The 56,262-nt window shown below is 62.0% G+C and carries 51 protein-coding genes, 4 tRNA genes and 2 pseudogenes (1 of these 57 running past the window's edge); 17 read left to right on the forward strand and 40 right to left on the reverse strand.

The annotated features are described in order from the left end of the window. Positions 1-609, forward strand: the 3' portion of a protein-coding gene (locus QY76_RS07100) for a ParB N-terminal domain-containing protein (protein WP_034164133.1). Its footprint begins 21 nt before the window's first position; 609 of the gene's 630 nt are visible here — the last part of the coding sequence; its start codon lies off the left edge, out of view; it ends in the stop codon at positions 607-609. 75 nt (positions 610-684) lie between these two features. Here QY76_RS07100 and QY76_RS07105 read toward each other — a convergent pair whose 3' ends face one another. Both QY76_RS07105 and QY76_RS07110 read right to left on the reverse strand, forming a co-directional pair. Further along, on the reverse strand, positions 685-1,071 hold the full coding sequence (locus tag QY76_RS07105) for a DUF302 domain-containing protein (protein WP_235439461.1): 387 nt from the start codon (positions 1,069-1,071) through the stop codon (positions 685-687). 277 nt (positions 1,072-1,348) lie between these two features. Further along, entirely contained in the window at positions 1,349-1,798 is a 450-nt protein-coding gene (locus QY76_RS07110) for a hypothetical protein (protein WP_045425798.1), read from the reverse strand. 414 nt (positions 1,799-2,212) lie between these two features. On the opposite strand from QY76_RS07110, the gene QY76_RS07115 reads away from it, so the two are divergent. Continuing rightward, positions 2,213-2,785, forward strand: a complete 573-nt coding sequence (locus QY76_RS07115) for an Ail/Lom family outer membrane beta-barrel protein (protein WP_034164137.1) — start codon at positions 2,213-2,215, stop codon at positions 2,783-2,785. Positions 2,786-2,821: 36 nt separating this feature from the next. On the opposite strand, the gene modD is transcribed toward QY76_RS07115, so the two are convergent. The 3 genes from modD to caiF form a co-directional block, all read right to left on the reverse strand. Then, a complete protein-coding gene (modD, locus tag QY76_RS07120; protein ID WP_045425800.1) occupies positions 2,822-3,670 on the reverse strand; it encodes a ModD protein in 849 nt (282 codons plus the stop codon). Then, positions 3,667-4,488 (reverse strand): class I SAM-dependent methyltransferase, encoded by an 822-nt coding sequence (locus QY76_RS07125; RefSeq protein ID WP_034164139.1) that lies wholly within the window; start codon positions 4,486-4,488, stop codon positions 3,667-3,669. The genes modD and QY76_RS07125 overlap by 4 nt, the downstream gene beginning before the upstream one ends. A 525-nt stretch (positions 4,489-5,013) precedes the next feature. Beyond that, on the reverse strand, positions 5,014-5,439 hold the full coding sequence (caiF, locus tag QY76_RS07130; RefSeq protein WP_034164140.1) for a carnitine metabolism transcriptional regulator CaiF: 426 nt from the start codon (positions 5,437-5,439) through the stop codon (positions 5,014-5,016). Positions 5,440-5,919: 480 nt separating this feature from the next. Between caiF and aes the strand changes: the two genes are divergently transcribed. Next, on the forward strand, positions 5,920-6,891 hold the full coding sequence (aes, locus tag QY76_RS07135; protein WP_045425803.1) for an acetyl esterase: 972 nt from the start codon (positions 5,920-5,922) through the stop codon (positions 6,889-6,891). Between the two features lie 59 nt (positions 6,892-6,950). On the opposite strand, the gene QY76_RS07140 is transcribed toward aes, so the two are convergent. The 5 genes from QY76_RS07140 to QY76_RS07160 form a co-directional block, all read right to left on the reverse strand. Beyond that, the gene (locus tag QY76_RS07140) at positions 6,951-8,267 is read right to left on the reverse strand and encodes an MFS transporter (RefSeq protein WP_034164142.1); all 1,317 of its coding nucleotides are present in this window, start codon (positions 8,265-8,267) and stop codon (positions 6,951-6,953) included. Between the two features lie 110 nt (positions 8,268-8,377). Further along, the gene (gene fixX, locus QY76_RS07145) at positions 8,378-8,665 is read right to left on the reverse strand and encodes a ferredoxin-like protein FixX (protein ID WP_034164143.1); all 288 of its coding nucleotides are present in this window, start codon (positions 8,663-8,665) and stop codon (positions 8,378-8,380) included. Beyond that, positions 8,662-9,954 carry an FAD-dependent oxidoreductase FixC gene (gene fixC, locus QY76_RS07150; RefSeq protein ID WP_045425806.1) on the reverse strand — a complete coding sequence of 431 codons (1,293 nt, stop codon included), beginning with the start codon at positions 9,952-9,954 and terminating at the stop codon, positions 8,662-8,664. The genes fixX and fixC overlap by 4 nt, the downstream gene beginning before the upstream one ends. A 58-nt stretch (positions 9,955-10,012) precedes the next feature. Next, positions 10,013-10,954: an FAD-binding protein gene (locus QY76_RS07155; RefSeq protein ID WP_045425886.1), complete on the reverse strand. Its 942-nt coding sequence runs from the start codon at positions 10,952-10,954 to the stop codon at positions 10,013-10,015. A gap of 11 nt (positions 10,955-10,965) precedes the next feature. Next, on the reverse strand, positions 10,966-11,739 hold the full coding sequence (locus QY76_RS07160) for an electron transfer flavoprotein FixA (RefSeq protein ID WP_045425809.1): 774 nt from the start codon (positions 11,737-11,739) through the stop codon (positions 10,966-10,968). Positions 11,740-12,407: 668 nt separating this feature from the next. Here QY76_RS07160 and caiT point away from each other — a divergent pair. The 7 genes from caiT to QY76_RS07195 all read left to right on the forward strand — a co-directional run bounded on the left by caiT (position 12,408) and on the right by QY76_RS07195 (position 21,389). After that, positions 12,408-13,931, forward strand: a complete 1,524-nt coding sequence (caiT, locus tag QY76_RS07165; protein ID WP_034164147.1) for an L-carnitine/gamma-butyrobetaine antiporter — start codon at positions 12,408-12,410, stop codon at positions 13,929-13,931. Between the two features lie 32 nt (positions 13,932-13,963). Beyond that, on the forward strand, positions 13,964-15,106 hold the full coding sequence (gene caiA, locus QY76_RS07170; RefSeq protein WP_045425812.1) for a crotonobetainyl-CoA dehydrogenase: 1,143 nt from the start codon (positions 13,964-13,966) through the stop codon (positions 15,104-15,106). Between the two features lie 101 nt (positions 15,107-15,207). Beyond that, positions 15,208-16,428: an L-carnitine CoA-transferase gene (caiB, locus tag QY76_RS07175; RefSeq protein ID WP_034164148.1), complete on the forward strand. Its 1,221-nt coding sequence runs from the start codon at positions 15,208-15,210 to the stop codon at positions 16,426-16,428. Between the two features lie 63 nt (positions 16,429-16,491). Next, positions 16,492-18,054 carry a crotonobetaine/carnitine-CoA ligase gene (gene caiC / locus QY76_RS07180; RefSeq protein ID WP_034164149.1) on the forward strand — a complete coding sequence of 521 codons (1,563 nt, stop codon included), beginning with the start codon at positions 16,492-16,494 and terminating at the stop codon, positions 18,052-18,054. 88 nt (positions 18,055-18,142) lie between these two features. Beyond that, positions 18,143-18,928, forward strand: a complete 786-nt coding sequence (caiD, locus tag QY76_RS07185; protein WP_045425816.1) for a crotonobetainyl-CoA hydratase — start codon at positions 18,143-18,145, stop codon at positions 18,926-18,928. Between the two features lie 659 nt (positions 18,929-19,587). Continuing rightward, on the forward strand, positions 19,588-21,162 hold the full coding sequence (gene caiC, locus QY76_RS07190) for a crotonobetaine/carnitine-CoA ligase (protein WP_045425822.1): 1,575 nt from the start codon (positions 19,588-19,590) through the stop codon (positions 21,160-21,162). An 11-nt stretch (positions 21,163-21,173) separates the two neighbouring features. Continuing rightward, positions 21,174-21,389: a hypothetical protein gene (locus QY76_RS07195; RefSeq protein WP_034164152.1), complete on the forward strand. Its 216-nt coding sequence runs from the start codon at positions 21,174-21,176 to the stop codon at positions 21,387-21,389. A gap of 5 nt (positions 21,390-21,394) precedes the next feature. Here the strand turns inward: QY76_RS07195 and QY76_RS07200 are convergent, their stop codons facing one another. Continuing rightward, complete coding sequence (locus tag QY76_RS07200) at positions 21,395-22,006, reverse strand: transglycosylase SLT domain-containing protein (protein WP_034164153.1); 612 nt, start codon at positions 22,004-22,006, stop codon at positions 21,395-21,397. A gap of 251 nt (positions 22,007-22,257) precedes the next feature. After that, positions 22,258-23,286 carry a HoxN/HupN/NixA family nickel/cobalt transporter gene (locus QY76_RS07205; RefSeq protein WP_034164154.1) on the reverse strand — a complete coding sequence of 343 codons (1,029 nt, stop codon included), beginning with the start codon at positions 23,284-23,286 and terminating at the stop codon, positions 22,258-22,260. Between the two features lie 268 nt (positions 23,287-23,554). Here QY76_RS07205 and QY76_RS07210 point away from each other — a divergent pair, with 268 nt between their 5' ends. From QY76_RS07210 to tatE, 3 genes are all read left to right on the forward strand, one after another. Next, positions 23,555-24,472 (forward strand): aldo/keto reductase family oxidoreductase, encoded by a 918-nt coding sequence (locus tag QY76_RS07210; protein WP_034164155.1) that lies wholly within the window; start codon positions 23,555-23,557, stop codon positions 24,470-24,472. 241 nt (positions 24,473-24,713) lie between these two features. After that, positions 24,714-25,043, forward strand: coding sequence for a hypothetical protein (locus tag QY76_RS07215; RefSeq protein ID WP_034164156.1), 330 nt, complete (start codon positions 24,714-24,716; stop codon positions 25,041-25,043). A 227-nt stretch (positions 25,044-25,270) separates the two neighbouring features. Continuing rightward, positions 25,271-25,471, forward strand: a complete 201-nt coding sequence (gene tatE / locus QY76_RS07220; RefSeq protein ID WP_012849478.1) for a twin-arginine translocase subunit TatE — start codon at positions 25,271-25,273, stop codon at positions 25,469-25,471. A 139-nt stretch (positions 25,472-25,610) separates the two neighbouring features. Here tatE and lipA read toward each other — a convergent pair whose 3' ends face one another. From lipA to leuS, 13 genes are all read right to left on the reverse strand, one after another. Then, on the reverse strand, positions 25,611-26,576 hold the full coding sequence (gene lipA, locus QY76_RS07225; protein ID WP_034164157.1) for a lipoyl synthase: 966 nt from the start codon (positions 26,574-26,576) through the stop codon (positions 25,611-25,613). Beyond that, the gene (lipB, locus tag QY76_RS07230; protein WP_034164158.1) at positions 26,569-27,237 is read right to left on the reverse strand and encodes a lipoyl(octanoyl) transferase LipB; all 669 of its coding nucleotides are present in this window, start codon (positions 27,235-27,237) and stop codon (positions 26,569-26,571) included. The genes lipA and lipB overlap by 8 nt, the downstream gene beginning before the upstream one ends. 144 nt (positions 27,238-27,381) lie before the next feature. Beyond that, entirely contained in the window at positions 27,382-27,645 is a 264-nt protein-coding gene (gene ybeD, locus QY76_RS07235; protein WP_012849475.1) for a DUF493 family protein YbeD, read from the reverse strand. Between the two features lie 112 nt (positions 27,646-27,757). After that, a complete protein-coding gene (gene dacA, locus QY76_RS07240) occupies positions 27,758-28,969 on the reverse strand; it encodes a D-alanyl-D-alanine carboxypeptidase DacA (protein WP_034164159.1) in 1,212 nt (403 codons plus the stop codon). 155 nt (positions 28,970-29,124) lie between these two features. Then, on the reverse strand, positions 29,125-30,249 hold the full coding sequence (rlpA, locus tag QY76_RS07245) for an endolytic peptidoglycan transglycosylase RlpA (protein ID WP_045425826.1): 1,125 nt from the start codon (positions 30,247-30,249) through the stop codon (positions 29,125-29,127). A gap of 8 nt (positions 30,250-30,257) precedes the next feature. Beyond that, complete coding sequence (gene mrdB, locus QY76_RS07250) at positions 30,258-31,370, reverse strand: peptidoglycan glycosyltransferase MrdB (protein WP_012849472.1); 1,113 nt, start codon at positions 31,368-31,370, stop codon at positions 30,258-30,260. Between the two features lie 18 nt (positions 31,371-31,388). Continuing rightward, on the reverse strand, positions 31,389-33,284 hold the full coding sequence (gene mrdA, locus QY76_RS07255) for a peptidoglycan DD-transpeptidase MrdA (protein WP_034164161.1): 1,896 nt from the start codon (positions 33,282-33,284) through the stop codon (positions 31,389-31,391). 65 nt (positions 33,285-33,349) lie between these two features. Continuing rightward, entirely contained in the window at positions 33,350-33,820 is a 471-nt protein-coding gene (rlmH, locus tag QY76_RS07260; RefSeq protein WP_045425829.1) for a 23S rRNA (pseudouridine(1915)-N(3))-methyltransferase RlmH, read from the reverse strand. Between the two features lie 4 nt (positions 33,821-33,824). Then, positions 33,825-34,142 (reverse strand): ribosome silencing factor, encoded by a 318-nt coding sequence (rsfS, locus tag QY76_RS07265; protein WP_034164162.1) that lies wholly within the window; start codon positions 34,140-34,142, stop codon positions 33,825-33,827. A gap of 179 nt (positions 34,143-34,321) precedes the next feature. Beyond that, a complete protein-coding gene (gene nadD / locus QY76_RS07270) occupies positions 34,322-34,987 on the reverse strand; it encodes a nicotinate-nucleotide adenylyltransferase (RefSeq protein WP_034164163.1) in 666 nt (221 codons plus the stop codon). Next, complete coding sequence (holA, locus tag QY76_RS07275; protein ID WP_034164164.1) at positions 34,977-36,011, reverse strand: DNA polymerase III subunit delta; 1,035 nt, start codon at positions 36,009-36,011, stop codon at positions 34,977-34,979. Before holA ends, nadD begins: the two co-directional genes overlap by 11 nt. Further along, positions 36,008-36,682: an LPS assembly lipoprotein LptE gene (lptE, locus tag QY76_RS07280; protein ID WP_034164165.1), complete on the reverse strand. Its 675-nt coding sequence runs from the start codon at positions 36,680-36,682 to the stop codon at positions 36,008-36,010. The genes holA and lptE overlap by 4 nt, the downstream gene beginning before the upstream one ends. A gap of 14 nt (positions 36,683-36,696) precedes the next feature. Further along, positions 36,697-39,279, reverse strand: a complete 2,583-nt coding sequence (gene leuS / locus QY76_RS07285; RefSeq protein WP_034164166.1) for a leucine--tRNA ligase — start codon at positions 39,277-39,279, stop codon at positions 36,697-36,699. A gap of 345 nt (positions 39,280-39,624) precedes the next feature. Between leuS and QY76_RS07290 the strand changes: the two genes are divergently transcribed. Beyond that, a complete protein-coding gene (locus tag QY76_RS07290; protein WP_045425832.1) occupies positions 39,625-40,107 on the forward strand; it encodes a zinc ribbon-containing protein in 483 nt (160 codons plus the stop codon). A gap of 31 nt (positions 40,108-40,138) precedes the next feature. On the opposite strand, the gene rihA (QY76_RS07295) is transcribed toward QY76_RS07290, so the two are convergent. From rihA (QY76_RS07295) to lnt, 7 genes and pseudogenes are all read right to left on the reverse strand, one after another. Beyond that, positions 40,139-41,077 carry a pyrimidine-specific ribonucleoside hydrolase RihA gene (gene rihA, locus QY76_RS07295; protein WP_034164168.1) on the reverse strand — a complete coding sequence of 313 codons (939 nt, stop codon included), beginning with the start codon at positions 41,075-41,077 and terminating at the stop codon, positions 40,139-40,141. After that, the gene (rihA, locus tag QY76_RS07300) at positions 41,074-42,033 is read right to left on the reverse strand and encodes a pyrimidine-specific ribonucleoside hydrolase RihA (RefSeq protein ID WP_045425835.1); all 960 of its coding nucleotides are present in this window, start codon (positions 42,031-42,033) and stop codon (positions 41,074-41,076) included. The genes rihA (QY76_RS07295) and rihA (QY76_RS07300) overlap by 4 nt, the downstream gene beginning before the upstream one ends. Before the next feature lie 126 nt (positions 42,034-42,159). Then, a complete protein-coding gene (locus QY76_RS07305; protein ID WP_034164170.1) occupies positions 42,160-42,885 on the reverse strand; it encodes an amino acid ABC transporter ATP-binding protein in 726 nt (241 codons plus the stop codon). Continuing rightward, positions 42,882-43,558, reverse strand: a pseudogene (gene gltK, locus QY76_RS07310) (glutamate/aspartate ABC transporter permease GltK). Before gltK ends, QY76_RS07305 begins: the two are co-directional and overlap by 4 nt. Beyond that, complete coding sequence (locus QY76_RS07315) at positions 43,558-44,298, reverse strand: amino acid ABC transporter permease (RefSeq protein ID WP_034164172.1); 741 nt, start codon at positions 44,296-44,298, stop codon at positions 43,558-43,560. Before QY76_RS07315 ends, gltK begins: the two are co-directional and overlap by 1 nt. A 103-nt stretch (positions 44,299-44,401) precedes the next feature. Further along, entirely contained in the window at positions 44,402-45,304 is a 903-nt protein-coding gene (locus QY76_RS07320) for a glutamate/aspartate ABC transporter substrate-binding protein (RefSeq protein ID WP_034164173.1), read from the reverse strand. Between the two features lie 346 nt (positions 45,305-45,650). Next, positions 45,651-47,182, reverse strand: a pseudogene (gene lnt / locus QY76_RS07325) (apolipoprotein N-acyltransferase). Positions 47,183-47,339: 157 nt separating this feature from the next. Here lnt and ald point away from each other — a divergent pair. Further along, positions 47,340-48,452, forward strand: coding sequence for an alanine dehydrogenase (gene ald, locus QY76_RS07330; RefSeq protein WP_034164175.1), 1,113 nt, complete (start codon positions 47,340-47,342; stop codon positions 48,450-48,452). Positions 48,453-48,486: 34 nt separating this feature from the next. Here ald and corC read toward each other — a convergent pair whose 3' ends face one another. The 3 genes from corC to QY76_RS07345 all read right to left on the reverse strand — a co-directional run bounded on the left by corC (position 48,487) and on the right by QY76_RS07345 (position 51,013). Next, positions 48,487-49,374, reverse strand: a complete 888-nt coding sequence (corC, locus tag QY76_RS07335) for a CNNM family magnesium/cobalt transport protein CorC (RefSeq protein WP_034164176.1) — start codon at positions 49,372-49,374, stop codon at positions 48,487-48,489. An 86-nt stretch (positions 49,375-49,460) separates the two neighbouring features. Beyond that, entirely contained in the window at positions 49,461-49,934 is a 474-nt protein-coding gene (gene ybeY / locus QY76_RS07340; RefSeq protein ID WP_034164177.1) for an rRNA maturation RNase YbeY, read from the reverse strand. Next, positions 49,931-51,013 (reverse strand): PhoH family protein, encoded by a 1,083-nt coding sequence (locus QY76_RS07345; protein WP_202812015.1) that lies wholly within the window; start codon positions 51,011-51,013, stop codon positions 49,931-49,933. The genes ybeY and QY76_RS07345 overlap by 4 nt, the downstream gene beginning before the upstream one ends. A 352-nt stretch (positions 51,014-51,365) precedes the next feature. Here QY76_RS07345 and QY76_RS07350 point away from each other — a divergent pair, with 352 nt between their 5' ends. Beyond that, the gene (locus QY76_RS07350) at positions 51,366-52,889 is read left to right on the forward strand and encodes an AbgT family transporter (protein WP_081854088.1); all 1,524 of its coding nucleotides are present in this window, start codon (positions 51,366-51,368) and stop codon (positions 52,887-52,889) included. 51 nt (positions 52,890-52,940) lie between these two features. On the opposite strand, the gene miaB is transcribed toward QY76_RS07350, so the two are convergent. Next, entirely contained in the window at positions 52,941-54,365 is a 1,425-nt protein-coding gene (miaB, locus tag QY76_RS07355; protein ID WP_034164180.1) for a tRNA (N6-isopentenyl adenosine(37)-C2)-methylthiotransferase MiaB, read from the reverse strand. A gap of 198 nt (positions 54,366-54,563) precedes the next feature. On the opposite strand from miaB, the gene ubiF reads away from it, so the two are divergent. Beyond that, positions 54,564-55,739 carry a 3-demethoxyubiquinol 3-hydroxylase gene (gene ubiF / locus QY76_RS07360; protein WP_045425842.1) on the forward strand — a complete coding sequence of 392 codons (1,176 nt, stop codon included), beginning with the start codon at positions 54,564-54,566 and terminating at the stop codon, positions 55,737-55,739. Between the two features lie 96 nt (positions 55,740-55,835). Here ubiF and QY76_RS07365 read toward each other — a convergent pair. The 4 genes from QY76_RS07365 to QY76_RS07380 all read right to left on the reverse strand — a co-directional run bounded on the left by QY76_RS07365 (position 55,836) and on the right by QY76_RS07380 (position 56,251). Next, positions 55,836-55,910, reverse strand: a tRNA-Gln gene (locus QY76_RS07365). A 54-nt stretch (positions 55,911-55,964) separates the two neighbouring features. Beyond that, a tRNA-Gln gene (locus QY76_RS07370) sits at positions 55,965-56,039 on the reverse strand. 4 nt (positions 56,040-56,043) lie between these two features. Further along, positions 56,044-56,120, reverse strand: a tRNA-Met gene (locus QY76_RS07375). A 56-nt stretch (positions 56,121-56,176) separates the two neighbouring features. Next, positions 56,177-56,251, reverse strand: a tRNA-Gln gene (locus QY76_RS07380). Between the last annotated feature and the right edge of the window lie 11 nt (positions 56,252-56,262).

Below are 56,262 nucleotides of genomic sequence, written 5' to 3' on the forward strand. Positions count from 1 at the left end.
CAGGCGCTGATCGGCCTGCTGGAGTCTCAGTCGGAGACGGCGCAGCGCGTCGCGCTGCTTAATCGGCTGCGTACGCTGCTGCATCGCTACAGCCCCTTTGCCGACGAGCCGGTGGACTGCGTACTGTGGATCGCCAATGAACAGGTTGAGGCCAATGACTATAACCCCAACGTGATGGCGCCGGTCGAAAAGCGGCTGCTGCAGCGTTCGCTGGCCTCGGACGGCTATACCCAGCCGGTGGTAGCGGTGGCGCAGGGAGAGCGCTACGTGGTGATCGACGGTTTTCACCGCTACCTTCTGGGCCGCAAGAACGGGGCGTTACGCCGGCGTCTGCAGGGCTATCTGCCGGTGACGCTGCTGGCCAGCGCGCGTGAGGATGCGGCGGCGCGCATTGCGGCCACGATCCGTCATAACCGAGCCCGCGGCAAGCACCAGATCGCGCCGATGTCCGATATCGTCCGCGATCTGCACCGCCTGGGCTGGGACGAGGGGCGCATCGGCGAAGAGCTGGGCATGGATGCCGATGAGGTGCTGCGGCTCAAGCAGATCAGCGGGCTGGCGGAGCTGTTTGCTGACGAAGGCTACAGCCAGGGATGGACAGTGAAGTAGTCGGCGTAGCGCCAAACGGGGCCGCCAGGCGCCTGATGGTGGTCGGCGGCGTGTCATACGCTGGCGCAGGATGCCCTAAACGCCGTTTTGCGCCTGCAGGGCGGCCTGCACGACGGCGGGCATGTTGGCCATTTGTGCCAGCTCGGCGTCGTTCAGCCCATAGCGGGCATAGTCGGCGCTGTCTGGGTAGCTGACCCGCACGTGGCCATCTGGCTGCTGGGCGATGAGCACCCGGTAGGGCAGCGCCAGCGCCAGCTCCGGGTGGGCCAGCATGAGTGGGGTACCGCCTTTGGGGTTGCCAAAGACCAGCACCGTGGTGGGCGGCATGGTTAGTTCGCTTTGGCGGGCGGCCGCGGCGTGGTCCAGTTCGGCAAAGAGCGTCAGGTGGCGGGCGTTGATGGTATCCAGCAGGCGTTGACGGGTTTGCGGGAAGTCATAAGGGCTGATCTGGGACAGGGTCATATTATCTCCTGGCAGGGGGGCTGCATGGGTGATAAACGGTAAACTGAGTGCCAAGAACAAAAGCGTACGTGCGATCATAATCTCTCCCACCGGGTCAGAGGAAAATAGCGTTTAGCTTATCCGCACCGGCCATCGTCTACGCTGCGCCAGCGTCTTATTCTGTTGTTCCCGCGTCTCTATCGCCGGGTGGCATTCCGGCTCGCCGTGCCCGCAGCGTCTTCCGGGCAGGCCCGGCTGGCCGGGGTAATGACGCGCCGGCGATACGTGCGCCGGACATTTAGAAACCGAACTCTTTGAACATATCGTGGTTCCCCATCGCGTTATTGTCTGGGCGGTTTATGGTTTCCATTTGTTTGATAAGCCCAAGGCTTGCGCCGATAGGGCCACCAACGCTGAAGCCGACGCTGCTGGAGCGGCTTTTGGTGGTGCTGCTGCTGTGGGTCTGGCTGCTGTTGTTGCAGTTGCTCTGGCGGGTGCGGGTGACGCCGTTATCGCTGAATACGCTGTCCTCACTCTGGGTGCAGCTTCCCTGAGACTGCGTATGGCTATCGCCGGTCGTATGGCTGCGGCTGTCGGTGTGCCACTCGCTATACTGTCCGGCGGGGGCGATGACGTTGACCGGTGTGCCATAGGCGGCATAGGGCTGGAGCGCGACCCCGCCGCAGGCGCTTAATAACACTGAGGCGCCTGCGATAAAAAAGAACTTACCCAGAGTTGTTTTTTTCATTATAGATACCTATTTTTGGTTAGTTATTTGTGATGCTGTGCCGAAACCGGCTGGCTATTATTCATTCTTATACTCTGAGATCAAGCTGTTTTAAATAAATTGGTATTATTCCTAGTGGTATTTTTTAGCGTTAAGGTTTATTTGCAATACAATTAAATAAACTCCGAAGTGACTACTCGGTAAAAACGATGTAATTTTTTCCGCTATTCCTATTTATCCACCGTAGAGCGTGGAAAATGAGGGTTCGTTTATGTTTGGTATATTTTTCAATGTTATTTTACGCCGGTCATAGCGGCACTTTCGCGTCGCTAAAATAAGACGGTACGCCATTCAGCGACTGCGCCGCGCCGCTGGCCGTAGGCGTATCTGGCTGTCTCTGGATGTATATATTATTTATTTTTAGGAATAATCATAATGAAAAAAAGTTTTTGTGCAGTATCTCTGTTGATTTCCCTGGGCGCCGCTGCGCCGGCAATGGCCGAGGGGCAGACGGTTTCACTGGGCTATGCCCAGGCCAAAGTGGCTGATTTTAAAAATATCACCGGGGTTAATCTTAAGTATCGCTATGAGTGGGACTCTCCCCTTAGCCTGATGACCTCCTTTACCTATATGGGCGGCAGCAAGGCGTTCAATGAAAGCGCGGGGCCGGAATATTATCGCGGTAATGGGGATCTGAAATATTACTCTCTGGCGGCAGGCCCGGCCTGGCGGATTAATGATAGCGTCAGCGTTTATGGTCTGCTGGGGGTTAACGTAAATAAAACCGCGGTCTCCGCCGCCTGGCGTGACGTGTGGGTCGGCGGCTATGAAGAGGGCAGTCTGCAGCAAACGCGCACTAAGGGGTCGCTGATGTACGGCGCCGGCCTGCAGATTAACCCGCTGGCCAACTGGAGCATCGATGTGGGCTATGAGGGATCGCGCGTCGATCTGGGCGGCAGCAAGCACAGCATTAACGGCTTTAATCTGGGCGTCGGCTACCGCTTTTAAGCCGGAGACGGGGGCACGGCGTCCCCCGCTGCGGGGTTAGGCGCAGGGCATCAGGCGGACTTTAATGTCCGCCGGTGCCGCGTGGTAAGGCGCCGAGGTGATCAGCAGCCCGACGCCCGTCTGGGCGATGGCCTCAATGCTGTCCAGGTTGATCCCGCCGGCCAGCGATAGGCGACAGCGGGGGGCCAGCGTGGCCGCCTGCGTCCGGAGCTGCGCTATCTGCGCCGGGGTGAACTTATCCAGCTGCAGAATATCAGGCTGCGCGGCCAGCGCCGCCTCGGCCTCCTGCGGGGTATCCGCCTCGACGATCAGGCACTTTTCCGGCGCCTGGCGACGCAGCCTCGCCACCATGCCTCGCCAGTCATCGGGCTGCGGCCAGAAACGCCGGTGATTGGTAAACAGCAGAACGGTTTCAGCGCAGCCGGCGCGGTGCAGAATGGCGCCGCCGTCGAGCACCGCCTGCATGGCCGCCAGCCGGGTGCCGGGGATCGACTTGCGGGTACAGGCTATCTGCCCTTCGGGCTGGTAGCGGTGCAGGATATCCACCATGCGGGCGGCGTAGTCACTGACCCCGCAGCTCCACTCCAGCAGATTTTGGCTGGCTTTCCAGCCCTGATGCAGCGCGGCGGCGCTGCCGCAGGCCTGCAGCAGCAGGGCGCCGGGCTCGACCCGATCGCCGTCGCGCACGGCGGCGCGGCTCTCCAGCCCCAGCCGGGCCAGCATGCGGCAGGTGAGTGCGATGGCACTGACGCAGCCCCCCTGGCGATGGTAAAAATGCATCTCACCGCGCCGTTCGCCGATCCCCAGCGCGCGGGTGGTGATGTCACCCCCCTGGATATCCTCCTGCAGCCAGGCGTCCAGCTGGCTGTCGCTGATAAAAATCATTCCCGATCCTCCGTTAATGGCTGCGGCTGCCAGGCGATCAGCGCCCAGTCACGCCGTGCTCCGGCCGGTGCGCGTCCCCGCTGCCGGCAGTGGTGATAATAGGCCTCTAGCGCCTGACGCTCCTGCGGAGTGACCTCGCCCAGCGCCAGCGCGATGGCATCGGCAAACTGCGCCACCGTCGCCGCGTGCTGCAGGCCCGCGGGGGCGCCGATAAAGCTCACGCTGGCGTGGATCCCCATCTGGTAGAGAATATTGACGGCATAGATATAGTTGGGCAGCTCGCGGATCGGGCGGCCGATGGCCCGTAGGATCTGCGGATCAACGAAGCTGCTGCTGACCGGGTGAGTGGTGTAGACCCACTGGCGGGCGTGGCGATTGAGCTTGGCCAGCGCCGGGCGCAGATCGTCGACCAGGGTCGAGCGTGAGGCGACGACGATGTCGCAGCGGGGAATGTCGTCCCAGGGCTCCTCCCAGGCGCGCCGTATCAGCGTGACGTTATCCAGGCGCAGGTGCTCGGCGCGCTGGGCGGCGACCGCCAGCATACCCTGGCTGTAGTCTAGGCCATAGGTCTGGCGCAGGCGTGGCGCCGTCGCCAGGCAGACGCTGCCGGGGCCGCACCCGACGTCCAGCAGGGTCTGCGCCCGGCTGAGATCCATCGCCGCCGTCAGCTGCTGCAGATAGGGGTCCTGCGGTGCGGCGCAGGTGACGGACATGGCCTGCGCCCGGCGATCCCAGTGCGCTGGCGGCTTGGCGGTGCGCTGTGCCTGCATCAGCTGCTGGCGGTACAGCGCGGCGAAGTCTATTTCATCGATCAGCATAACCCTTCTCCTCGGCGGTGCGCCTGCGCGGTTACCCGGCGCAGAGACCGCTATCGCTATATATTTGTTTATATAATGAAAAGCGGTGGGCGTGACGTCAAGCGCCGTGTGATGCCGACGCCGGTGGTCTCGATAAGATATTACGCGCTTTTTATCCGCCGTCGATGGCCGCTACGGGATCGGAGGGCGTCCGGTGCGGGGCGCGACGGCCGGCGGCAGAATAAAACGGGGCTGAGGGGATGACGGGGAGCCAATAATGCGTCATGCGGCACGGAAAATTTAGCAATCAGCCAAATCAGACGTAAGCTAATAAATAAATATATCGCTGAATACCTTATTTATTGTATAACGGAAAGGTAAGCCTGATGTCGCCGGAGTCGATACGCAAACGGTATTTTGCGTTATATTCTCCTACGACATCCTAAATGATTACCCGTCCGCACCGGACTGACTCTGCCACCCTCTGGGCGTCGGTGGCGGGTGGAATGGTGCGGATGGGTAAACTTTCCCGGTACGATCCTGCCCTTATTTACGCTGTGCCTTGGAGAGCATCCATTGCCATTTTTGTTCGCGGTTGAGCTCATCGGGAGGGAGGCGGATGGCCATGCGTGCGACGGCCTCGGCCTCCGCGGCCTGCTGCTCTGCGTTGGCGCCTTCACTCTCCGTGTTGATGGCGTTGCTGATCCGCGCGGCGATCAGCTCATCGATGTGGGTGACCTGAATCAGGCGCTGGCACTGACAGCCGCGGCCCTCTAGCTGATTGGGGACCGTTTTGGTCTGACAGGTAATCTCCTCCACGCCGGATAAAATATAGGAGACGGTGTTGATGGCTTTGCAGGGAGAAAGGTCGAACTGTTGGGCTATCTCGCGGGCGCTGACCCAACGCTGCTGTTGCATCACCCAGCGTGCAACGGACAGATATAAAGGTTCCTGAGCATACTCTCTACGCATATTTCCACCCATTTAACCAGAATGATTAATCCAATTAACAGTATTCTGTAACCTGTCGTGCAATATTCGTGAAGCATCCTGACAGCATCGCTGACGTCTGTGCACACAGGCTATGGATATATTTGAATATACCCAACGGCTGTATCTAATCACAATGAATTTTTATATCTTTTTGATAAAAATGTCGCCGCGGTGCTGTTGTTAAAACAATGTTTTGCTGAGGTGTGAAAGAAGTGATTGTTCGTATTTATTATCGCATCGAGAATTAACATGGCGCAGCGGTGGCGGGAGCGATCGTGATCATGAATATTATTGTCGATGTCATTTTATTACATTTTCTGATGTCCAGCGTTGCGCGGTACTCTCGTGTAACACGATGGTAATTCTATTATTTATAATGGTTTTTTCTGCTTATGGCGTAGCTCACAGAACCCATTTCTATATGTCATAAAATATCAGTTAATCGATTGGGAGAACGGTATGCAACAAAAGAATAAAGTAAATGTTCCTGAGCGTATCTCTGATGAAATGAAGCGGGTTTTGCAATTTCAGCAGCAGAATACAACAGATGAACCGATCTGCTTAGATTATTCGTCGATGCGTCAGGCCTATATTCAGGAGCGGCAGTATTGGAATCAGGGCGGTGCCGAAATGGCCCGCTGTGAGCAGGTCAGCGTGGAGACGCCACACGGCCCGGTTGCGACGCGTCTCTATTTTCCGCGTCACCCGGCGCAGGCGGTGCTGTTCTATCTGCACGGCGGCGGATTTATTGTGGGTAATCTGGATACCCACGATCGCATTATGCGCCTGCTGGCCGACTACAGCCGTTGCGCGGTGATCGGTATAGATTACAGCCTGTCGCCGGAGTCGCGCTTCCCGCAGGCCATCGAGGAGAGCGTCGCCGTCTGTGACTTCTTTCGTCGCCGCGCCGGTGAGTACGGGCTGCCGATGGCACGGATTGGCTTTGCCGGCGACTCCGCCGGGGCCATGCTGGCGATGGCGACGGTGCTGTGGATGCGCGATCGCGGGATCGACTGCGGCGAGGTGCGCGGGGTGCTGCTCTACTACGGTCTGTATGGCCTGCAAGATTCGGCCAGCCGTCGCCTGTACGGCGGCGTTTGGGATGGGCTAACCCAGGCGGATATGCTGAGCTATGAGCAGGCCTACCTGCCGGATGCGGCGTCGCGGGAGTCGCCCTATTACTGCCTGTTTAACAACGATCTCACCCATGGCATCCCCCCCTGCTTTATCGCCGGGGCGCAGTTCGATCCGCTGCTGGACGACAGCGTGGCGCTGTACCAGACGCTGCGCGAACACCGCCAGCCCTGCAGCTACCACATGTACCCCGGCGTGATGCACGCCTTTCTGCATTACTCCCGGATGATGGAGAGCGCCGACCGTGCCCTGCGCGACGGCGCCGACTATTTTTACCGTCAGCTGCAGATTGCCTGATGCGCGGCGGGTAGCCCTGGGGCTACCCGCCGATCCGCCGCCGCCCCCCAGGGGCGGCGTTAAAACAGTTTCATCCGGCTGGTTTGTTCCAGCGACAGCCCGCGGGTCTCCGGCGCCATCATCACCGAGATCAGCAGACCGAACAGTGAAATGCCGGCGCCGACCAGCATGGTGGCGGAGATCCCGTGCTGCTGCATGAACAGGGGCAGGGCGTAGGTTGAGACCACGGTGCCGATGCGGCTCAGCGACATGGCGGCGCCGACCGCCGAGGCGCGGATCGCCGTGGGAAACAGCTCATTGGGATAGAGCCACTGCAGGATCCCCGGGCCGCCGGAGAAGAAGGCGTACAGGGCGAAGGCGCTGACGATCAGCAGGATCCCGGGCTGATCGACCAGCCCCAGCATCAGCAGCGATAGGGTCATGATGGCGAAGCTGCCGATCAGCAGCGGACGGCGGCCAACGCTGTTGAGCCAGTACATAGCTGGCAGGCAGCCGAGCATGAAGAACAGGCTGATCACCACGTTGCCCAGCACTGCCTCTCGCCCTTGCTCCAGCCCCAGCAGGGTGACGATCTGCGGGCCAAAGGTGTAGATGGCGAACATGGGGATCACCTGGCAGGTCCAGATGGCGGCGACGAACAGGATCGAGGAGAGATGACGGCGGCTGAAGATATCGCGGTAGCGGGTCTCTTGCGGAGCTTCGTCGTCAAAGGTCACCGGCTGGCCGAACAGCCGGATCATCAGCGCGCGACATTCGGCGTGGCGCCCCTTGCGGATCAGCCAGCGCGGCGACTCCGGCAGCTCGACCCGGCCCAGTAAGATGATGATGCAGGGAACGATCGCGCTGCCCAGCATCCAGCGCCAGCCGTTTTCCACATCGTACAGCAGATAGCCCACCAGATCGGCGGCGGTGGCGCCGATATACCACATGGCGGCGATAAACCCCATGGTGAAGGCACGCTGCTTGGTGGAGGAGAATTCGGCGATCATCGAGGTGGCGATGGGGTAGTCGGCGCCGATGACGATGCCGATCAGAAAGCGCAGGATCACCAACTCCAGCGGCGAGGTGACAAACATGGTGGCGGCGGAGATCACGCCGATGGCGATGATGTCGATCAGGAACATCAGGCGGCGCCCGACCCGATCCGCCACATAGCCGAACAGCGAGGTGCCGATAAACAGCCCGACCAGCGTGGCGGCGCCGACCATGCCTATCCAGTTGGCGTCCAGCTGCAGCAGGGGAGTCAGCTGCTCGAGGGCGATGCCGATAATCACCAGAACATAGCCATCGAGGAACGGGCCTCCGCTCCCCCACAGCATGATCTTGCGGTGCACCGGTGTAAAACGGATGTCATCGAATCTTTTAGGCTGTTCCATAATCCTGGTATCTGTAAAAGTGACGATGCAAGCCCCGCGACAGGCGGGGCGCCGGCAGGCGGCTTATTATTGTGATGCGGCGGAAACGGTGCGCCGCTTCCGCCGGAGGGTCAGCCGTAGCGGTATTCGACGCCGAAGGTGCCGCGTGGGTAGTTCCACTGCTCCAGGACGTCACCGACGCCCAGGATGCGGCAGGTGCCGCACTCGAGACAGCCGGCGTAGTCGAACTGAACCGTGCCGTCGTCCTGTAGCTTGTACAGCCCCGCCGGGCAGGCCAGGGTCAAGGTATGGAACGCCGCCATGTTCGGGTGTTCGCGGATGATGATATGCGGATGCCCCTCATCGACATGGAACTTATTGATGCCCAGTTTGACATCGACGTTAACCGGTTCGCTCATAGTGCTGTCACTCCTTTAATGCCGTCTTTGAGCAGATTCAGGTAGCCGACCTGTTTGCAGTGCTGTAGCAGGGTCTTACGCAGCGGCTGCGGCGGGCGTCCGTCGACGGTGAACAGCGCAGACATGATGTCGGCGGCCAGCTGTGGGTATTGGGTGAACATGCGCGGGTTATCCATCATCTGCGGTACCTTGCGGTAGTGGCGCAGCTCTTTCATCACCGGCAGGCTCTCCAGCAGACGCGGATACTCGGCCAGTCCGGCGGCGCTGAAGTCGCTCTTTTCGCGGGCGGCCAGTACGGCGCGCGCCGCGGCTTCACCGGAGGCGATGGCCAGATCCATTCCGCGAATGGTAAAGCCCAGGTTAAGGCACATGCCTGCCGCATCGCCGGCCAGCAGTACGCCGTCGGCCACCAGCTTAGGCTGCATGTTGATGCCGGCTTCCGGCACCACGTGGGCGGCGTATTCGACGGTCTTGCCGCCTTCGATCAGCGGTCGCACCGTCGGATGCCGTTTAAAGTCCTCCAGCATCTGTGGGATGGATTTCCCCGCCTGCTCAATGTGGTGCAGACCGCAGACGATCCCCAGCGATAGGGAGTCGCCGTTGGTGTAGAGGAAACCGCCGCCCATCAGGCCGTCGGAGGGGGTGCCGGCGAACAGCCAGGCGGTGCCGTCGTTCCCCTGCAGGGCAAAACGCGCCTCCAGCAGCTCGCGCGGCAGTTCGATCAGCTCTTTGACTCCCACGGCGACGTTTTTGGCCTCGACCCGCGGCTGTACCATGCCGATCTGCTCGGCCAGCAGGGCGTTGACCCCTTCGGCCAGGATCACGACGTTGGCCTCCAGCTCGTCGCCGTCGGCCTCTACGCCGACGACCCGGCCATCGCGCTGGATCAGACGATCGACGCGAATGCCGGGGATAAACTGGGCGCCGGCCGCTTCGGCCTGCTCCATCAGCCAGGTATCAAATTTACCGCGCAGCACCGAATAGGAGGCCGCCTCGGCCGCGCCGTCGCGGGCGTTGTGGTAGTCCAGGGTGACGGCGCTGTCGGCGGTGAGAAAGGAGATCTTCTCGTGGGTAATGCGGCGTTCAACAGGCGCCTGCTCGGCGAACCCGGGAATGATACGCTCCAGAGTATGGGCATACAGCCGGCCGCCGGTGACGTTTTTAGCGCCGGCGTAGTTTCCGCGCTCAATCACCAGCACGTTGGCTCCGGCGCGCGCCAGAACCAGCGCGGCTACGCAACCGGCCAGACCGGCGCCGACAATAATCGCGTCAAATGCATCTTCAGACATGGTGTCTCCAGTGGCAGATAATGCGGCCGGCGCCGGGGGGACGGCGCCGGCCATACGGCTAGCGTTTCAGGGCGTCGGTCAGGGCGGGGACAATTTTCACCAGATCGCCGACGATGCCGTAGTCGGCATACTGGAAGATCGGGGCATTCTTATCCTTGTTGATCGCCATGATGGTCTGTGCGCCGTTGGCGCCGACCATGTGCTGGATCTGTCCGGAGATCCCCAGGGCCAGATACAGATCCGGCTTGATCATGATGCCGGAGATACCGACATAGCGTTCGCGCTCCATCCACTTCTCGTTTTCCGCCACCGGGCGCGAGCAGCCCAGTTCGGCGCCGATGGCATCGCTGAAGGCCTGCGCCAGCGCGATGTTCTGCTGGTTGCCGATGCCGCGCCCGACGCTGACGACCCAGCGCGCCTTGCCCAGATCGACGTTTTCACCCTGCTTGGCGCGGCGGGAGACGCAGGTGATAGGCTGTGCCGGCGCCACAAAGGCCAGTGCGGCGGCGCTGCCGCTGCGGGCGGCGTCTTCGGCGGCGGCGGCAAAGGCGCCGCTGGCCAGGGTGATGACCGCGTAGGGGGTATCGATGCGCTCTTTACCCAGCGCTAGGCCGCCGTACACCATGTGGGTGGCGATGGGCTGACCCGCGTCCAGGGTCACTTCGCTGGCGTCGTTGACCACGCCGCCCTGCAGTCGGGCGCCGAGGCGGGCGGCCAGCGCTTTGCCGCGGCGGCTGGCCGGCAGCAGCACCAGCGCTCGTTCGCCGTGGGCGCGGATGGCCTGCTCCAGGGTATCCGCGTAGTCTTCGACGATGCGGTCACTCGGCAGGGCGCCGAGATCGTGAACGGCGTCGGCGCCGAGACGGAAGGCCTGCGCCGCCTGGGTATCGCCTTGAACCACGGCCTGCACGTTGTCACCCAGCGCGCGTGCGCCGCCCATCAGCTCTGCCAGACGCGATTCGCTGTCGCTGAATACCCATACGGTTGCATATTTGCTCATGTTGTTCCCCATTAACGCACGATTTTGCGCAGATGTTCTGCAAACTCGGCGATTTGTTCTTCGCCGTCCCCTTCGATGATCACCCGCGCACGCGCCTTCTGCTGCGGCGCCTGAACGCTGAGCAGGGTGGTGTAGGCATGGGCATCGCCGGCGTCCAGATCGTCGCAAGACCAGGTCTGCGCCGGTTTTTTGGCGGCGCCGAGGATGGCCTTCATGGACGGGATCTGCGGGGCATTGATGTCGGTGGAGACGGCAATGACCGCCGGCAGGGGCAGGGTGAGGGTTTCGACTTCATCTTCCAGGGTGCGTTCGATCTCGATCTGTCCATCGGAGAGGCTAAGGATACGGCTGACACCGTTGATCGCCGGGACGGAGAGCGCGTCGCCCAGCAGCAGGCCAACCTGCTGTGCATACAGATCCGCCGAACCGTCGCCGCACAGGATCAGGTCAAAGCCATTTTTGCGCGCGGCGGCGGCCAGCAGAGAGGCCGTCTGGTGCGGCAGGCTGTTTTCCAGCCCCGCCGCCGAGACGGCGATCAGCTCGTCCGGACCGCGAGACAGCACATCCTTGCGCGCCTTGGCGTTGGTCAGGGCATCACCGCCGACGCTCATGGCGACGATATGAATATCGCTGTTCTGCTGTTTTAAGGTGTTAGCCGCTTCGATCGCATTCAGATCGAACTGGCTGATTTTGGCATCCGCCTTACTGAGGTTCAGGGAGCCATCACTGTTGACCGTGATATCCTGCTCCTCGGGGATGAGTTTATAACATGCGATAATTTTCATCACTTCTCCGATAGGCAATATAAAATTTGGGTGTAGCGAAACTGTCCTGAATCAGGCTATACACAAGGAAGAAAAATTAAATTGTGTTTTTGGTAATACGCTTGTTAAAATTGATTTACCTGGTCTATAAATAAATTAACCGCCAGTAAAACTCGCGTAATTTAATATTTCCTCATCTCGCATCCTTGCGCTGAAATCATTCTGACGCCAATAGAAATACCATGATTCACAATGCCAAAATAATACATAGATCACCAATATTGAAGGTGTTACATCGCGTTTGCATAGCGCGAAATTGCTCATTTTTGTTTGTATATAATTGTTTTTTATTTTGTTTTTTAAATTGTTCTTGGCGGTAACGGCGGCGTCGCCGGCGTCGGCGGCGCGAGACCTGAGAAATTGTTTGATTAAGATCACGGATTATTGAACGGTCAAATTTCATTATAATCACACATTAATCATGCGTCCTTGCTTATCCCGCGAGATAAGACAGATGGATAAATGTCATTACTGTGTTTTTGTTATTAATTGCTTTTTTTATTTCAAATGATATAGAGACTTATGTCGCGCCAACGTGTGTTTTATATACGCTAACGTGGCTTATTCAGAACCTTTACACTTAACGTGATCATGGCGAGGTATGCCTTTCCATGAGGGAAGATACGTAAATGAAGACTGAAAATAGCAGCCGGAAAACAGGGATAGAGCCCAAAGTCTTTTTCCCGTCATTGATTATTGTTGCGTTACTTTGTTACCTGACCATTCGCGATTTGGATGCCTCTAACGCGGTGATTAACTCGGTATTTAACTACATCACCTACTCATGGGGCTGGGCCTTCGAGTGGTACATGGTGGTGATGCTGGGCGGGTGGTTTTGGCTGATCTTTGGCCCCTTTGCCCAACGCCGTCTGGGGGATGAGGCGCCAGAGTTCAGCACCGTCAGCTGGATCTTCATGATGTTCGCCTCCTGTACCTCTGCGGCGGTCCTGTTCTGGGGCTCCATCGAAATTTATTACTATGTCGCCACGCCGCCGTTTGGCCTAACGCCGTTCTCCAACGCCGCTAAAGAGATGGGGCTGGCCTATAGCCTGTTCCACTGGGGACCGCTGCCGTGGGCGACCTACAGCTTCCTAGCCGTGGCCTTTGGTTACTTCCTGTTCGTGCGCAAAATCAGCGTAGTCCGCCCCAGCGGCACCCTGGTCGCGCTGATGGGCGAGAAGCGCTGCAACGGCCTGTTCGGCGTGGTGGTCGATAACCTGTATCTGGTTGCGCTGATCCTGGCGATGGGGACCAGCCTGGGGCTGGCGACGCCGTTGGTGACCGAATGTATCCAGTATCTGTTCGGCGTGCCGCATACGTTGGAGCTGGATGCGCTGATCATCTGCTGCTGGATCGTCTTTAACGCCGTGTGCGTCGCCTTTGGCCTGCAGAAAGGGGTCAAGGTGGCCAGTGACGTACGTAACTACCTGAGCATCATCGTTCTGGCGTGGGTCCTGATCATCGGTGCCACCAGCTTCACCGTTAACTACTTCACCGACTCCGTCGGGGTGCTGCTGATGAACGTCGGCCGCATGCTGTTCTACACCGATGCCGTCGGCAAGAGCGGCTTCCCGCAGGCCTGGACCGTGTTCTACTGGGCATGGTGGATCGTGTACGGCATCCAGATGTGTATCTTCCTGGCCCGTATCTCTAAAGGCCGTACCGTGCGCCAGCTGTGCCTGGGGATGGTCGGCGGTCTGACGGCGTCGACCTGGCTGCTGTGGACCATTCTGGGCAGCAACACCCTCTCTCTGATGAACAACAGCATGGTCGATCTGCCGAAGACCATCGAAACCCACGGCGTTGCCCGCGCCATCATCGAAACCTGGGCCGCGCTGCCGATGAGTACGGCGACCATGTGGGCGTTCTTCATCCTGTGCTTCATCGCCACCGTGACCCTGATCAACGCCTGCTCCTACACCCTGGCGATGTCGACCTGTAAAGAGGCCAGTGGCTATCAAGAGCCGCCGATTTGGGTACGCGTGGGCTGGTCCGTACTGGTCGGCATCATCGGCATCATCCTGTTGGCCCTGGGCGGACTGAAGCCGATTCAGACGGCGATCATCGCCGGCGGCTGCCCGCTGTTCTTTGTCAATATATTGATAACTATATCATTTTTGAAAGATGCCAAGTCCACGTACTGGAAATATTAAACCGTTAATTTGCCAAACAAGAGGTCTGACACATGGATTTTACACTGACTGACGAGCAGGAGCTGTTCGTTGCCGGGATTCGCGATCTGATGGCGCAGGAAAACTGGGAAGCCTACTTTGCCGAGTGCGATCGCAACAGCGAATACCCTGAACGTTTTGTTAAGGCACTGGCGGATATGGGCATCGACTCGCTGCTGCTGCCGGAGGATCAGGGCGGGCTGGACGCCGGGTTCGTCACCCTGGCCGCGGTCTGGATGGAGCTGGGCCGCCTGGGGGCGCCGACCTATGTGCTATACCAGCTGCCGGGCGGGTTTAACACCGTCCTGCGCGAGGGGACCGCGGAGCAGATCGACCGCATCATGGCCTTCCGCGGCACCGGCAAGCAAATGTGGAACTCCGCGATCACCGAGCCGGGCGCCGGCTCTGACGTGGGCAGCCTGCAGACCACCTATACGCGCAAGAACGGCAAGGTCTACCTCAACGGCAGCAAGTGCTTTATCACCAGCAGCGCCTACACCCCGTATCTGGTGGTGATGGCACGCGACGGCGCCTCGCCGGAGAAAGCGGTCTACTCCGAGTGGTTTGTCGATATGAGCCTGCCGGGCATTAAGGTCAACAAGCTGGAGAAGCTGGGCCTGCGCATGGACAGCTGCTGTGAGGTGGTATTCGACAACGTCGAGCTGGAGGAGAAGGATCTGTTCGGGCGCGAAGGCAATGGCTTCAACCGGGTGAAAGAGGAGTTCGATCATGAACGCTTCCTGGTGGCGCTGACCAACTATGGCACCGCGCTGTGCGCCTTCGAGGACGCCGCGCGCTACGCCAACCAGCGTGTGCAGTTCGGTGAAACCATCGGCCGCTTCCAGCTGATCCAGGAGAAGTTCGCCCACATGGCGATCAAGCTGAACTCCATGAAGAACATGCTGCTGGAGTCTGCCTGGCAGAGCGACAACGGCCTGATGACCTCCGGCGATGCGGCGATGTGTAAATACTTCTGCGCCAACGCCGCCTTTGAGGTCGTGGATACTGCCATGCAGGTATTGGGTGGGGTCGGGATCGCCGGCGATCACCGCATCACCCGCTTCTGGCGCGACCTGCGCGTGGACCGCGTTTCCGGCGGCTCCGACGAGATGCAGATCCTGACCCTGGGCCGCGCGGTGCTGAAACAGTATCGCTAAGGGCTGCAGACGGCCGCCGCGGCGACCGTCTGTCTGCCATGACACCCGGGGCTAATGTGCCCGGCCCCGGGTCCGCTGATTTTGTTAAGAAGGATCACGTTATGTCTGACCGTCTGTCCATGCCCAAGTTTGGCCCGCTCTCTGGCCTGCGCGTCGTGTTTTCCGGCATCGAGATCGCCGGTCCCTTTGCCGGACAAATGTTTGCCGAATGGGGCGCCGAAGTTATCTGGATCGAAAACGTCGCCTACGGGGATACGATCCGGGTACAGCCCAACTACCCCCAGCTGTCGCGCCGCAACCTGCACGCGCTGTCGCTGAATATTTTTAAGGATGAGGGACGCGAAGCATTCCTGCGCCTGATGGAGACCACCGATATTTTCATCGAGGCCAGCAAGGGCCCGGCCTTCGCCCGCCGCGGCATCACCGACGAGGTGCTGTGGGAGCGCAATAAAAAACTGGTGATCGCTCACCTGTCCGGCTTTGGCCAGTACGGCACGCCGGAGTACACCAACCTAGCCGCCTATAACACCATCGCCCAGGCGTTCAGCGGCTATCTTATCCAGAACGGCGATAAAGATCAGCCGATGCCGGCCTTCCCGTATACCGCCGACTACTTCTCCGGTATGACGGTGACCACCGCTGCCCTGGCCGCCCTGTACAAGGCACAGCAGACCGGCGTGGGCGAGAGCATCGACGTCGCCATGTATGAAGTGATGCTGCGCATGGGGCAGTACTTCATGATGGACTACTTCAACGGCGGCGAAATGTGTCCGCGCATGACCAAAGGCAAGGACCCCTACTACGCCGGCTGCGGCCTGTATCGGTGCAGCGACGGCTATATCGTGATGGAGCTGGTGGGGATCACCCAGATCCGTGAGATGTTCAACGATATCGGCCTGGCGCATCTGCTGGATACGCCGGAGGTGCCGGAGGGCACCCAGCTTATCCACCGCATCGAATGCCCGCACGGCGAGCTGGTAGAGGAGAAGCTGGACGCCTGGCTGGCGCAGCACACCATCGCCGAGGTGCAGGCCCGCTTTGCCGAGCTGAAGATCGCCTGCGCCAAGGTGCTGAACGTGGATGAGCTGGAAAGCAACCCGCAGTACGTGGCGCGCGAGTCGATCACCACCTGGAAGGCCGTTGATGGGCACACCTGCAAAGGCCCCAACGTGATGCCGAAGTTTAAACATCACCCGGGGCAGATTTGGCGCGGCATGCCGGAACACGGCATGGATACCGCGGCGATCCTGCACAGCATCGGCTATGACCAGACGGCGATCGACGCCCTGGTGGCGAAAGGACTGGCCAAGACCGGTCAGTAAGGCCGTACCGCCGTTGTCCGCGTAGACGGGCAACGGCATGGCACCATTCAACGGCGGTAGAGCATGGACATGATAGGGGAACGCCATCTGCGTCAGGCGTGGGACGATCTGGCGGCGATGCACGGTGGGAAAACGGCGCTGATCGTCGAAAATCTGCGGGGCGAGGCCAGAGACTACAGCTACGCCCGGCTGAACGAGGAGATCAATCGCACGGCCAACCTGTTTCTGACCCTGGGGATCGAAAAGGGCGACCGGGTGGCGCTGCACCTGAACAACTGCGCCGAGTTCATCTTCTGCTGGTTTGGCCTGACCAAGATCGGCGCCGTCGTGGTGCCGATCAACGCCAACCTGCTGCATGACGAGTGCGCGTTTATCATCCGCCAGTGCGCCGCCCGGCTGGTGGTGACCACGGGTGCCGCCGCGCCCGCCTATGCGTCGCTGCGCCGCGAGGCGGACGCGCCGCTGCAGGGGATTCTGCTGATCGATGCCGGGGCGTCCCCCGCGGCGGACGCCGATGGCATGAAGGATTTTCAACGCCTGAAGGATCAGCAGCCGGCGCAGTTGTTACACGCGCCGGCGCTCAGCGCGTTGGATACCGCCGAGATCCTGTTTACCTCCGGCACCACCTCGGCACCGAAGGGGGTGGTGATCACCCACTACAATCTGCTGTTCGCCGGCTATTACACCGCCTGGCAGTGCGCGCTGCGCGCGGATGATGTCTATCTGACGCCGATGCCCGCCTACCACATTGACTGCCAGTGCACCGTCGCCATGGCCGCCTTTAGCGTCGGGGCGACGCTGGTGCTGCTGGAGAAGTACAGCGCCCGGGCCTTCTGGGGGCAGGTCTGCAAGTACCGCGCCACGCTGACGGAGTGTATCCCACTGATGATCAAAACCCTGATGATGCAGCCGACGATGCCGTGGGAGCGCAGCCACTGCCTGCGCGAGGTGCTGTTTTATCTCAACCTCTCGACGGAGGAGAAAGAGGCCTTTCTGCAGCGCTTCGGCGTCCGTCTGCTGACCTCCTACGGCATGACGGAGACCATCGTCGGCCTGATTGGCGACCGGCCGGGCGACAAGCGGCGCTGGCCCTCTATTGGCCGGGTGGGCATGGGCTATGAGGCGGAGATCCGCAGCGCCGACGGCCATCCATTGACCGTCGGCGAGACCGGCGAGCTGTGGGTCCGGGGTATTCCTGGCAAGACCTTGTTTAAGGAGTATTACGGTCTGCCGCAGGAGACGGCGCGCGTGCTGACGCCCGACGGCTGGCTACGCACCGGCGACTACGCCTACTGCGATGACGAGGGCTACTTCTACTTTGTCGAACGCAGCTGCAACATGATCAAACGCTGCGGGGAGAATATCTCCTGCGTGGAGATTGAGAATATTCTGGCGACCCACCCCAAGATTATGGATGTGGCGGTGGTCGGCCTGAAAGACTCTATCCGCGATGAAGCGATCAAGGCGGTCGTGGTGCTGAGTCCCGGCGAACAGCTGAGCGAAGAGGCGTTCTTCGCCTTTTGCACCGCCCGGATGGCCAAGTTTAAGGTGCCCTCTTTTTTGGAGATCCGCGACAGTCTGCCGCGCAGCTGTTCGGGGAAAGTGATCAAAAAAAGTTTATGTTAAACCGCACCGGGGGGGGCCGGCGTACGCCGCCAGCCCTGTGGCTACGCGCCGGTGCGATCACCCTGTTGAATCGGAATGGAGTATGAGGATGAGCGAGTCATTACAGATAGCGCGCAACGGTGGAATTCTGGAAATTACGCTGAACCGCCCCAAGGCCAATGCCATCGATGCCAAGACCAGTCTGGCCATGGGGGAGGCGTTTATCGCTTTCCGCGACGATCCGACGCTGCGCGTCGCCATCATTACCGGCGCCGGCGAACGCTTTTTCTCCGCCGGCTGGGATCTGAAGGCGGCGGCGGAGGGCGAGGCGCCGGACGCCGACTTTGGCCCGGGGGGCTTCGCCGGTTTGACGGAGCTGTTCAACCTGGATAAGCCGGTGATCGCCGCGGTCAACGGCTACGCCTTTGGCGGCGGCTTTGAGCTGGCGCTGGCGGCAGACATGATCGTCTGTGCCGACAATGCCTGTTTCGCCCTGCCGGAGGCCAAGCTGGGGATCGTCCCGGACAGCGGCGGCATGCTGCGTCTGCCCAAGTGCATTCCGCCGGCGATCGCCAACGAGATGATGATGAGCGGGCGCCGTATGGAGGCCGAAGAGGCGCTGCGCTGGGGGATCGTTAATCAGGTGGTGCCGGGCGATCGACTGATGGCGACGGCGCGGGCGCTGGCCCAGCAGGTGGCGGAGAGCGCACCGCTGGCGCTGGCGGCGCTGAAGGAGACTGTCCGCGCCACCGCAGAGCTGTCCGTCGAGGAGGGCTATCGCCTGATCCGCAGCGGCGCCCTGAAGCACTATCCGGCCGTGTTGCATTCGGAGGATGCGCTTGAGGGGCCGCAGGCCTTTGCCGAAAAACGCGAGCCGGTATGGAAGGGGCGCTGAGCGGCGGGCGCCGGCGCGTGAAGCGCCCGCGTGACTGAGACCGTTGACGGAGGGCCTTCCCCTCCGTTTTTTTTGCCCTCATTCCCGACGCCGTCGGGATGAAGGGCATATCTCGCGCGTCGCTCTTTGCTATGACGAAATAACGCGGAGCTTTATTGCTTGCCTATTTATTGAATTAACTCCTCTCTGCTGAAATAGCATCATGCCAAAAAAATATTCTTTATCTGCCTTTCTCATTGCGCCGGCGATGTTTCCCGGGAGCATTATTGCAACGATGTGCTCCTCCGTCTTACCGGACCGTGTTGAACGGAAAAAGAACGGCAGTCCGGTGGGGACGTCGATGGCGCCGCGCTGCGCCAGATAAGCGCGGCTGATGGCTCCTCTCGCGCGGGTCGCCGCGGGCGGCGGCGTCACCGTTGTTATGACGATGTTTGCTGTTTGTATCGTTTGGCCGCTTTTTTCGGCGACCAGGGGCGCGTTCCGACAGAGGCCCTGACCTCTTTATTTTTGGTAATGTGACTAAGTCCAAAATTTGCGCTTTTACTTAGTACAAGAACACATAAATATAAGAAATTAAAACTACGTGAGCATTATATTCGCCAGTATGGAACTGCGGCCTGACGGGATGGCCAAGGATGACAATCGCACGATGAGGGGCTATGGATATGATCGGCAATGCCACGCTGAGGGACGTGTGGCAGGCGCGGGCGCGCCATCAGGGTGCGCAGTGCGCGCTGGTGTATGAGGATCTGGCCGGCGATACGCGGGAGTATAGCTATCGCCAGATGCACGATGAAATCATTAGGGCGGCTAACCTGTTCCTTTCGCTGGAGGTGCGCAAGGGCGATCGGGTCGCGCTGCAGATGCGCAACTGCCCCGAGTTTCTGTTCTGCTGGTTTGGTCTGTCCTGCATTGGCGCCGTCGCCGTACCGGTCAATACCGGCTATACCGAACAGGAGTGCGACTATCTGCTCGGCCGCTGCGGCGTCAGCCTGCTGGTCTGTCAGGCGGCGTTTTTACCGCTGTACCGGCGCCTGTCCCATCCCCTGCGCCACCGGGTTATCCTGCGCGAGGGCGAGGGCGAGGGCGAGGGCGAGGGCGAGGCGACGGGGACGATCGATTTTCAGCGCGCCTGCGCCGCCCAGCCGTGCCAGCTGCGGACGCGGGTGCCGCTCTGCGCGGACGATGTGGCAGAGATTCTGTTTACCTCCGGCACCACCTCCTGCCCCAAGGGGGTCGAGCTGACTCACGCCAACCTGCTGTTCGGCGGCCACTACACCGCCTGGCAGGGGCAGATGACGGCCCGCGATCGTTACCTGAGCTGTATGCCCAACTTTCATATCGACTTTCAGTGTAGCGCGGCGATGCCGATGCTGATGACCGGCGGTACGCTGATCCTGCTGGAGAAGTACAGCGCGCGCCGTTTCTGGCGCCAGGTTTGCCTGCACCGCGCCACCCTTAGCCACGCCATGCCACTGATCGTGCGCACTCTGATGCTGCAGTCGCCGCGTGCCTGGGAGCGCAACCACTGTCTGCGCGATCTGTTTTTCTACCTCAACATCACCGACGCCGAGAAGCAAACCTTTGAGCGGCGCTTTGGCGTGCGCCTGTTTAACTCTTACGGCATGACGGAGACGGTGGTGGGGGCGATCGGCGATACGCCGGGGCAGGAGCGGCGCTACCCCTCAATTGGGCGTCCCGGCATGGGATATCAGGCGCGGATCGTCGATGCGCAGGGCCATCCGCTGCCGCCGGGGCAGATTGGAGAGATCTGTATCCGCGGCGTCGCCGGACGCAGCCTGTTTAAAGGCTATTATGACGATCCGGCGGCAACCGCCCGCCTGCTGCGCGGAGATGGCTGGCTGCACAGCGGCGATACCGGCTATTGCGATGAGGAGGGATGGTTCTACTTTGTCGATCGGGCGGTCAATCTGATCAAGCGGTCGGGAGAGAATGTGGCCTCCAGCGAGGTGGAGGGGGTACTGGAGACCCATCCGGCGGTGTCAGAGGCGGCGGTTATCGGTGTGGCCGATCCGCTGCGCGATCAGGCGGTGAAGGCGATAGTGCAGCTGACGCCGGGGGCCGAGGTGCGCCCCGAAACGCTGATCGCCCACTGCGCAGCGCATCTGGCCGCCTTTAAGGTTCCCACGCTGCTGGAGTTTGTGGCGGAGTTTCCGCGCACCTGCTCCGGCAAGGTGGATAAGAAGCGGCTGCGGCTGAGGACGACGGTGTAGGAGGAGGAACGATGCCACAGGGAATGCAGGGCGCCCGCCGTCAGGCGGACGGCGATGAAGAGGAGCGCGCCGCGGACGGCGCGGTGCAGGGGCTGCTGGATCTGCGCTACGCCACCTGTCCGGCGTGCCAGCGGCGGATCCGCGCTCGGCTACACAGCGTGCTGAGCCGTTGTCATACCTGGTGCCCGTTTTGCCGTAAAAACGTACCGCTGTGCAACGGAGGCTGAGCCTGCTACAGATGGTTATAGGCGGTCTCGACCTTGAGCATGTAGCGCGGCGCCTGCGCCGCCGGATGATGACGGCGTACGTGCCAGTGAAAGGCCTCCGGCGTCAGGCTGTTAATCATGGCGATGGCGGTCTGGCGGTTGGCGGAAAAGGTGCGCAGCAGGGCTCCGGCGCCGTTGGCGTAGGCCACCTCGGTGGCGTAGCGGCGGGTCAGAGGATCGTTGATCCAGTAGAGCTGCTGGTTTTGTAGCGCGCTGAGGTAGGCGGCGCCCAGTCGGATGTTGGTGACCGGATCGTACAGGTCGTCGCTGTCCGGACAGCCGCGCCGGCCCTGGTAGCGATAGGCGTCGCAGCCGGCGCCGTCCGCCTTGATCTGCATGAGGCCGATGGCATTGGAGGGGCTGACGGCGCTGGGATTGTAGCTGGATTCGACCTGGATGATCGCCTTGATAAGCTTAGGATCCAGGTTGTACTGGGACGCCGCCGCCTGGATGATGCCGTCGTAGGCCTGAGGGTTATAGCTGGCCGCCGGGCGGTGGTGGCGGCTGGAGCAGCCGGCCATCAGCAGCAATAGCAGGCTGCCGCAAAGAAGAAAAATGCGCTGTGAGGTCTGAGTCATGAGGCTGTGTTCCGCAAGTGTACGCGTCACGCGGGGTCGACGCCCGCCGCGCTGGCCGTCTGTCGCCGCCCGATGAGGGCGCGTGCGCAGCGTGACCGGTGGCGGGATTGCCTGGCGTTTTCACGTATCGTCCGCCGCCGCCGCGGCCTGTTCTCCCTGTGACCGGGCGCCGGGCGGGGAGCCCGGTGGGCCGGATAGCGCGATCATAGCGTGAACGCCGCAGCAGATCACGGTGCGAATTGTAACTTTACTCAACTGGCGCTCAGGGTGATCCGGTCGTAGCCGCGCCAGCGGTAGTTGAGCAGCGACAGCAGCCAGAACAGGATGAAACCGCCGATGACCCAGAAGCCGGCGTTGCCCATCTTGTCATTGAGGCTGCCGATCATCTGCCAGAAGCCCCCCTGCAACTGCAGGCTATCGGCGATAAGCCCCAGCGCCTCCAGGCCACCGATGATCAGCGCCACGGCGACCGAGGCGGCGGTGATGGTCATGTTGTAGTACAGCTTGCGGATCGGGTGGGAAAAGGCCCAGCCGTAGGCGCCGACCATGACAAAGTTATCCAACGAATCCACCAGCGCCATACCGGCGGTAAACAGCGCCGGGAATACCATCAGCGACCACAGGGAGAGCCCGTGGGTCGCGGCGGAGGCTGAAATCCCCAGCAGGCCGACTTCGGTGGCGGTGTCAAATCCCAGGCCGAACAGGAATCCCACCAGGTACATGTGCCAGCTGCGGGTAACCAGACGGAAGGTGCGGTGGAACAGCCGGGTCATCAGCCCACCGGGCAAGGCATCATCCATCTGCAGGCTGTCGGTATCGGCTCCGGGGTGGGTGATCCGCCGGAATTGGCGCCAGACCCCCAATAGGATCAGCAGGTTCAGCAGCCCCATCGCCAGCAGGAACAGCGCCGATACGGCGGTACCGATCAGCCCGCCGTACTGATGTAGGGCATCGATGCGATCGCGAAACGCCATCGACGTCAGCACGATGGCCAGACAGGCCAGAATCACAATGGTGGAGTGGCCCAGGGAGAAGAAGGCGCCGACGCCGAGCGGTTTTTTCCCCTGCTGCATCAGCTTGCGGGTGACGGCATCGATGGCGGCGATATGGTCGGCGTCCACCGCGTGGCGCAGGCCAAAGCCGTAGGCCAGCAGCGCTGCGCTCATCATGACGGCGTGGTGGCGAAAGACGCAAAAGGCCCAGATCCAGGCGGCGAGGTTGGCTGCGATCAGCAGGGCCAGCAGCGCCAGCCCTCGTTGTTTGCTCGAGTACTCTGCCATGTGCTGTGTTCTCCCGTGGCGCCGACGGCGTCGATATGATGAGGGGAAGGCGGTGGGGAATGTTCGCAGACCGTCCGTTACGGGAGGGGAATGTATGATATTTTTGTAAAATTGTCATACCTCTAAACGTATAAGTTTGTTACGAACGGCGTGATAAATGTTACGCCAGCGGTGCCCCATGGCCAGCCGTCTATGGCATAGTGGACGTCATGCTCGGGGATATCCAGCGCCGCCCGCCGCCGCGGGTTTAGCACAGAGAGGAGTGAAGATGAAACAGATGACATTGGGCGTTGATGGCCCGCAGGTCTCCGCCATCGCGCTGGGCTGCATGCGCCTGACCGAGCTGGATGACCGCCAGGCCGCCAGCCTGATCGACCATGCGCTGGCGCTGGGGATCAACGCGTTCGATCACGCCGATATCTACGGCGGCGGGGAGTGCGAGCGCCGCTTTGCCCGCGCGGTCCGTCTGAACGGCGCGCAGCGGGAGGGGCTCTTTATTCAGTCCAAGTGCGGCATTCGCCGCGGCTACTATGATTTCTCCTTCCGCCATATTATGGCGTCGGTGGACGGTATCCTGCAGCGACTGCAGTGTGACTATCTGGATATGTTGCTGCTGCACCGTCCCGATGCGCTGGTGGAGCCGCAGGAGGTGGCCGAAGCGTTCGATCGCCTACAGGCGAGCGGCAAGGTCAGGGCCTTTGGGGTATCTAACCACGCGCCGCTGCAGATGGCGCTGCTGCAGAAGTTTCTGGCTCAGCCGCTGCGGGTGAACCAGATGCAGTTTGGCATCGCCCACTGCGGTATGGTGCGCAGCGGGATCAACGTCAATGTGCAGGGCGACGCCGCCGTCGATCGCGACGGCGATACGCTGAACTACTGTCGCCTGCATGACATTACCCTGCAGGCCTGGTCGCCGTTCCAGTTCGGCATGTTCAGCGGCGTGTTCCTGGATCATCCTGACTTTGCGCCGCTGAACCAGACGCTGGCGGCGATCGCCGCCCACCACGGCGCCAGTAAGACCACGCTGGCGACGGCCTGGATCCTGCGCCACCCGGCGCAGATGCAGGTGGTAGCCGGCAGCATGAATGCGGAGCGGCTGACGCAGATTGCGCAGGCGTGTGCGCTCAGCCTGAGTCGTGAGGAGTGGTATCAGATTTATCTGGCGGCGGGTAACCCGCTGCCGTAAGCGTGCGACCCGCCGCCGCGCGGTGGGTCTGCTCCGGCGAGGATGTCGTACGACGGCGGCCGGACCTATAGGATTTTGCTTGAATTCTCGGGTAACCCCGGCAAAGGGTCGCATTTATCCAGCAAGCTAATTATGATGACTGGCGTAAGAAGAAAAGGCCGGTGTATCGGGTGCCATGTGACGTGGTTAATGTATCGGCGATGTGCGGCGCGCTGCGCCGTACCGTCCGGGGGAAGGTGTAATGTCTGACTTGGAAGTACAGCTGCGTAATTCATTGGCAGCGCTGGACGATCTGAAATCAAGCTTTGAACAGCAGCGCCTGGCGTGGCAGCAGGAGTGTGAGGGCATGCAGCTGCAGCTGGCGCAGGCGCGTCAACGCGAGGCGGCCCTGCTGCAGCAGAGTGAGCAGCTGACCCGTAAGCTGGTCGATCTGGGCTCGCTGCCGGAGAACAATGGCCTGCTGCGCCAGTTCAAGATCGTGGGCAGCCATATCGAGGCGCTGGCGCGCGATGCGGCGGCGTTTAATGCGTATCTGGCCACGCTGGGCGCGCAGGGCTGCGACCGTCCCTGAGCGACGGGTCTCCATGCCGGACCGCGTCTGCGGTCGGCCCCTTTCCCCCGTTTCTTTCCTCTTTTTCCTCGCCTGCCGCGGTTAGCGGACTGAGAACAGTTGGTTTAACTCTGTTACATCTTGTTTTTGCGCCGTTAGCCATTTTTACGGTTAATAACCCTTGCTTACTGCAAGCGATGTTTCTTCGGCCGCCTGGGCGGTGCGGTATACAACATAAGAAGGTATTTATGGAAGGTATTAGTATTACCAAGCTTCTGGTCATTGCTGTGCTGATCGTATTGCTGTTTGGTACCAATAAGCTGCGTACGCTGGGGTCCGATCTCGGGGCGGCGCTGAAGGGGTTCAAAAAAGCGATGAACGACGAGACGCCGGCGGCCAAAAAAAGTGACGGCGCAGAGGCGGCGCCCCGGGTAGAGAATAAAGAATAATCCGGATATTCGGGGGGCTGGCCAAGGGGCCGCGCTCCGGAATCGGGGGAAGAAGGAACATCCCTAAGTTGTAACCAGTTTTGTCAACGGCAGTCTGGCAGGGCTGATCCGATCAGCCCTGCGCTGCGTTTGCGCGCGCTTACTTGACCTCCATGCCCTGAGCCTGCAGGTCGGCATGGTAAGAAGAGCGGACAAAGGGGCCGCAGGCGGCGTGGGTAAAGCCCATGGCCAGCGCCTCGGCCTTCATGTCGGCAAACTCCTCCGGGCTGACGTAGCGCTGCACCGGTAGATGGTGGCGGCTTGGCTGCAGGTATTGCCCCAGCGTCAGCATCGTGACGCCGTGCGCGCGCAGATCGCGCATCACTTCGATAATTTCCTGATTGGTCTCTCCTAGCCCTACCATCAGCCCTGACTTGGTCGGGATCTGCGGATGCTGTTGCTTGAACTGCTGCAGCAGACGCAGAGACCATTCATAGTTGGCGCCCGGGCGCACCTGGCGGTACAGCCGCGGAATGTTCTCCAGGTTGTGGTTGAACACGTCCGGCGGATTGTCCTGCAGCAGCGCCAGGGCGCGATCCATGCGGCCGCGGAAGTCCGGCACCAGGGTTTCGATGCGGATCTGCGGGCTTTTGGCGCGGATGGCGCGGATACAGTCGGCAAAGTGCTGGGCGCCGCCGTCGCGCAGATCGTCGCGGTCAACGGAGGTGATCACCACGTAGCGCAACCCCATGTCGGCGATGGTCTGCGCCAGCTTTTCCGGTTCGTTGGCGTCGGGCGCCAGCGGGCGGCCGTGGGCCACGTCGCAGAACGGACAGCGGCGGGTGCAGATGGCACCCAGGATCATAAAGGTGGCGGTGCCGTGGTTGAAACACTCGGCCAGGTTGGGGCAGGAGGCCTCTTCGCACACGGAGTGCAGACCATTCTTGCGCATCGCCGCCTTGATACCCTGAATTCGGCTGGAATCGGCCGGCAGTTTGATCTTCATCCACTCCGGCTTGCGCAGCATCTGTTCACGCTCAACGGCGACGGACTTCACCGGGATCAGGGCCATCTTGTCTGCGTCGCGGTATTTCACGCCGCGTTCCATCTGAATTGGTTTACTCATAGTCTTGCGGATTCCACTGGCTGTGCTCAAGCCGGGTATAGCCGAGCAGTTGGGTAAAATGGTGCACCAGACGGGGCTGAACCTGCGTCAGGGTTACCCCCGGGCACAGGGCGCTGACCTGGGTCATCTGCAGGCCGGCGTAGCCACAGGGGTTAATGCGCTGGAAAGGGGAGAGATCCATGGCGACATTCAGCGCCAGGCCGTGGAACGAACACCCCTTGCGGATGCGCAGGCCGAGGGAGCAGATTTTCTGCCCGTCAACGTAGACGCCCGGCGCATCGGGGCGCGGATAGGCCTGAATATCCAGCTCTGACAGGGTGCGCACCACGCTCTCTTCAAGCCAACTGACCAGCTCGCGCACGCCGCGGTGGCCGCGGCGCAGATCGAGCAGGACGTACATCACCTGCTGTCCGGGGCCGTGATAGGTGACCTGGCCGCCGCGATCGCTCTGGATAACCGGAATATCGCCGGGATTGAGCAGATGCTCAGCCTTGCCGGCCTGCCCCTGGGTAAACACGGCGGGGTGCTCCACCAGCCACAGCTCGTCCGGCGTATCGGCGTCACGGCGATCGGTGAAGCGGTGCATGGCCTGCGAGACGGGGAGATAGGGCTGCAACCCCAGCTGACGCAGTATGAGGCTATCTTGTTGCAATGGCGTCATCTTTAGGTTAAAAAATTGGTAAGGCCATTATACCGACTGTCGCCCTGACTCACCAGTGCCGAATCGGCAAAAAAGCGCGGCCCGGTAGGCTATAACGCCATACCGGGCCGCGATAAATGCTGTATTTTAGTTAATTAACTGTGATTACAGAACCATGCGCACGATTTCAATGTTGCCCAGTTCTTCATACAGCGTCTCAACTTGCTCAATGTGGGTCGCATTGATGGTGATGGAAACGGAGTGGTAGTTCCCTTTGCTGCTCGGCTTAACCTGCGGGGTGTAGTCACCCGGCGCATGGCGCTGTACCACTTCAACAACCTGATCAACCAGCTCAGGCTGTGCCAGTCCCATGACTTTATAGGTAAACTCGCACGGGAATTCGAGCAGTTCATTCAGTTTGGTTTTCATGTGAGCTCCAGCGTATTGCACTATCTACAAATTATAACTCCCGCCGTAGCGGGAGTCTTGCTTACTGATCAAATGGGGCCGACGACGCCCTTTTCAAGGGGCTGGCCACAGATTAACCAAACCAGCGATGAAACAGCAGCTTGATATGATCGATCATCCGGCTGAAGAAACCACCCTCTTTCACTTCGTTCAGCACCACCAGCGGGCGCTGCTCGATGGTCTTGCCGTCCAGCTGGAAGTTGATCGTACCGACCACCTGATCCTTGGCCAGCGGGGCATCCAGCTCGTTACTGTTCAGCACATAGCTGGCCTTGAGATCTTTCATCCGTCCGCGCGGGATGGTCAGGTAGACGTCTTTATCGACTCCCAGCTGGGCGCGGTCGGTGTCACCGAACCAGACCGGCTCAGAGGCGAACTCACGCCCGGCCTTCAGCGGCGAGACGGTTTCAAAGAAGCGGAAGCCCCAGGTCAGCAGCTTCTTGCTCTCAGTCTCGCGTCCCTTAAAGGTGCGGCCGCCCATGACGGCGGAGATCAGGCGCATGTTGCCCTCGGTCGCCGAGGCCACCAGGTTATAGCCCGCAGAGGCGGTATGGCCGGTTTTGATGCCGTCCACGTTCATGCTGGTATCCCACAGCAGACCGTTACGGTTGGTCTGGCGGATGTTGTTATAGGTGAACTCTTTCTCTTTGTAGATGGCGTACTCATGGGGGACGTCGCGGATCAGCGCCTGGCCGATCAGCGCCATGTCGCGGGCGGAGCTGAACTGCCCCGGCGCGTCCAGGCCGTGTACCGTCTCAAAGTGGGTGTTCTGCAGACCCAGCGCCTTCACGTAGCTGTTCATCAGGCCGACGAAGGCGTCCTGGCTGCCGGCGACATAGTCGGCCATGGCGACGCAGGCATCGTTACCGGAGACCAGGTTGATCCCGCGGATCAGGTTCCCCACGGAGACCTGATCGCCCGGCTTGAGGAACATCAGCGAGGAGCCCTGGAACACCGGGTTGCCCGTCGCCCAGGCGTCTTTGCCGACGGTGACGACGTCATTCTCACCGAACTTGCCCGCGCGCATCGCCTGTCCGATGACGTAGCTGGTCATCATCTTGGTCAGCGAGGCCGGATTACGTCGCTCGTCGGCGTTGTGCTCCGCCAGCACCTTGCCGGAGTTGTAGTCGATCAGAATATAGGCTTCGGCATCGATTTGCGGCACGCCCGGGATCATGGTCTTCAGGTTAACGTCGTCGGCGCGGGCCGCACCGGTGAGCGCCACGGCCAGCAGACCGCCGGCGACAGCGTATTTCAGTGTTTGGGAAGCAACTTTGCGTTTCATGATGGGGACTACAACATCCGTGAATTAAACAGTGACAAACGAGCCACACTATAGCAGATGGTACGCTAAGGCATAGCGTGGCAATGGTTTTTTACACAATCAATATGTGTATAAGTGTTGCATGGCCCGCGACGGGCGGGCCAGCGTCAGCAGGCTCAGGGCGCCGTGGCAATGAACGACTGTTGCCCGGCCTCGCTGCTCAGCCGCTGCTGCAGCGCGCTGGCCTGCGCGCGGCTGGCAAACGGCCCCAGCTGGACGCGGTAGAGGGCGCCGTTTGCCTCGACTTTGCCGGGGACGCCGAAGCGTTGGCTCAGCTGCTGCTGCCACTGGGCGGCGCGCGAATGGCTGCTGACGGCGCCGACCTGCACCAGATAGTGGCCGCTGGCCGCGGCGTGGCTCGCGGCGGCCGGTGCTACCGCTGCGCTGGCGGGAGCCGGGGGGGCGACCGGGGCGGCGGCAACCGGGGCGTTCTCTTCCAGCACGCCGCTGCGCAGCGGCTGCGGTGCACCGAGGAAGCTACCGCTATGGCTGGCGGGGACGCTGACCGGCATGCTCTGCCCAGGCGCGGCCTCTGCCGTCGGCGCCAGGCTTGCCGGCGTCGGATTCTCGATGGCGCGGACCGTTGGCTGGCCCGCCGTGGCGGAGGGGCTGACGGTGAGCTGCGGGCTCTCCATGCCGATCGTCGGGCGGGCCGGCAGGGCATAGCTCTGCTTGGCGACCCGGGTGCCGATGGTGCCCGGCCCGGACAGGCTGCCGTCCGGCGCGACGTTGATAAAGTCGATGCGCACCTTGGTATGCTGGGTAATGTTCAGGCGGTTGGCGGCGGCGGTCGACAGATCGATGATGCGCCCCGGGGTATAGGGGCCGCGGTCGTTAATCCGCACCACGATGCGGCGGCCGTTGGCCAGGTTGGTTACCCGCACGTAGCTGGGGATCGGCAGCGTCGGGTGGGCGGCGCTCATCGCCTCCGGGTTGAACTGTTCACCGCTGGCGGTGACGTTGCCGCGGTTTTCTTCGCCGTAGCTGGCCGCCAGGCCTATCTGGGAGAAGTTGGACGGATCCTTGACGATGGTATAGCGCTGGCCGTTACGGCTGTAATCCTGATTGGCGCTGGGAATGGCGGGCTCATAGCGCGGTTCGGCGCCTGGGATCTCTTCGACCGGGCCGCTGTAGGCCGGCTGCGGCGGCGCCTGGATCACGCCGTCGTCGTTGGTGGAACAGCCTGCCAGGATCAGACAGGCCAGGCTCAGGCTGAGCCAGGATTTGTGCGCCATTCTCATCGCGACCTCTATAGATTCTTGGATAACATTTTGCGATGGGTATGGATCGACATCACGATGCCAAATCCGGCCATCAGTACGATCAGCGCCGAGCCGCCGTAGCTGACCAGAGGCAAAGGTACGCCAACCACCGGTAAAATGCCACTGACCATGCCGATATTAACGAAAACATAAACGAATAGAATCAACATTAAACCGCCGACCATCACCCGGCCGAAGGTGGTCTGGGCGCGGGCGGCGATATACAGTCCGCGCATGATGATCAGCAGGTACAGCGCCAGCAGCAGCAGTACGCCGAACAGCCCCAGCTCCTCGGCCAGCACGGCGAAGATAAAGTCGGTGTGGCGCTCCGGCAGGAACTCCAACTGCGACTGGGTGCCGTGTAGCCACCCCTTGCCGCTCAGGCCGCCGGAGCCGATGGCGATTTTTGACTGGATGATGTGGTAGCCGGCGCCCAGCGGGTCGCTCTCTGGATCGAGCAGCATCATCACCCGATCGCGCTGGTAATCGTGCATCAGGAAGAACCACAGCACCGGAATAAAGGCGGCCACCAGCAGCACCGCCAGCCCGATCAGGCGCCAGCTCATGCCCGCCAGGAACAGAATGAACAGCCCGGAGGCGGCGACCAGGATCGAGGTGCCCAGGTCCGGCTGGGCGGCGACCAGCAGGGTCGGCAGGAAGATCAGGATCAGTGCGATGCCGGTGTGCTTGAGCGACGGCGGGCAGACGTCGCGGTTGATAAAGCGGGCCACCATCAGCGGTACGGCGATTTTGGCGATCTCCGACGGCTGAAAGCGCACGAAGCCCAGGTCAAGCCAGCGCTGGGCCCCTTTACTGATCTGGCCGAAGGCGTCCACCAGGATCAGCAGGATGACGCAGAGGATGTACAGATAGGGCGCCCAGTGTTCGTAGACGCGCGGCGGGATCTGCGCCATGACGATCATGACCAGCAGGCCCATGACGATTTGGCCGATCTTGCGCTCCATCATGCCGACATCCTGGCCGCTGGCGCTCCACATGACGACGGCGCTGTAGACCAGCACCGCCAGAATGCAGAGCAGGAAGGGCAGGTCGATATGCATCTTGGCCCAGATTGAGCGTTTTTGTTGATTCTCAGTCATGGTGAATCCGTATGCCTGTCAGTCGCCCTCCACGCCGGGTGGCGTGGGGGCTGCATTGGGAAGCTGGGTATTGTTGTCGCCCAGCATGATGTGATCCAGGATCTGGCGCATGATGGTGCCCACCGCCGGGCCGGCGCCGCCGTTCTCCAGAATGATGGCCACCGACACCTGCGGGTTGTCATAGGGGGCGAAGGCGGTCATCAGCTTATGGTCGCGCAGATGCTCGGCGATGGTATGCGCGTTGTAGGTCTCGTAGCCGAAGACCTGGGCGGTACCGGACTTGGCGGCGATTTTATACGGGGCGCTGCCAAAATACTTGTAGCCGGTGCCGTTGGGCCGGTTGGCCACGCCGAACATGCCATCTTTGGCGATCTCCCAGAAGCCGGAGTGAATATCGCCTATCTGCTGGCTCTCCTGCTGGCGGAACGGCACCAGCTGACCGTTGATGCGGGTGCTCATCAGCAGGTGTGGCACCTTGACGTTGCCGTCGTTGATCAGGGTGTTGAGCGCCTTGGCCATCTGGATCGGCGTCGCGGTCCAGTAGCCCTGGCCGATGCCGACCGGGATAGTGTCACCCTGATACCAGGGTTTCTTGTAGCGCTTGAGCTTCCATTCGCGGGTCGGCATCAGGCCGGAGCGCTCCTCGGACAGATCGATACCGGTATACTGGCCATAGCCGAACTTGGACAGCCACTCGCTCAGGCGGTCGATCCCCATGTCATAGGCCACCTGGTAGAAGAAGGTGTCTGCCGACTCCTCCAACGCCTTGGTGACGCTCAGCCGCCCATGGCCCCACTTCTTCCAGTCGCGAAAGCGCTTCTCTGATCCGGGCAGCTGCCACCAGCCGGGGTCGAAGAGGGTGGTATTGCGGGAGATCACGCCGGCGCTGAGCGCCGAGACCGCGACGTAGGGTTTGACCGTCGAAGCGGGAGGATAGACCCCCTGGGTGGCGCGGTTGATCAGCGGCCGGTTGGGGTCGTTGAGCAGGCCGCGGTAATCCTTGCCGGAGATGCCGTCGACGAATAGGTTAGGGTCGTAGCTGGGGGTGGAGACCAGCGCCAGGATCCCGCCGCTGCGCGGATCGCTGACCACCACGGCGGCGCGGCTGCCGACCAGCAGCTGCTCGATATAGCGCTGCAGGTTGAGATCCAGCGTCAGGTAGATATCTTTACCCGCCTGGGGCGGCTGCTCGTGCAGCTGGCGGATCACCCGCCCGCGGTTGTTGACCTCCACCTCTTCATAGCCGGTTTTGCCGTGCAGCACATCCTCATAGTAACGTTCGATGCCCAGCTTGCCGATGTCGTGGGTGGCGGCGTAGTTGGCCAGCTTCCCCTCTTTATCCAGACGCTCGACGTCTTTGTCGTTGATCTTGGAGACATAGCCGATGACGTGGGTCAGGGCGGAGCCGTAGGGGTAGTAGCGACGCTGGTAGCCCTTGACCTCAAAGCCGGGGAAGCGGAACTGGTTGACGGCAAAGCGGGCCACCTGCACCTCGCTGAGGGCGGTCTTCAGCGGAATCGAGGTGAAGCGCCGCGAGCGCTTGCGCTCCTTCTGGAAGCTGTCGAGATCCTCGTCGGTCAGATCGACGATCGGGCGTAGCGCATCGAGCTGCGCTGTCATTCCGTCGACCTTTTCGGGGATCACCTCCAACTGGTAGATGGTGCGGTTAAACGCCAGCGGGGTGCCGTTGCGATCGTAGATCATGCCGCGGCTGGGGGCGATGGGCACCAACTTGATGCGGTTTTCGTTAGAGCGCGTCCTGTAGTCTTCAAAACGCAGAATTTGCAGGTGGTACAGATTGGCGAGCAGTACGCCGGTCAGCAGCAGTACGCCGACGAAGGCGAACAGCGCACGACGGATGAACAGGGCGGACTCTGCCGAATAGTCACGAAAGGGGTTACGATCTAGTTTCATTCCGTTCCGTCATGCTCAGGCGTACTGCCGGGATTAACATCATTGCCGGCGTGGCCGGCAGGCGATTACTCACGATGATAAGGGTGATTGGCCGTAATGCTCCAGGCCCGGTAGAGGCTTTCGGCCACCAGCACGCGCACCAGCGGGTGCGGCAGGGTCAGGGGCGACAGAGACCAGCTCTGTTCGGCGGCGGCCTTGCAGGCGGGCGCCAGCCCCTCGGGACCGCCGATCAGCAGGCTGACGTCGCGCCCGTCCTGCTTCCAGCGCTCCAGCTGTCCGGCCAGCGTCGGGGTATCCCAGGGTTTGCCGGTAATATCCAGGGTGACAATGCGGTTGCCTTTGCCGACCGCGGCCAGCATCAGCTCGCCTTCTCGCTCCAGAATGCGGCGAATATCGGCATTCTTACCGCGTTTCCCGGCCGGAACCTCGGTCAGTTCAAACGGCATATCCTTGGGAAAGCGCTTAATATAGTCGAGAAAACCGGTTTGTACCCAGTCGGGCATTTTGGTGCCGACCGCCACCAGCTGCAGTTTCACCGCATCAGCTCCACAGCTTTTCCAGTTCGTACAGACGACGGCTCTCTTCCTGCATCACGTGCACGATGACGTCGCCGAGATCGACCACCACCCATTCGGCGCCGTTCTGGCCCTCTACGCCCAGCGGCAGCAGGCCGGCGGCGCGCGACGACTGTACCACGTGGTCGGCAATGGAGATCACGTGGCGGCTGGAGGTGCCGGTGCAGATGATCATGCAGTCAGTAATGCTGGATTTGCCGCAGACGTCGATGGCGACGATATCCTGGCCCTTCAGATCATCGATCTTATCAATAACGAAATCTTGGAGTGCTTTACCTTGCAAAGGTTCCCCCTCATCAATAGGTCTTAAATTTATGCTGTTATATCAAGCATGACTCCCCACGCGGCGCCCGATGCGCCCCGCGAGGGGCGCACGCCGGCGAGCGGGGCGAGAATACGTTGCTGCGGAGGATATCAGCCTGCAAATCCCTGTCAATCACCGAAGGGGCGAAAGGGGACGCTTCAGCGGTAGAGCCCCTGCAGCTCGATATAGCGTTGTACCGCGCGCGGCAGCAGATCGTCGCAGCTGATCCCTAGATGGCGGCGCTGGCGGATGTCGGTGGCCGAGACCGACAGCAGCGGCGTGTTGGCCAGATAGATACAGCCGTGGGGCCGGCGGTGCAGACGCTGAACGTCGCGGGTGCGGTGCTGCTCCAGCCAGTCCTGCAGCGCCGGGGTGTCCAGCCGGTCGGGATAGCCGGGGCGGGCGCAGACCAGCAGGTGGCAGCAGCGCAGAATGTCCTGCCAGCGCTGCCATCTGTGCAGGGTCAGCAGGGAGTCCTGGCCGATGATAAAGGCCAGCGCTCTCCGTGGGCCCAGCTCGGCGCGCAGCGCCTCCAGGGTGTCGATGGTGTAGGAGGGGCTGGCGCGGCGCAGCTCGCGATCGTCGACGGAGAACAGCGGATCGTCGGCGATGGCCAGACGCACCATCTCCAGGCGCTGGGCGGCGCAGGCCTCCGGCTGCGGCCGGTGCGGGGGAACGTGGTTGGGCAGCAGGGTGATGTGGCCGAGCCCTACCTCCTGCGCCAGCGCCGCGACCGGCTTGAGGTGGCCATAATGAATGGGATCGAAGGTGCCGCCGAACAGCGCCAGTAGGGACGGCGCCGCCGGCTGGGATTCACTCGGCATGCAGCATACTCTCCGGCAGCATCTTGCCGCACAGTAGTAGGGTCAGGGACTCCAGCTGGGGCCATACGGATTGGCCGAAATCCTGTTTGATTATCTGTTCGCACTGGCTCAGCAGCGCCACGGCCTGGTGCAGCTGGGTCAGCGAGAGGGTTTGCAGCGCCTGGGTCAGCAGCGGGCGGCGGTTTTGCCACACCTTATGCTTATCGAACAGCGTACGCAGGGGCGTCTGCGCCGCGCCCTCCTTGAGCTGCAGCAGCAGCAGCAGCTCGCGCTGTACGGTGCGCACCAGCACCACCGGCTCGCAGCCCTCCTGGCGCAGCTGGTTCAGTATATGCCAGGCGCGCTTGCCGCGCGCCGCTAAGCAGGCGTCCAGCCAGTGGAACGGCGAGAAGTGGGCGGCATCGTTGACCGCCTGTTCGACGCGCGGCAGGGTCAGCCGTCCGTCGGGGTAGAGCAGAGAGAGTCGCCCCAGCGCCTGGGAGAGCGCCAGCAGGTTGCCCTCGTAGCAGTAACAGAGCAGCTGTAGCGCCGCGTCGTCGAGCTGCAGCTGCATCTGGCGCGCGCGGTTGGCGACCCAGCGCGGCAGCTGGGTCTGCTCCGGTGTCTGGCAGCTGACCAGGGTGGCCTGCGGGCTGAGCAGTTTATACCAGGCCGCGTTTTCCTGGGTGCGGGTCAGGCGCGGGCCGCGCAGCAGCAGCAGCAGATCCGGGTGGAGCAGGGCGGCAAGCTGGCTCAGACGTTCGCCCATCGCCGCATTGACGCCGTTGTCCGGCAGGGTCAGGGTCAGGATTTGGCGGCTGGCGAACAGGCTCATCGACTGGGACTGGCTGAACAGCGCATCCCAGTCGGTGTGGGGATCGAGGGTGACGCTGAACTGCTCGTCAAACCCGTGGGCGCGGGCGCGCTGGCGGATCAGATCCAGGCTCTCCTGGATCAGCAGCGGCTCGTTGCCCAGAATGAAGTAGCAGGCGCGCAGCCCATCCTGCAGCTGTGCGCCGAGCTGTTCGGGGTAAATCCGGCTCATTTCACCGGCTGTCCGGCCTGCGCGGCCGGTGCAGCGATAACGCCGGTGTTGACCCGGTCAAAGTCGTTGCTGCCCTGTACCTTGGGCGCGCTGACGTCGCTGCTCATCCGGCGGTCGTTGTTTTGCAGCTCGGCGGCCTGAATGCTCATCAGCTTACGCACCAGCTGCTGCGCGGCCTGTCGATACATCTCCTGTATCAGCATCGCTTGTTCGGCATCCTTGGCCAGCGCGGCCAGCGGGTTGTCGAAGAAGCTGCGGTAGACGCGCACCGTCAGCGGATAGAGATCGTGGCCGCGCACCAGCACCTGAGCGCTGACGGTCATCACCATTTGGTACTCCGCCGTGACCCCGTCTTTAAAGATAGAGACGGTGTCCTGGCTCTGGGTGACGCCGAGCAGCCGCAGGGAGGGTAGCGGCGTGGCCGCCTTGTCCGCGCCCGCGCTGGCGACGCTACCCTGCGGCGGCAGGCTCTGCGCATCGACGATGGTGACATTGTTCAGGCGCAGCTGCTCGCGCACCGCGCGGGTGAAGGGGCCATACGGGTCGTTGCTGTCGAGGATCAGCTGATGAAACTCGCTGGGAACCTGCGCGCTGCCGCGCAGGTGGAATCCGCATCCGGCGGTGACCAGCACCGCCAATCCCAGCAACAGCGCAGTAATACGGTGTTGCACACGTCCTCCTAGGCTCACCCGACAACCAGGTTGAGCAGTTTGCCCGGCACAAAGATCACCTTGCGTACGGTGACCCCGTCGAGGTACTTGGCGACCAGCGGCTCCTGCGCCGCCAGCGCGCGCACCTGCTCCTCGCTGGCGTCGGCGGCAACGGTGATCTTACCGCGTACCTTGCCGTTGACCTGCACCACGATCAGCTTGCTGTCTTCGACCATCGCCGCGTTATCGGCGACCGGCCACGGCGCGACGTCGATGTCGCCGGTGCCACCCAGCGCGTGCCACAGGGTGAAGCAGACGTGCGGGGTAAACGGATACAGCATGCGCACCACGGCCAGCAGGGCCTCCTGCATCAGGGCGCGATCCTGCTCGCTCTCCTGCGGGGCACGGGTCAGCTTGTTCATCAGCTCCATCACGGCGGCGATGGCGGTGTTGAAGGTCTGGCGGCGGCCAATGTCGTCGCTCACCTTGGCGATAGTCTTGTGCAGATCGCGGCGCAGGGCTTTCTGGTCATCGTTCAGCGCCGTCAGGTCGAGCGCAGCGGCCGGCCCTTTCTGCTGGTGATCGAAGGCCAGTTTCCAGACGCGTTTCAGGAAACGGTTGGCCCCCTCGACGCCGGACTCCTGCCACTCCAGGGTCATCTCCGCCGGGGAGGCGAACATCATGAACAGGCGGACGGTGTCGGCGCCATAGCGCTCCACCATTACCTGAGGATCGATGCCGTTGTTCTTCGACTTGGACATCTTGCTCATGCCGGCGTAGACCAGCTCGCGGCCGTCGCGATCGGTCGCCTGGGTGATGCGGCCCTTGTCGTCACGCTCGACGGTGACATCCACCGGCGAGACCCAGTTACGCTCGCCGTTGGCGCCGGTGTAGTAGAAGGCGTCCGCCAGCACCATGCCCTGGCACAGCAGGCGCTTGGCCGGCTCGTCGGAGTCCACCAGACCCGCGTCGCGCATCAGCTTATGGAAGAAGCGGAAGTACATCAGGTGCATGATGGCGTGTTCGATGCCGCCGACGTACTGATCGACCGGCAGCCAGTAGTTGGCGGCCTGCGGATCCAGCATCCCCTGGTCGTACTGCGGGCAGGTGTAGCGCGCGTAGTACCAGGAGGACTCCATGAAGGTGTCGAAGGTGTCGGTCTCGCGCAGCGCCGGATGACCGTTAACGGTGGTCTTCGCCCAGGCCGGGTCGGCCTTGAGCGGGCTGGTGATGCCGTTCATGACCACGTCCTCCGGCAGGATCACCGGCAGTTGGTCTTCCGGCGTTGGGATCACGCTGCCGTCTTCCAAGGTCACCATCGGGATCGGGGCGCCCCAGTAGCGCTGGCGGGAAACCCCCCAGTCGCGCAGGCGGTAGTTGACCTTGCGCTCGCCGACGCCGGCAGCGATCAGGCGGTTGGCGACGGCGTCGAAGGCGGCGCTGAAGTCCAGACCATCAAATTCGCCGGAGTTGAACAGCACGCCTTTGTCGGTCATGGCGGCGGCGCTGATGTCCGGCGCCTGACCGTCGGCGGTCAGGATCACCGGCTTCATCGGCAGGTGGTACTTGGCGGCGAACTCCCAGTCGCGCTGGTCGTGGGCCGGAACGGACATCACCGCGCCGGTGCCGTAGTCCATCAGCACAAAGTTGGCGACCCAGATAGGCAGACGCTCACCGCTGAGCGGGTGGATGGCGTACAGGCCGGTGGCCATGCCTTTCTTCTCCATGGTCGCCATGTCGGCCTCGGCAACCTTGGTGTTCTTGCACTCGTCGATGAACTGCGCCAGCGCCGGGTTGTCGGTGGCGGCCTGCTGGGCCAGCGGGTGCGCGGCGGCGATGGCCAGGTAGCTGACGCCCATGAAGGTGTCCGGGCGGGTGGTGTAGACGGCGAAGGTGTCATCGCGATCGGCGACGCAGAAGGTGATCTCTACCCCTTCAGAGCGGCCGATCCAGTTGCGCTGCATGGTCTTAACCTGCTCCGGCCAGTCTTCCAGCTTGTCGAGGTCGTTGAGCAGCTGATCGGCGTAGTCGGTGATCTTGATAAACCACTGCGGGATCTCTTTGCGCTCGACCTTGGAGTCGCAGCGCCAGCAGCAGCCGTCGATGACCTGCTCGTTGGCCAGCACGGTTTGATCGTTCGGACACCAGTTGACCGCAGAGGTCTTCTTATAGACCAGACCCTTTTCATACAGCTTGGTGAAGAACCACTGCTCCCAGCGGTAGTAGTCCGGCTTACAGGTGGCGATTTCGCGGCTCCAGTCGTAGCCGAAGCCCAGCAGCTTCAGCTGGTTCTTCATGTAATCGATGTTGGCATAGGTCCAGGGGGCCGGCGCGGTGTTGTTCTTCACCGCCGCGCCTTCCGCCGGCAGGCCGAAGGCGTCCCAGCCGATGGGCTGCAGCACGTTTTTGCCCAGCATACGCTGGTAACGGGAAATCACATCACCGATGGTGTAGTTACGGACGTGGCCCATATGCAGTCGGCCGGAGGGATACGGCAGCATGGAGAGGCAATAATATTTCTCTTTGCTGTCATCTTCGGTGACCTGGAAGGTTTTCTGTTCATCCCAGTGGCGCTGGACGTGGGATTCAATGTCCTCTGGACGATATTGCTCTTGCATGGCAGCTGGAAGTCCTGTTAGTAAAACAGCTACACCTGTAGCCTGATATGTGATGGTGATCGGCATAGGATAGCCGATAAGCGTCGCGGGCAACAACCGCCGAGCGCGCCGGCGGTGAATTCTTTCCCCCGTCGGCTTACCCCGGGTGCCGTTTTGTTACATACGCTACGTGAAGATCACAGTCTGTCAATGAATTACGGCTAAAATATAACGGGGATAGCGCTTATCCGCGCGCGGTGAGCGGGATCTCGAGCGTCCTGATATGCGCTATATGCAGTTTTCACGCGGGCCACCGCAGGGGGCCGGCCAGAGATGTTCTGACGCGGTGCTGAACGGAGGTAGGAGATGAGCAAGGTAACGCACTATTATCAGCTGTGGCTGGCGGCGTTGACCGAACGCCTAGAGAAGGGGGAGCGCGATATCGATGCGCTGCTGGAGAGCGCGGAGCAGCAGCTCCGGCACGCCAGCGATCTGAGCGAGGCCGATATTGAACAGATCCGTCAGGCGATGCGCCGCGATCTGGAGGAGTTTGCCCGCGCCTATCAGGATAGCCGCGATGAGATGGAAGACAGCGTGTTTATGCGCGTCATCAAGGAGAGCCTGTGGCAGGAGCTGGCCGATATTACCGACAAAACCCAGCTGGAGTGGCGCGAGGTGCTGCAGGATGTGAACCACCACGGCGTTTATCACAGCGGCGAGGTGGTTGGCCTGGGGCACCTGGTGTGCGAGAAGTGCCACTTTAACCTGGATGTGTATACCCCGGAGATCCTGCCGCGCTGTCCGCGCTGCGGCCACGATCAGTTTCACCGCCGTCCCTTCCGCCCCTGAGGGCGGCGGCATCGTGACTCACCGTCCCGCGCTACGCCGCATAGCGCCGTAGCGCGGCGATCAGTAATTCGACAAAGGCCGGGCGGTCGATGGTCAACAGTACCTCGCAGTTGGCGTCACGCCCCGTCAGCCGATCGCGATCGACCAGCGTCATCCCCGTCGTATAGCGTCCCTGCGTCTCGACCCCCACCCAATAACGCTCGCTGCTGAACAGCTGCGGCGCTAGCAGCCAGGCGATGGTGCAGGGATCGTGCATGGCCGCCCCGGGCAAGCGGTTTGGTCCGTTGAGGTAGATGGGCAGATAGAAGTCGAGCATCTCGGCCACCGCGTACGCTACCGGGTTGGCGAGGGCGCGGATCCGCTCGATCTCCTCTGGCAGCACCAGGGCCTGGTGTGTCATATGCAGTCCCGCCATCACCAGCGGCACCCCGGACTGCATGACGATCTCCGCCGCGTGGGGATCGACTAGGATGTTGAACTCGGCGCAGGGGGTGGCGTTCCCCGCGTTCATGCCTCCGCCCATGAAGACGATCTGCGCCAGGCGAGAGGCCAGCTGTGGGTAGCTGCGCAGCAGCAGGGCGGCATTGGTCATCGGGCCGGTGACCACCAGGGTGACCGGCTCGGGGCTGGCCTGCAGCACCTCGGCCATTAGGGCTAGCGCCCCGCGCGCATCCGCCTGCCGCGTAGCCTCGGGCAACTGGGTATGCCCCATCCCGGTGCTGCCATGCACCTCCTCGGCAATGCGCAGCGGGAGGATGAGGGGCTGGGCAGCGCCACCGGCCAGCGGAATATCGTTGCGTCCCATCAGGGTCAGCAGGCGCAGGGCATTGCTGCGGGTTTTCTCCGGGGTCTGGTTGCCGGCGCTAGTGGTCACGGCCAGCACCTCCAGCTGCGGCGCCTGCAGCGCCATCGCCAGGGCGATAGCATCATCCAGGCCGGGATCGCAGTCGATGATCAGCGGTCGTTTCATCGTGTTTCCTCCGTGAAGTCGCCATAAGCCGCGGCGATCCGCTCGGCCAGCAGATCGACGAAGGCCTGGCGATCGATATCGGTCAGTAAGGTGGTGTTGGCGGGCAGGCCGTTCAGGCCGAGGCGATCCACCACCGTCATGCCGTCGCTGTATTGCCCTGCAGTCTCTACGCCAACCCAGCAGTCATGCTGGGTGAACATCTGCGGGCGTAACAGCCAGGCGATGGTGCAGGGGTCGTGCAGCGGCGCCCCCTGGAAACCCCACTTCTCTTGGCGGTGATAGCGCATGAAAAAGTCGAGCAGCTCGGCGACGGTGCGCGCCACCGGGTTGCCGATGTCGCGTAGGCGTTCGATATCGGCGTCGAGGATCTGCGCCCGGTGGGTCACATCCAGGCCGGCCATCACGATGGGCACCCCGCTCTGGAATACCATCTCGGCGGCTTCGGGATCGACGTAGATATTGAACTCCGCCGCCGGCGTCCAGTTCCCCGCGCCGGCGCTGCCGCCCATGATGACGATGCGCTCAATGCGCGGCTTCAGCTCCGGGTGGGCGGCCAGCAGCAGCGCCACGTTGGTCAGCGGGCCGGTGGCGACCAGGGTGACCGGCTGCGGCGCATCGCGCAGCACCTGGGCCATCAGCGCCAGCGCACCGCCGTCGCGAGGGGCAAAGCCCGGCTCCGGCAGACGGGGGCCGTCGAGGCCGCTTTCGCCGTGGACGCTGTCGGCGATGATCAGCTCGCGCATCAGCGGTTTGGCGGCGCCGCCGGCCACCGGGATATCGCTGCGGCGCAGCAGGGTGAGAATACGCAGGGCGTTGCGCAGGGTTTTTTCCGGGGTTTGGTTGCCGGCGCTGGTGGTGACGGCGCGCACCTCCAGCTCCGGGCTGGCCAGCGCTAGGATCAGGGCGATGGCATCGTCGTGGCCGGGATCGCAGTCGATAATCAGGGGGAATGCCATGAAACGCTCCAGGTAATTGACGGACTCATCCTGGCACCATACCCCTGCGATGGGCGGACGAACAGCCGCCGGACGGCAAAGCGTGAGGCGGGGCGCACTCCTGCCATCGGCGGGCGGCGAGGTCGCCTAATGGATGATCTTGGCCAGAAAATCGCGCGCCCGCGCCGAGTGGGGCTGGGTGAAGAAGGCATCTTTCTCGCGATCTTCGACGATGTGTCCCTCATCCATAAAGATCACCCGATTGGCCACCTTGCGGGCGAATCCCATCTCATGGGTGACCACCATCATGGTCATCCCCTCGCTTGCCAGGGAGACCATCACGTCCAGCACCTCGTTGATCATCTCCGGATCGAGGGCCGATGTCGGCTCATCGAACAGCATTGCCACCGGGTCCATGCACAGCGCCCGGGCGATGGCGACGCGCTGCTGCTGGCCGCCGGAGAGCTGAGCGGGAAACTTGGCGGCGTGCGCCGCCAGGCCGACGCGATCCAGCAACGCCTGCCCCTTGCTGGCCGCCAGCGGCGCGGCGCGCCCGAGCACCTTGACCTGGGCCAGGGTCAGGTTATCGATGATCGACAGGTGCGGAAACAGCTCGAAGTGCTGGAACACCATGCCGACCCGCGAGCGCAGGCGCGCCAGATCGGTGCGGCGATCGTGCACCGCGGTGCCGTTGACGCAGATCTGCCCCTGCTGGATCGGCTCCAGCCCGTTGACGGTCTTGATCAGGGTCGATTTGCCGGAGCCGGAGGGGCCGCAGACCACCACCACCTCGCCTTTGTCGACGTGGGTGCTGCAGTCGCTCAGCACTTGAAACTGTCCATACCATTTACTGACCCGTTGCAGGGAGATCATAGGGCGCTCCTTTTCTTGAGATGGCTGACCAGCAGCGAGGCGCTGAGGCTGATGATGAAGTAGACGGCGCCGGCAAACAGGATCATCTCCAGCTGGGTGCCGTCGCGCTCGCCGATAGTGGAGGCGGTGCGGAAGAAGTCCGCCAGGCTCAGTACGTAAACCAGCGAGGTATCCTGGAACAGGACGATGCCCTGGGTGAGCAGCAGCGGCACCATGGCGCGGAACGCCTGCGGCAGCACCACCAGGTATAGGGACTGCCACGGGGTCATTCCCAGGGCCAGCGCGGCGGCGTTCTGCCCGCGGGCGACGCTTTTGATGCCGGCGCGGATGATCTCGGAATAGTAGGCGGCCTCGAACAGCGCAAAGGCCACCATCGCCGAGATCAGGCGGATATCGCTCTGGGGCGATAGGCCGAGAAAGCGCTGCAGCAGGCTGGGCACCACCAGATAGAACCACAGCAGCACCATCACCAGCGGTACCGAGCGGAACAGATTGACATACAGGGCGGCTAGCCAGGCGAGGGGCTTCCAGCGCGACAGCCGCATCACCGCCAGCAGGGTACCCCACAGAATGCCGACCACCACCGCCGTCAGCGTTATCTTTAGCGTGATCACCATGCCGTCCAGCAGATAGGGCAGGCTGGGGGGATGGAGCTCCAGTCGAATGCGTACATTAGCGGCTCCCCATGCTGCCCGGCAGCTGCAGCCGCCGCTCCAGCAGGTGCATGGCCAGCATCAGCAGGCCGTTGATGGCGATATAGGCCAGGGTGATGGCGGTGAAGGATTCATAGGCATGCGCCGAGTAGTCCAGCAGTTTGCCGGCCTGGGCGGCCATCTCCATCAGCCCGATAGTGGAGGCGATGGCCGAATTCTTGACCAGATTGAGCATCTCAGAGGTCAGCGGCGGCACGATCACCCGATAGGCGTTGGGCAGCAGGACATAGCGGTAGGTCTGCGGCAGGGTGAAGCCCATGGCCAGTCCAGCATGCCTCTGCCCGGCCGGCAGAGACTGAATGGCGGCGCGCACCTGCTCGCAGACCCGGGCGGCGGTAAACAGTCCCAGGCACAGCAGCGAGGAGACAAAAAACTGGATCGACGGATCCAGCTCGCCTTTGAACCAGTTGCCCCAGTCGGCCGGCAACAGCTCCGGCACCACCAGATACCAGGTAAAAAACTGGACGATCAGCGGGACGTTGCGGAACAGCTCGACATAGATCGCGCCAATCATGGCCAGCGGGCGGCTGGGCAGGGTGCGCAGGATCCCCAGCAGCGAGCCGAGGAGAAAGGCGATGACCCAGGCCGCCAGCGACAGGGCGACGGTGACCTGCATGCCGGACCAAATCCAGCCTAGGTAGGTGGTGCCGCCGAAGGGGGCCGGCTGCAGAAAGATGCCCCAGTTCCAATCGATAGACATAGGTGACTCCGGTTAGCCGGCGCCCCGCTGGGAGGGGAGCGCCGTAGACGCACGCACCATCGCGCGGGCGTGCGGTCCGCGCGATGGGCTGGCGCCGGGCTGATTATTCGGCGATGCGATCGTTGGGGGCGGCGAACAGCGTCTTCATCTCATCGGAGAGGGCGAACTGCAGGTTCATGTTCTTCGGTGGAATGGGCTGTTCGAACCAGCGGCGATAGCCGTCGGCGGCCTGACCGGAGGTCTGTACATGGGCGACGGTGTCGTCGACCAGCTTTTTGAAGGCCGGATCGTCCCGGCGCAGCATACAGCCGTAGGCCTCATAGGACTGCGGGGTGCCGACAATCACCCAGCGTTCAGGCTGCTTGGCCTTGGCGCGTTCGCCCGCCAGCAGCGCGTCGTCCATCATGAAGGCCACGGCGCGGCCGCTCTCCAGGGTACGGAAGGCGTCACCGTGATCCTTGGCGCTGATGATGCGCATCTTCATGCCCTCTTTCTCGTTCATGCGGTTGAGCATGATTTCCGAGGTGGTGCCGGAGGTGACCACCACCGGTTTACCGGCCAGGTCACGGAAGTCATGCACTCCGCTCTCCTTGGCCGTCAGCAGGCGGGTGCCGACGATAAACAGGGTGTTGGAGAAGGCGACCTGCTGCTGGCGCTCGGCGTTGTGGGTAGTGGAGCCACACTCGACGTCATAGGTGCCGTTTTGCAGCAGCGGGATACGGTTCTGCGAGGTGATCGGCAGGAGCTTCACCTGAAGGTTGGCGAGGCCAAGCTGCTTCTTTACCGCCGCCACGATGGCGTTGCTGTAATCCTGCGAGTAACCGACCACCTGCTGCTTATTGTCGTAGTAAGAGAAGGGGACCGACGACTCGCGGTGGCCGATCACGATCACGCCGCTGTCTTTGATTTTTTGTAGGGTCGGCGAGCCGTCGGCCGCCTCCTGCGCGACGGCAAACAGGGGAAAAGAGAGGCCCAGAAGAACCAGTGATAACACAGACTTACGCATGCATTGCTCCTTCTATTGTGGGGTGTTGTGTTTATGTATATGTTTTATATGTTGTTTTTATCATGCGCGTGCCGAACGAAGGCGCGCGGCGTCATGGAGAAAACATAGCTTAATGTAAATAAAATGATATCAATATGTTTTTAAAATGAGATCAAAAGCGCACCGTTTTATGGCAAAACAGGGGGGTTGCACAGCCTGTGTGCGTGAAGATGCGCTGTCGCGGTGCAACACCCCGGACGGCGGGGGAGAAAACCCGGCGGAGAGGCGTTGCAGGGGAAAAGATTGCAAGCCGCGTGCCAACGGTGAGCGAGTGCAGCCCGAAGGCCGCACTCGGAGGCGGTGTGCCTTAGCGGCGGCGCAGGAGGGCGTAGAGCAGCGCCAGCGCGCCCATCACGGCGCTCAGCAGCCACAGCGGTGCGCTGCCCAGGCGGGCATAGGGGGTCTCGCCGCGGGTCGGCGTGACGTTCACTTCGAGTACGCTGCGGGTAAACTGCGGCAGGCTGGCGATGATGTTGCCGGAGGCGTCGACGGCGGCGGTGATGCCGTTATTGGTGGCGCGCAGCAGCGGTCGTCCCAGCTCCAGGGCCCGCATACGCGCCATCTGGAAGTGTTGCCACGGACCGATGGAGTTGCCGAACCAGGCATCGTTAGAGACGGTGAGCAGGAAGTCGGTATCCGGGCGGAAGTTGGCGCGCACCTGCTCGCCCAGCACGATCTCATAGCAGATCGCGGCGGTCAGATTGTAGCCCTGCACCTGCAGCGCCGGCTGCACATAGTCGCCGCGGCTGAAGGCCGACATCGGCAGGTTGAAGAACGGCGCTAGCGGGCGCAGCAGATCCTCCATCGGGACAAACTCGCCGAACGGCACCAGGTGATGCTTGCTGTAACGCTGGCGCGCCGGGTACTGGTAGGGACTCTCCCCCCCAGCACGATCACGGAGTTGTAGAACTTCATGCCGCGCGTGCCCGGGCGTTCGTCCACCAGTCCGGTGATCAGGCTGCTGTGGTGGGCGCGCAGCAGGCGATCCATCATGGTCAGGAACGGCTGTTCATTGGCTTCGGTATCGGCGATAGCCGATTCGGGCCAGATGATGATGGGCGCTTTCCCCAGGTAGGGGCGGGTCGCCTCCAGATAGGCCTGCAGCGAGGCGATCAGCGCGTTGGGATCCCACTTCATCGACTGGGCGATATCGCCCTGTACCATGGCCACGTTGACCGCTTTCTGCGGCAGGCTTTGATACCAGTGCATCTGACGCAGCGGCCAGGGTGCGCACAGCAGCACCAGCGCCAGTGCCAGCGCCAGAGGACGGCGCTGGACGGCGGCCAGTACCAGCAGGCCGCTGATGATCACCAGCAGATAGGTGATGGCGTCCACGCCGGCCAGTGGGGCGATGCCCTTCAGCGGGCCGTTGAGCTGGCTGTAGCCGAACTGCAGCCAGGGGAAGCCGGTCAGCACCCAGCCGCGCAGGAACTCCGTCGCCTGCCACAGCGCCGGGGCGGCGATCGCCAGGCGCCAGACGGTGGTTTTCGGCCACAGGCGGTTGAGCACGGCGCAGAACAGCAGCGGGTAGAGTGCCAGGTAGGCCGCCAGCAGCACGACCAGCGATACGCTGACCGGCGTCGGCATGCCGCCGAACTGTTCAATGCTGACGTAGACCCAGTTGACGCCGCTGCCGAACAGCCCGAGCCCCCACAGGAAGCCCAGCAGCATCGCCTGGCGAGTGGTGCGGTTTAGGGTGACGGCGAGCAGGCCGCATAGGGAGATCAGTGCCGCAGGCCAGATATCGTAGGGCGAAAAGGCGAGGGTGCCGCAGGCCCCGCAGGCCAAGGCCAATAACGCACGAATGCGTTGGCGTTGCAGTAAAGCAGCGATAGTCATTAATTCTACTCTTTTCACTTCAGAATGGAGATGTAGCCCAATCGTTGTTAAAAAATGGTGACAAATTCTATCCCACAGTGCCTATACTGGTGAAAAATAAAGCAATGATTCGGCTGTTTTTTATGGTGCGGTAACCAGCAGATAACGTGAGGGTAACATGATTATTGGCATACCAAGAGAAATAAAAAACCACGAATATCGTGTCGGTATGACGCCGAGCAGTGTACGTGAAGTTACGTTGCGAGGCCATAGAGTTATGGTGGAAAGCACGGCGGGGGCAGGGATCGGCTATAGCGACGAGCTGTACCGCCAGGCTGGCGCCGAGGTCGTGGCCGATGTCGCCATGCTGTTCGCCACCGCTGAGCTGATCGTCAAAGTGAAAGAACCGCAGGCGGCGGAATGCGCCCGCCTGCGGCCGGGGCAGATCCTGTTTACCTATCTGCACCTGGCGCCCGATCTGGCACAGACCCAGGCGTTGCTGGCCAGCGGTGCGACCTGCATCGCCTATGAGACGGTGACCCAGCGTGAGGGGGGACTGCCCCTGTTGGCGCCGATGTCGGCGGTGGCTGGGCGGATGTCGATCCAGGCTGGGGTCCAGGCGCTGGAGAAGACACAGGGCGGGCGGGGGATCCTGTTGGGGGGCGTACCCGGCGTTGAGCCGGCCAAGGTGGCGATCCTCGGCGGCGGGGTGGTCGGCGCCAATGCGGCGCGTATGGCGCTGGGGATGCGCGCCGATGTGACGCTGCTGGATTGTAACCTGGCGGTGTTGCAACGCTTGGATAGTGAGTTTCAGGGGCGGGTGAAGCTGGCTTACTCCAGCCGTGAGGCGATTGAGCGTCTGCTGCCGACGACCGATCTGCTGATTGGCGGGGTGCTAGTGCCCGGAGCCGCCGCGCCGAAGTTGGTATCGCGTGCGCAGGTGGCGACGATGCGTCCGGGGTCGGCGATCGTTGACGTGGCGATCGATCAGGGGGGATGCGTGGAGACCTCGCATCCAACCACCCACCAAGCGCCGACCTATGTCGAGGAGGGCGTGGTGCACTACTGCGTCGCGAATATGCCGGGGGCGGTGGCCTACACCGCGACGCAGGCGCTGAACAACGCGACGCTGCCCTATATTCTGGCCTTGGCCGATCACGGCTTGGCGGCGTTGCGTCAGGATGCGGGATTATTGGCTGGATTGAATGTGATGGCGGGGCAGTTGACCTGCCAGGCGGTGGCGCAGGCACATGGCCTGAGTTATACCGATCCACACCGCCTGTTGGCGTGAGCGCGCTAAACGGGGGGCGAGTAGCCCCCTCGTTTTAGATCTCGACGTCCAGTTTAGGCTGAGGAGCGTTATCCGGGATCTTGACGTGTACCTGGATGATGCGTCGACTGTCGGCCATGGCGACCTTAAACTGGTAACCGTCGATGTCGATGCTCTCGCCGCGCGATGGCAGATGGCCGAAGGCCTGCATCACCAGGCCACCGACGGTATCGACCTCGTCGTCGCTGAAGCGGGTAGCGAAGATATCGTTGAAATCCTCGATCTGGGTCAGCGCACGCACGGTGTAGAGATGGCGGCTGATCTGGCGCACGTCGCGATCCTCCACCTCATCGTACTCATCGTCGATCTCGCCGACGATCAGCTCCAAAATATCCTCGATGGTGACCAGCCCGGAGACGCCGCCGAACTCGTCGATGACGATGGCCATATGATAGCGCTGGGAGCGGAACTCCTTGAGCATGCGGTCAACGCGCTTGCTTTCCGGCACGACGACGGCCTGGCGCAGTACGTTATCGATGCGGAACGGCTCGGCGTCGCTGCGCATAAAGGGCAGCAGATCCTTGGCCATCAGCAGGCCTTCAATGTGATCTTTGTCTTCGCTGATCACCGGAAAACGCGAGTGGGCCGACTCAATGATGACGTCCAGGCACTCGTCCAGGGTCTGGTTGCGTTTCAGGGTCACCATCTGGCTGCGCGGGATCATGATGTCACGCACACGCTGCTCGGCGATGTCCATCACCCCTTCCAGCATGTCGCGGGTATCGGGATCGATCAGATCATTCTGCTCGGAGTCGCGGATAAGTTCCACTAGATCGCTGCGGTTCTTGGGTTCGCCGTGAAACAGCTGGTTGAGCAAAAGGGAAAAGAAGCCTTTCTTATGGGGACTGGGGCTGTCGCTATTCTGAGAATGGTCGTCGCTCATAGCGTATATGTATGGTTACTCTTTGTCTGGTCAATCTTAACGGCGGGCGTCATCGCCCACCGCAAACGTGACCCCAGAGGGGTCGTTCAGTCGGACGCTTTTTCCGCCGCATAGGGATCGGGATATCCCAGCGCCTGCATGATCTCGGCTTCCAGAGACTCCATTTCCTCAGCCTCTTCGTCGCTGATGTGGTCATACCCTAGCAGATGAAGCGAGCCGTGCACAACCATATGCGCCCAATGTGAGAGCGGGGCAATGTTCTGCTCCTGCGCCTCGCGCTCTACCACCTGGCGGCAGATCACCATGTCGCCGAGCAGCGGCAGCTCGATGCCCGGGGGGGCCTCGAACGGGAAGGAGAGGACATTGGTCGGGCGATCCTTGCCGCGGTAGGTGAGGTTAAGCTCGTGGCTTTCGGCCTCGTCCACCAGGCGGATGGTGACCTCCGCCTCATCGCGAAAGCGCGGCAGCACCGCCTCTAGCCAGCGCAGAAAGTCGCCTTCGGCGGGGAGGCCGGGGGCGTCGTCGCAGGCGATCTGTAGGTCGAGAATAATATTACTCATGGTTGTTCCTGTGTCTGGGCGGCCTGCGCCTCGCGCTTGCGCTCGGCGGCCAGGGCCTCTTTACGTTGTTGTTCCGCAGCGTCCCAGGCCTCATAGGCCATCACCACGCGGGCGACCACCGGGTGGCGCACCACGTCTTCACTGTGGAAGAAGTTAAAGCTGATCTCCTCCACCGGCGACAGGACCTCAATGGCGTGGCGCAGGCCGGACTTCTGACTGCGCGGCAGATCCACCTGGGTGATATCACCGGTGATCACCGCCTTGGAGTTAAAGCCGATGCGGGTGAGGAACATCTTCATCTGTTCGATGGTGGTGTTCTGGCTCTCATCCAGAATGATAAAGGCATCGTTCAGGGTACGCCCGCGCATATAGGCCAGCGGCGCCACTTCGATGACGTTGCGCTCCATCAGCTTCTCAACCCGTTCAAAGCCGAGCATTTCAAACAGCGCATCGTACAGCGGACGCAGGTACGGGTCGACCTTTTGGCTGAGATCGCCCGGCAGGAAGCCCAGCTTTTCACCGGCCTCCACCGCCGGACGGGTCAGCAGGATGCGGCGGATCTCCTGGCGCTCCAGAGCATCGACCGCGGCGGCTACCGCCAGATAGGTCTTGCCGGTACCGGCCGGGCCGATGCCGAAGGTGATATCGTGGTCGAGAATATTGGCGATGTACTGCGCCTGATTGGGAGTACGCGGCTTGATCAGCCCGCGCTTGGTCTTGATGTGGATCGCCTTGCCATAGTCCGGCACGTGTTCGGCGGCCTGTTCCAGCGCCCGGCTCTCCTTGAGGGCCAGATGGATCTGCTCGGGGTCGATATCGCCCGTCTGGCCGCGCACCGGCGCGGTATCTACATACAGGCGCTTGAGAATATCCACGGCGGCGCGCACGCAGGGTGTCCGTCCGACCAGCGTGAAGTGATTGTCACGGTGATTGATTTCGATCCCCAGGCGGTGTTCGAGCAGCTTGATATTGCCATCGAACGGGCCGCACAGACTGTTCAGCCGCTGATTGTCAGCGGGTTCAAGCAAGAGTTCTTCGGTTGCGACGTTCAAATCAATCCTCTGGATTCGTGTGTGCATTGCGCCGCCCGCGGCGTGGGGGCGCAGGGATGCGGGCCATGCGATGGCCACGCGGTATACCGCGGCTGTTCACATCATACATGTCACGGGGTGGCAATTGCCAATCTTCGCGCGCGGCGCCGGCGCAGCAGGGGAATCGCCTCATTTATTTTAATACCATGTAATCATTATATTTTATTTTATTAATATATCATCCATATGTCTTATTTAACGTTTTTTTAACTGCGTGGCAGCGCAAAAAAAACGTCGAGGGTGGCTGGTACCATGACCTGCGGTGACGCAGACATGGAGGGCCCAGACAATGGCTTCACCTCAGAAAACGTCCGTCCCCGCAGGGGCGGCACACGGAGGCATGGCGCGCTTTCTCGGCGCCGTCGAGCGCCTGGGGAATCGGATACCGGATCCGGCGCTGCTGTTTATCTATCTGATGATCCTGCTGCTGCTGCTGTCGGCGGCGCTGTCGCAGGTCTCCTTTGAGTTTATCAATCCCAGCAGCGGCGAGGCGGTACAGGTGGTCAATATGATGACCCTGGCGGCGCTGGTGGACTTCCTCAGCAAGATGACGCAATCCTTTACCGCGTTTCCGCCGCTGGGCATCGTGCTGGTGGCGCTGCTCGGGGTCGGGGTCGCCGATCGCGCCGGCTTTATCGACGCGGCGGTGAAAAAGCTGGTGCGGATCACCCCCGCCCGCCTGCTGACGCCGATGGTGGTGCTGGTGGCGCTGCTCAGCCATGTGGCGGCCGACGTGGGCTATGTGCTGGTGATCCCGCTGGCCGGCGTGGTGTTTCAGCGGGTAGGGCGTCATCCGCTGGCCGGGATCTGCGCCGCCTTCGCCGGGGTGTCCGGCGGCTACTCCGCCAGCTTTATTCCATCCGGCAACGATGCGCTGTTGGCCGGGTTCAGCGAGGCGGCGGCGCGCCTGCTGGCGCCGGGCTATTCGGTGAATGTGCTGTGCAATTTCTTGTTTACCTCCCTCTCTTCGCTGATGGTGATCCTGCTGGTATGGCTGGTGACGGATCGGTTTATCGAACCCCGCCTGCGCCGTCAGCCATTGGATGTGCCGCAGGATGAGCAGGAAAACAGCGCGCTCAGTACCTTTACGCCGCGGGAGAACCGGGCGTTCGGCTATGCGCTGGGCGCAATGGTGCTGATGCTGCTGCTCCTGGCGGCGTTGATGTATCCAGCCGGCTCGCCGTTTCGGAGCCCCGCGGGGGTCTTGAGCAGCTCACAGTCGCCGGCGATCCAATCCATCGTGCCGCTGATCTTTATCCTGTTTATCATCCTCGGCACCCTGTACGGTTTTCTCAGCGGACGTTTCACGCAGGCCAGGCAGGTGATCGAGGCGATGACCGAGAATATGCGTACTATGGGCTACTATCTGGTGGTGGTTTTTTTCGCTGCGCAGTTTATCACCATCTTTAACACCTCGAACTTGGGCACGCTGCTGGCGCTGGCGGGCGCCGCCGGCTTGAAGGCCCTCAGCGTGCCGGCCGCCGGGACGGTGCTCGGTGTCGTGATCCTGGTCTTTCTGGTCAACTTATTGCTGGGATCGGCTTCAGCCAAATGGGCGCTGCTCAGCCCGATCCTGGTGCCGATGCTGATGGCGGTGCAGCTGTCGCCGGAGCTGGCGCAGGCGGCCTACCGCATAGGGGACTCCACCTCCAACATTATCACGCCGCTGATGGGCTTTTTCCCGCTGGTGGTGGTCTACTGCCGTAAGTATGTCTCGTCGGCAGGGATCGGCTCGCTGGTCACGCTGATGCTGCCCTATTCGCTGCTGATGGCGCTGGCGTGGACGGCGCTGCTGCTGGCGATGTGGGGGCTCGGGATACCGTTGGGCGTCCAGGGAGGGTATGGCTACCCCGCGGCGGGGTAAGCGCATCAAATAAAACGCCCGGCCTAGACCGGGCGTCGTGACGCGGGCGGCTTACGGCTGGTAGCTGCCGACGCCCAGAGCATCCTCTTTGCGGGTGCGGGCGATCACCGACTGCGGCGACTCGCTGATGCGCAGCCCCATCTCCTCTTCACTGCGAACCACGACGCCGCGCAGGGAATTGGGCAGCACCTCGGTGATCTCAACGTCGACGAAGCGCCCGATCATCTCCGGTTGACCGGCAAAGTTGACCACCCGGTTGTTTTCGGTGCGGCCGGACAGCTCCATCACGTTCTTGCGCGAGGTGCCCTCGACCAGGATGCGCTGCACAGTACCCTGCATCCGGCGGCTGTAGCGCATCGCCTGTTGGCTGATACGCTCCTGCAGAATGTACAGGCGCTGCTTTTTCTCCTCTTCCGCCACGTCGTCCACCATGTCGGCGGCCGGGGTGCCCGGGCGGGCGGAGAAGATAAAGCTGTAGCTCATGTCGAAGTCCACCTCGGCGATCAGCTGCATGGTCTGTTCGAAGTCCTGCTGGGTCTCGCCGGGGAAGCCGACGATAAAGTCGGAGCTGATCTGAATATCCGGGCGCGCCCTGCGCAGCTTACGGATGATCGCCTTGTACTCCAGCGCGGTATGGGTGCGCTTCATCAGGTTGAGGATGCGGTCGGATCCGCTCTGCACCGGCAGGTGCAGGAAGCTGACCAGCTCTGGGGTGTCCTCATACACGGCGATGATGTCGTCGCTGAACTCTATTGGATGGCTGGTGGTGAAGCGGAGACGGTCGATGCCGTCAATGGCGGCCACCAGGCGCAGCAGCTCGGCAAAGGAGCAGATGCCGCCGTCGAAGGTGGCGCCGCGGTAGGCGTTGACGTTCTGCCCCAGCAGGTTGACCTCGCGTACGCCCTGGGCGGCCAGCTGGGCGATTTCAAACAGCACGTCGTCGCACGGGCGGCTGACCTCGGCCCCGCGGGTATAGGGTACCACGCAGTAGGTACAGTATTTGTTGCAGCCTTCCATGATGGAGACAAAGGCGGTGGCGCCGTCGGCGCGCGGCTCCGGCAGGCGGTCGAACTTTTCGATCTCCGGGAAGCTGACGTCAACCACCGGGCCGTGGCTGCTGCGCGCGCTGTCGATCATCTCCGGCAGGCGGTGCAGCGTCTGCGGGCCAAAGATGATGTCGACAAAGCTGGCGCGCTCGCGGATATGCTCACCCTCCTGGGAGGCGACGCAGCCGCCGACGCCGATGATCAGATCCGGCTTGGCCTCTTTGAGCATCTTCCAGCGGCCAAGCTGATGGAACACTTTTTCCTGCGCCTTTTCACGGATCGAACAGGTATTCAGCAGCAGGACATCGGCGTCCTCGGCATTATCCGTCAGCTCAAGGCCATGCGTGCTGCCCAGCAGATCGGCTATCTTGGATGAGTCATACTCATTCATCTGACAGCCCCAGGTTTTAATATGCAGTTTTTTTGTCATCGACTTGCCATTGCTCAGTGCAGGTGGATCAGGGACGCGCAGGCGCCCTCAGGCGCCGTGCCGGCGGTGACCGTTGCGTCCGCGGCAGGGCGGCTATTGTAATCGCTTGGCGCTGTCGTGACCAGTCAGATAGCGGGGGGCAAGGGGGCTGAAATCCGCTACACTAGCGCAAAATGTGCGGTGACAGGGGGAGAGGCGATGGTTCAGGACGCGGGCGGTATTGTGGTGGTCGGCGGTGGGATGGTGGGCGCCGCGGCGGCCCTGGGACTGGCGCAGGCCGGCCTGCGGGTGACGGTGCTGGAGAACAGCCCGCCGCCGCCGTTTGTCCCAGACAGCGATCCCGATCTGCGCATCTCCGCCGTCAGCATGGCCAGCGTGCGCCTGCTGGAGCAGCTCGGGGTGTGGTCAGCGGTGCAGGCGATGCGCGCGGTGCCCTACCGCGGGCTGGAGACCTGGGAGTGGGCGTCGTCAACGGTCTCGTTTCGTGCCGAGACGCTCGGTCTGCCGTGTCTGGGCTTCATGCTGGAGAACCGGGTACTGCAGCGCGCACTGTGGCAGGCGCTGGAGGCCCACGAGGACGTCACGCTGTATACCGGGGCGGCGCTGCAGCAGTTACAGCGCGCCGGGCAGGGGTGGCAGCTGGCGCTGGATAACGGCGAAAGGCTCTATGCCGGATTGGTCATCGCGGCGGATGGCGCCGAGTCCCGGGTGCGCAGCCAGGCCGGCATCGGCGTTCACGGCTGGCAGTACCGCCACGACTGCATGCTGATCAGCGTGAAGACGCCGCCGGTGCCGCAGGATGTCACCTGGCAGCAGTTTACCCCGGATGGTCCGCGGGCGTTTTTGCCCCTGTGGCCCGGCTGGGGTTCGCTGGTGTGGTATGACAGCCCGTCGCGTATCCGTCAGCTGTTGGCGATGCCGCTGGCGCAGCTGAATGAGGCGATCCTGCGTTCGTTTCCCGCCCGACTGGGGCCGGTGCAGGCGGTGGCCGCGGCGGCGTTTCCGCTGATTCGGCGCCACGCGCAGCGCTACGTGGACCAGGGACTGCTGCTGCTGGGCGATGCGGCGCACACCATTAACCCGCTCGCCGGGCAGGGGGTGAATCTGGGCTACCGCGACGTGTCGGCGCTGCTGGAGGTGGTGCCGGCGGCCGCGGCGCGCGGTGAGGCGTGGCAGACGCAGGCGGTGCTGCAGCGCTATCAGCGCCGTCGCCTGGGCGATAACCTGCTGATGCAGAGCGGGATGGATCTCTTTTACGGCGCCTTCAGCAACCGCTTGCCGCCGCTGATGCTGCTGCGCAATCTGGGGCTGATGGCGGCGGATCGCGCCGGTGGGCTCAAGGCACGCGCGCTGCGCTACGCTATCGGGCTGTAGGCGATGGCGGCGGGCGGTGCGTCGTGTGGCGCGCCGCCAAAGGCGCGGGCAAACGGCAGGCAAAAAAAAAGCCCACCCGAAGGTGAGCTCTCTTATTGGCTGGGGTACGAGGATTCGAACCTCGGGATGGCGGAATCAGAATCCGCTGCCTTACCGCTTGGCGATACCCCAATTGTTGGGTGGCACCTTTCGATGCGCGGCCCGCCGTGGCGAACCGAATAAATTTGGCTGGGGTACGAGGATTCGAACCTCGGGATGGCGGAATCAGAATCCGCTGCCTTACCGCTTGGCGATACCCCAAAAGTGGTGGCTACGACGGGATTCGAACCTGTGACCCCATCATTATGAGTGATGTGCTCTAACCAACTGAGCTACGTAGCCATCAATGTGTTACTAGTAAATCATACAACTTATTGAATTTCAATCATTATTTTCTGTGGCTGGGGTACCAGGATTCGAACCTGGGGATGGCGGGATCAAAACCCGCTGCCTTACCGCTTGGCGATACCCCATCAGGGACTGT

Origin of the sequence: Edwardsiella sp. EA181011, assembly GCF_000800725.1 — a bacterium.
GTDB classification, from domain to species: domain Bacteria; phylum Pseudomonadota; class Gammaproteobacteria; order Enterobacterales; family Enterobacteriaceae; genus Edwardsiella; species Edwardsiella anguillarum.

Bases quoted from the DNA above. Each gene is read 5' to 3' on its own strand.
- QY76_RS07105 (WP_235439461.1), bottom strand. From the start codon at position 1,071: ATGACCCTGTCCCAGATCAGCCCTTATGACTTCCCGCAAACCCGTCAA.
- QY76_RS07110 (WP_045425798.1), bottom strand. From the start codon at position 1,798: ATGAAAAAAACAACTCTGGGTAAGTTCTTTTTTATCGCAGGCGCCTCA.
- QY76_RS07115 (WP_034164137.1), top strand. From the start codon at position 2,213: ATGAAAAAAAGTTTTTGTGCAGTATCTCTGTTGATTTCCCTGGGCGCC.
- modD (WP_045425800.1), bottom strand. From the start codon at position 3,670: ATGATTTTTATCAGCGACAGCCAGCTGGACGCCTGGCTGCAGGAGGAT.
- QY76_RS07125 (WP_034164139.1), bottom strand. From the start codon at position 4,488: ATGCTGATCGATGAAATAGACTTCGCCGCGCTGTACCGCCAGCAGCTG.
- caiF (WP_034164140.1), bottom strand. From the start codon at position 5,439: ATGCGTAGAGAGTATGCTCAGGAACCTTTATATCTGTCCGTTGCACGC.
- aes (WP_045425803.1), top strand. From the start codon at position 5,920: ATGCAACAAAAGAATAAAGTAAATGTTCCTGAGCGTATCTCTGATGAA.
- QY76_RS07140 (WP_034164142.1), bottom strand. From the start codon at position 8,267: ATGGAACAGCCTAAAAGATTCGATGACATCCGTTTTACACCGGTGCAC.
- fixX (WP_034164143.1), bottom strand. From the start codon at position 8,665: ATGAGCGAACCGGTTAACGTCGATGTCAAACTGGGCATCAATAAGTTC.
- fixC (WP_045425806.1), bottom strand. From the start codon at position 9,954: ATGTCTGAAGATGCATTTGACGCGATTATTGTCGGCGCCGGTCTGGCC.
- QY76_RS07155 (WP_045425886.1), bottom strand. From the start codon at position 10,954: ATGAGCAAATATGCAACCGTATGGGTATTCAGCGACAGCGAATCGCGT.
- QY76_RS07160 (WP_045425809.1), bottom strand. From the start codon at position 11,739: ATGAAAATTATCGCATGTTATAAACTCATCCCCGAGGAGCAGGATATC.
- caiT (WP_034164147.1), top strand. From the start codon at position 12,408: ATGAAGACTGAAAATAGCAGCCGGAAAACAGGGATAGAGCCCAAAGTC.
- caiA (WP_045425812.1), top strand. From the start codon at position 13,964: ATGGATTTTACACTGACTGACGAGCAGGAGCTGTTCGTTGCCGGGATT.
- caiB (WP_034164148.1), top strand. From the start codon at position 15,208: ATGTCTGACCGTCTGTCCATGCCCAAGTTTGGCCCGCTCTCTGGCCTG.
- caiC (WP_034164149.1), top strand. From the start codon at position 16,492: ATGGACATGATAGGGGAACGCCATCTGCGTCAGGCGTGGGACGATCTG.
- caiD (WP_045425816.1), top strand. From the start codon at position 18,143: ATGAGCGAGTCATTACAGATAGCGCGCAACGGTGGAATTCTGGAAATT.
- caiC (WP_045425822.1), top strand. From the start codon at position 19,588: ATGGATATGATCGGCAATGCCACGCTGAGGGACGTGTGGCAGGCGCGG.
- QY76_RS07195 (WP_034164152.1), top strand. From the start codon at position 21,174: ATGCCACAGGGAATGCAGGGCGCCCGCCGTCAGGCGGACGGCGATGAA.
- QY76_RS07200 (WP_034164153.1), bottom strand. From the start codon at position 22,006: ATGACTCAGACCTCACAGCGCATTTTTCTTCTTTGCGGCAGCCTGCTA.
- QY76_RS07205 (WP_034164154.1), bottom strand. From the start codon at position 23,286: ATGGCAGAGTACTCGAGCAAACAACGAGGGCTGGCGCTGCTGGCCCTG.
- QY76_RS07210 (WP_034164155.1), top strand. From the start codon at position 23,555: ATGAAACAGATGACATTGGGCGTTGATGGCCCGCAGGTCTCCGCCATC.
- QY76_RS07215 (WP_034164156.1), top strand. From the start codon at position 24,714: ATGTCTGACTTGGAAGTACAGCTGCGTAATTCATTGGCAGCGCTGGAC.
- tatE (WP_012849478.1), top strand. From the start codon at position 25,271: ATGGAAGGTATTAGTATTACCAAGCTTCTGGTCATTGCTGTGCTGATC.
- lipA (WP_034164157.1), bottom strand. From the start codon at position 26,576: ATGAGTAAACCAATTCAGATGGAACGCGGCGTGAAATACCGCGACGCA.
- lipB (WP_034164158.1), bottom strand. From the start codon at position 27,237: ATGACGCCATTGCAACAAGATAGCCTCATACTGCGTCAGCTGGGGTTG.
- ybeD (WP_012849475.1), bottom strand. From the start codon at position 27,645: ATGAAAACCAAACTGAATGAACTGCTCGAATTCCCGTGCGAGTTTACC.
- dacA (WP_034164159.1), bottom strand. From the start codon at position 28,969: ATGAAACGCAAAGTTGCTTCCCAAACACTGAAATACGCTGTCGCCGGC.
- rlpA (WP_045425826.1), bottom strand. From the start codon at position 30,249: ATGAGAATGGCGCACAAATCCTGGCTCAGCCTGAGCCTGGCCTGTCTG.
- mrdB (WP_012849472.1), bottom strand. From the start codon at position 31,370: ATGACTGAGAATCAACAAAAACGCTCAATCTGGGCCAAGATGCATATC.
- mrdA (WP_034164161.1), bottom strand. From the start codon at position 33,284: ATGAAACTAGATCGTAACCCCTTTCGTGACTATTCGGCAGAGTCCGCC.
- nadD (WP_034164163.1), bottom strand. From the start codon at position 34,987: ATGCCGAGTGAATCCCAGCCGGCGGCGCCGTCCCTACTGGCGCTGTTC.
- holA (WP_034164164.1), bottom strand. From the start codon at position 36,011: ATGAGCCGGATTTACCCCGAACAGCTCGGCGCACAGCTGCAGGATGGG.
- leuS (WP_034164166.1), bottom strand. From the start codon at position 39,279: ATGCAAGAGCAATATCGTCCAGAGGACATTGAATCCCACGTCCAGCGC.
- QY76_RS07290 (WP_045425832.1), top strand. From the start codon at position 39,625: ATGAGCAAGGTAACGCACTATTATCAGCTGTGGCTGGCGGCGTTGACC.
- rihA (WP_034164168.1), bottom strand. From the start codon at position 41,077: ATGAAACGACCGCTGATCATCGACTGCGATCCCGGCCTGGATGATGCT.
- rihA (WP_045425835.1), bottom strand. From the start codon at position 42,033: ATGGCATTCCCCCTGATTATCGACTGCGATCCCGGCCACGACGATGCC.
- QY76_RS07305 (WP_034164170.1), bottom strand. From the start codon at position 42,885: ATGATCTCCCTGCAACGGGTCAGTAAATGGTATGGACAGTTTCAAGTG.
- QY76_RS07315 (WP_034164172.1), bottom strand. From the start codon at position 44,298: ATGTCTATCGATTGGAACTGGGGCATCTTTCTGCAGCCGGCCCCCTTC.
- QY76_RS07320 (WP_034164173.1), bottom strand. From the start codon at position 45,304: ATGCGTAAGTCTGTGTTATCACTGGTTCTTCTGGGCCTCTCTTTTCCC.
- ald (WP_034164175.1), top strand. From the start codon at position 47,340: ATGATTATTGGCATACCAAGAGAAATAAAAAACCACGAATATCGTGTC.
- corC (WP_034164176.1), bottom strand. From the start codon at position 49,374: ATGAGCGACGACCATTCTCAGAATAGCGACAGCCCCAGTCCCCATAAG.
- ybeY (WP_034164177.1), bottom strand. From the start codon at position 49,934: ATGAGTAATATTATTCTCGACCTACAGATCGCCTGCGACGACGCCCCC.
- QY76_RS07345 (WP_202812015.1), bottom strand. From the start codon at position 51,013: ATGCACACACGAATCCAGAGGATTGATTTGAACGTCGCAACCGAAGAA.
- QY76_RS07350 (WP_081854088.1), top strand. From the start codon at position 51,366: ATGGCGCGCTTTCTCGGCGCCGTCGAGCGCCTGGGGAATCGGATACCG.
- miaB (WP_034164180.1), bottom strand. From the start codon at position 54,365: ATGACAAAAAAACTGCATATTAAAACCTGGGGCTGTCAGATGAATGAG.
- ubiF (WP_045425842.1), top strand. From the start codon at position 54,564: ATGGTTCAGGACGCGGGCGGTATTGTGGTGGTCGGCGGTGGGATGGTG.